Annotated in this window: 46 protein-coding genes, 1 tRNA gene and 1 pseudogene; 35 read left to right on the top strand and 13 right to left on the bottom strand. The window is 62.5% G+C overall.

Going from position 1 to position 46,812, the window contains the following annotated elements; all coding sequences use genetic code 11:
• Nucleotides 1–119: 119 nt before the first annotated feature.
• Nucleotides 120–1,073 carry a glutathione synthase gene (gshB, locus tag ACREC7_RS04120; RefSeq protein ID WP_431554424.1) on the top strand — a complete coding sequence of 318 codons (954 nt, stop codon included), beginning with the start codon at nucleotides 120–122 and terminating at the stop codon, nucleotides 1,071–1,073.
• Between the two features lie 9 nt (nucleotides 1,074–1,082).
• Here gshB and ACREC7_RS04115 read toward each other — a convergent pair whose 3' ends face one another.
• Nucleotides 1,083–2,930 carry a hypothetical protein gene (locus ACREC7_RS04115; RefSeq protein ID WP_431554423.1) on the bottom strand — a complete coding sequence of 616 codons (1,848 nt, stop codon included), beginning with the start codon at nucleotides 2,928–2,930 and terminating at the stop codon, nucleotides 1,083–1,085.
• A gap of 404 nt (nucleotides 2,931–3,334) precedes the next feature.
• Here ACREC7_RS04115 and ACREC7_RS04110 point away from each other — a divergent pair, with 404 nt between their 5' ends.
• From ACREC7_RS04110 to grpE, 7 genes are all read left to right on the top strand, one after another.
• A complete protein-coding gene (locus ACREC7_RS04110; protein WP_431554422.1) occupies nucleotides 3,335–3,859 on the top strand; it encodes an ester cyclase in 525 nt (174 codons plus the stop codon).
• Between the two features lie 18 nt (nucleotides 3,860–3,877).
• Nucleotides 3,878–4,249 (top strand): hypothetical protein, encoded by a 372-nt coding sequence (locus ACREC7_RS04105; RefSeq protein WP_431554421.1) that lies wholly within the window; start codon nucleotides 3,878–3,880, stop codon nucleotides 4,247–4,249.
• Between the two features lie 107 nt (nucleotides 4,250–4,356).
• Entirely contained in the window at nucleotides 4,357–5,892 is a 1,536-nt protein-coding gene (locus tag ACREC7_RS04100) for a YifB family Mg chelatase-like AAA ATPase (RefSeq protein ID WP_431554420.1), read from the top strand.
• Nucleotides 5,893–5,908: 16 nt separating this feature from the next.
• Complete coding sequence (locus ACREC7_RS04095; RefSeq protein WP_431554419.1) at nucleotides 5,909–6,541, top strand: hypothetical protein; 633 nt, start codon at nucleotides 5,909–5,911, stop codon at nucleotides 6,539–6,541.
• Between the two features lie 256 nt (nucleotides 6,542–6,797).
• Entirely contained in the window at nucleotides 6,798–7,814 is a 1,017-nt protein-coding gene (locus ACREC7_RS04090; RefSeq protein WP_431554418.1) for a GNAT family N-acetyltransferase, read from the top strand.
• Between the two features lie 55 nt (nucleotides 7,815–7,869).
• Nucleotides 7,870–8,964: a heat-inducible transcriptional repressor HrcA gene (gene hrcA / locus ACREC7_RS04085; RefSeq protein ID WP_431554417.1), complete on the top strand. Its 1,095-nt coding sequence runs from the start codon at nucleotides 7,870–7,872 to the stop codon at nucleotides 8,962–8,964.
• A 63-nt stretch (nucleotides 8,965–9,027) separates the two neighbouring features.
• Nucleotides 9,028–9,774: a nucleotide exchange factor GrpE gene (gene grpE, locus ACREC7_RS04080; RefSeq protein ID WP_431554416.1), complete on the top strand. Its 747-nt coding sequence runs from the start codon at nucleotides 9,028–9,030 to the stop codon at nucleotides 9,772–9,774.
• Here grpE and ACREC7_RS04075 read toward each other — a convergent pair.
• Nucleotides 9,771–10,373 carry an alpha-ketoglutarate-dependent dioxygenase AlkB family protein gene (locus ACREC7_RS04075; protein ID WP_431554415.1) on the bottom strand — a complete coding sequence of 201 codons (603 nt, stop codon included), beginning with the start codon at nucleotides 10,371–10,373 and terminating at the stop codon, nucleotides 9,771–9,773. The genes grpE and ACREC7_RS04075 overlap by 4 nt on opposite strands.
• 71 nt (nucleotides 10,374–10,444) lie before the next feature.
• Between ACREC7_RS04075 and ACREC7_RS04070 the strand changes: the two are divergent.
• The 7 genes and pseudogenes from ACREC7_RS04070 to pyrF form a co-directional block, all read left to right on the top strand.
• A pseudogene (locus ACREC7_RS04070) lies at nucleotides 10,445–10,768 on the top strand (hypothetical protein); the annotation flags it as partial.
• 55 nt (nucleotides 10,769–10,823) lie between these two features.
• Complete coding sequence (locus ACREC7_RS04065) at nucleotides 10,824–11,051, top strand: hypothetical protein (RefSeq protein ID WP_431554426.1); 228 nt, start codon at nucleotides 10,824–10,826, stop codon at nucleotides 11,049–11,051.
• A 16-nt stretch (nucleotides 11,052–11,067) separates the two neighbouring features.
• Nucleotides 11,068–11,268: a hypothetical protein gene (locus ACREC7_RS04060; RefSeq protein WP_431554425.1), complete on the top strand. Its 201-nt coding sequence runs from the start codon at nucleotides 11,068–11,070 to the stop codon at nucleotides 11,266–11,268.
• 215 nt (nucleotides 11,269–11,483) lie between these two features.
• On the top strand, nucleotides 11,484–13,409 hold the full coding sequence (dnaK, locus tag ACREC7_RS04055) for a molecular chaperone DnaK (RefSeq protein WP_431554414.1): 1,926 nt from the start codon (nucleotides 11,484–11,486) through the stop codon (nucleotides 13,407–13,409).
• A 127-nt stretch (nucleotides 13,410–13,536) separates the two neighbouring features.
• A complete protein-coding gene (gene dnaJ, locus ACREC7_RS04050; protein ID WP_431554413.1) occupies nucleotides 13,537–14,676 on the top strand; it encodes a molecular chaperone DnaJ in 1,140 nt (379 codons plus the stop codon).
• 138 nt (nucleotides 14,677–14,814) lie between these two features.
• Nucleotides 14,815–15,390, top strand: coding sequence for an NADPH-dependent FMN reductase (locus ACREC7_RS04045; protein WP_431554412.1), 576 nt, complete (start codon nucleotides 14,815–14,817; stop codon nucleotides 15,388–15,390).
• A complete protein-coding gene (pyrF, locus tag ACREC7_RS04040) occupies nucleotides 15,387–16,094 on the top strand; it encodes an orotidine-5'-phosphate decarboxylase (RefSeq protein WP_431554411.1) in 708 nt (235 codons plus the stop codon). The genes ACREC7_RS04045 and pyrF overlap by 4 nt, the downstream gene beginning before the upstream one ends.
• On the opposite strand, the gene ACREC7_RS04035 is transcribed toward pyrF, so the two are convergent.
• Both ACREC7_RS04035 and ACREC7_RS04030 read right to left on the bottom strand, forming a co-directional pair.
• Nucleotides 16,077–16,397 (bottom strand): DUF167 family protein, encoded by a 321-nt coding sequence (locus ACREC7_RS04035; protein ID WP_431554410.1) that lies wholly within the window; start codon nucleotides 16,395–16,397, stop codon nucleotides 16,077–16,079. The genes pyrF and ACREC7_RS04035 overlap by 18 nt on opposite strands.
• A 14-nt stretch (nucleotides 16,398–16,411) precedes the next feature.
• A complete protein-coding gene (locus ACREC7_RS04030; RefSeq protein ID WP_431554409.1) occupies nucleotides 16,412–16,708 on the bottom strand; it encodes a YggT family protein in 297 nt (98 codons plus the stop codon).
• A gap of 126 nt (nucleotides 16,709–16,834) precedes the next feature.
• Here ACREC7_RS04030 and ACREC7_RS04025 point away from each other — a divergent pair.
• A tRNA-Ala gene (locus ACREC7_RS04025) sits at nucleotides 16,835–16,910 on the top strand.
• A gap of 724 nt (nucleotides 16,911–17,634) precedes the next feature.
• Nucleotides 17,635–17,769: a hypothetical protein gene (locus ACREC7_RS04020; RefSeq protein ID WP_431554408.1), complete on the top strand. Its 135-nt coding sequence runs from the start codon at nucleotides 17,635–17,637 to the stop codon at nucleotides 17,767–17,769.
• A gap of 165 nt (nucleotides 17,770–17,934) precedes the next feature.
• Here the strand turns inward: ACREC7_RS04020 and ACREC7_RS04015 are convergent, their stop codons facing one another.
• Complete coding sequence (locus tag ACREC7_RS04015; RefSeq protein ID WP_431554407.1) at nucleotides 17,935–18,243, bottom strand: hypothetical protein; 309 nt, start codon at nucleotides 18,241–18,243, stop codon at nucleotides 17,935–17,937.
• A 261-nt stretch (nucleotides 18,244–18,504) separates the two neighbouring features.
• Between ACREC7_RS04015 and ACREC7_RS04010 the strand changes: the two genes are divergently transcribed.
• On the top strand, nucleotides 18,505–18,807 hold the full coding sequence (locus ACREC7_RS04010) for a hypothetical protein (RefSeq protein WP_431554406.1): 303 nt from the start codon (nucleotides 18,505–18,507) through the stop codon (nucleotides 18,805–18,807).
• A gap of 264 nt (nucleotides 18,808–19,071) precedes the next feature.
• On the opposite strand, the gene ACREC7_RS04005 is transcribed toward ACREC7_RS04010, so the two are convergent.
• Nucleotides 19,072–19,980: an SDR family NAD(P)-dependent oxidoreductase gene (locus tag ACREC7_RS04005; RefSeq protein WP_431554405.1), complete on the bottom strand. Its 909-nt coding sequence runs from the start codon at nucleotides 19,978–19,980 to the stop codon at nucleotides 19,072–19,074.
• Nucleotides 19,981–20,408: 428 nt separating this feature from the next.
• Here ACREC7_RS04005 and ACREC7_RS04000 point away from each other — a divergent pair, with 428 nt between their 5' ends.
• The 9 genes from ACREC7_RS04000 (at nucleotide 20,409) to ACREC7_RS03960 (ending at nucleotide 29,966) form a co-directional block, all read left to right on the top strand.
• Nucleotides 20,409–21,287 (top strand): Ku protein, encoded by an 879-nt coding sequence (locus tag ACREC7_RS04000; protein ID WP_431554404.1) that lies wholly within the window; start codon nucleotides 20,409–20,411, stop codon nucleotides 21,285–21,287.
• 3 nt (nucleotides 21,288–21,290) lie between these two features.
• Entirely contained in the window at nucleotides 21,291–21,980 is a 690-nt protein-coding gene (locus tag ACREC7_RS03995) for a DNA polymerase ligase N-terminal domain-containing protein (RefSeq protein ID WP_431554403.1), read from the top strand.
• 44 nt (nucleotides 21,981–22,024) lie between these two features.
• Nucleotides 22,025–23,866, top strand: coding sequence for a DNA ligase D (gene ligD, locus ACREC7_RS03990; RefSeq protein ID WP_431554402.1), 1,842 nt, complete (start codon nucleotides 22,025–22,027; stop codon nucleotides 23,864–23,866).
• Between the two features lie 61 nt (nucleotides 23,867–23,927).
• On the top strand, nucleotides 23,928–25,418 hold the full coding sequence (locus ACREC7_RS03985; RefSeq protein WP_431554401.1) for a caspase family protein: 1,491 nt from the start codon (nucleotides 23,928–23,930) through the stop codon (nucleotides 25,416–25,418).
• Between the two features lie 399 nt (nucleotides 25,419–25,817).
• Nucleotides 25,818–26,546 carry an SDR family NAD(P)-dependent oxidoreductase gene (locus ACREC7_RS03980; protein WP_431554400.1) on the top strand — a complete coding sequence of 243 codons (729 nt, stop codon included), beginning with the start codon at nucleotides 25,818–25,820 and terminating at the stop codon, nucleotides 26,544–26,546.
• Nucleotides 26,547–26,674: 128 nt separating this feature from the next.
• Nucleotides 26,675–28,066: a selenium-binding family protein gene (locus tag ACREC7_RS03975; protein WP_431554399.1), complete on the top strand. Its 1,392-nt coding sequence runs from the start codon at nucleotides 26,675–26,677 to the stop codon at nucleotides 28,064–28,066.
• Between the two features lie 45 nt (nucleotides 28,067–28,111).
• A complete protein-coding gene (locus ACREC7_RS03970) occupies nucleotides 28,112–28,756 on the top strand; it encodes a hypothetical protein (RefSeq protein WP_431554398.1) in 645 nt (214 codons plus the stop codon).
• A gap of 59 nt (nucleotides 28,757–28,815) precedes the next feature.
• Nucleotides 28,816–29,589, top strand: coding sequence for an extensin family protein (locus ACREC7_RS03965; protein WP_431554397.1), 774 nt, complete (start codon nucleotides 28,816–28,818; stop codon nucleotides 29,587–29,589).
• Nucleotides 29,590–29,744: 155 nt separating this feature from the next.
• A complete protein-coding gene (locus ACREC7_RS03960) occupies nucleotides 29,745–29,966 on the top strand; it encodes a hypothetical protein (protein WP_431554396.1) in 222 nt (73 codons plus the stop codon).
• Between the two features lie 18 nt (nucleotides 29,967–29,984).
• On the opposite strand, the gene ACREC7_RS03955 is transcribed toward ACREC7_RS03960, so the two are convergent.
• Nucleotides 29,985–30,584 (bottom strand): hypothetical protein, encoded by a 600-nt coding sequence (locus ACREC7_RS03955; protein ID WP_431554395.1) that lies wholly within the window; start codon nucleotides 30,582–30,584, stop codon nucleotides 29,985–29,987.
• Nucleotides 30,581–32,101, bottom strand: coding sequence for an FAD-binding oxidoreductase (locus ACREC7_RS03950; protein ID WP_431554394.1), 1,521 nt, complete (start codon nucleotides 32,099–32,101; stop codon nucleotides 30,581–30,583). The genes ACREC7_RS03955 and ACREC7_RS03950 overlap by 4 nt, the downstream gene beginning before the upstream one ends.
• A gap of 275 nt (nucleotides 32,102–32,376) precedes the next feature.
• Between ACREC7_RS03950 and ACREC7_RS03945 the strand changes: the two genes are divergently transcribed.
• Nucleotides 32,377–32,826 carry a bactofilin family protein gene (locus ACREC7_RS03945; protein WP_431554393.1) on the top strand — a complete coding sequence of 150 codons (450 nt, stop codon included), beginning with the start codon at nucleotides 32,377–32,379 and terminating at the stop codon, nucleotides 32,824–32,826.
• A gap of 38 nt (nucleotides 32,827–32,864) precedes the next feature.
• Here ACREC7_RS03945 and ACREC7_RS03940 read toward each other — a convergent pair whose 3' ends face one another.
• From ACREC7_RS03940 to ACREC7_RS03930, 3 genes are all read right to left on the bottom strand, one after another.
• On the bottom strand, nucleotides 32,865–33,659 hold the full coding sequence (locus tag ACREC7_RS03940) for a DUF4239 domain-containing protein (protein WP_431554392.1): 795 nt from the start codon (nucleotides 33,657–33,659) through the stop codon (nucleotides 32,865–32,867).
• Nucleotides 33,660–33,682: 23 nt separating this feature from the next.
• The gene (locus ACREC7_RS03935; protein WP_431554391.1) at nucleotides 33,683–34,189 is read right to left on the bottom strand and encodes a DUF1993 domain-containing protein; all 507 of its coding nucleotides are present in this window, start codon (nucleotides 34,187–34,189) and stop codon (nucleotides 33,683–33,685) included.
• 150 nt (nucleotides 34,190–34,339) lie between these two features.
• Nucleotides 34,340–34,609 (bottom strand): hypothetical protein, encoded by a 270-nt coding sequence (locus ACREC7_RS03930; protein ID WP_431554390.1) that lies wholly within the window; start codon nucleotides 34,607–34,609, stop codon nucleotides 34,340–34,342.
• Nucleotides 34,610–34,865: 256 nt separating this feature from the next.
• Between ACREC7_RS03930 and ACREC7_RS03925 the strand changes: the two genes are divergently transcribed.
• Together ACREC7_RS03925 and ACREC7_RS03920 are read left to right on the top strand one after the other, a co-directional pair.
• The gene (locus ACREC7_RS03925) at nucleotides 34,866–35,159 is read left to right on the top strand and encodes a hypothetical protein (RefSeq protein ID WP_431554389.1); all 294 of its coding nucleotides are present in this window, start codon (nucleotides 34,866–34,868) and stop codon (nucleotides 35,157–35,159) included.
• 147 nt (nucleotides 35,160–35,306) lie between these two features.
• Nucleotides 35,307–35,540, top strand: a complete 234-nt coding sequence (locus ACREC7_RS03920) for a hypothetical protein (RefSeq protein WP_431554388.1) — start codon at nucleotides 35,307–35,309, stop codon at nucleotides 35,538–35,540.
• Between the two features lie 221 nt (nucleotides 35,541–35,761).
• Here the strand turns inward: ACREC7_RS03920 and ACREC7_RS03915 are convergent, their stop codons facing one another.
• On the bottom strand, nucleotides 35,762–36,496 hold the full coding sequence (locus ACREC7_RS03915) for a class I SAM-dependent methyltransferase (RefSeq protein ID WP_431554387.1): 735 nt from the start codon (nucleotides 36,494–36,496) through the stop codon (nucleotides 35,762–35,764).
• 175 nt (nucleotides 36,497–36,671) lie between these two features.
• Between ACREC7_RS03915 and ACREC7_RS03910 the strand changes: the two genes are divergently transcribed.
• From ACREC7_RS03910 to ACREC7_RS03900, 3 genes are read left to right on the top strand one after another with little or no spacing between them, the layout of a single operon-like run.
• Nucleotides 36,672–40,907, top strand: a complete 4,236-nt coding sequence (locus tag ACREC7_RS03910; RefSeq protein WP_431554386.1) for a response regulator — start codon at nucleotides 36,672–36,674, stop codon at nucleotides 40,905–40,907.
• Nucleotides 40,904–41,935 (top strand): adenylate/guanylate cyclase domain-containing protein, encoded by a 1,032-nt coding sequence (locus ACREC7_RS03905; protein WP_431554385.1) that lies wholly within the window; start codon nucleotides 40,904–40,906, stop codon nucleotides 41,933–41,935. The genes ACREC7_RS03910 and ACREC7_RS03905 overlap by 4 nt, the downstream gene beginning before the upstream one ends.
• Nucleotides 41,932–42,969, top strand: coding sequence for an alpha/beta hydrolase family protein (locus ACREC7_RS03900; RefSeq protein ID WP_431554384.1), 1,038 nt, complete (start codon nucleotides 41,932–41,934; stop codon nucleotides 42,967–42,969). The genes ACREC7_RS03905 and ACREC7_RS03900 overlap by 4 nt, the downstream gene beginning before the upstream one ends.
• A gap of 1 nt (nucleotide 42,970) precedes the next feature.
• Here ACREC7_RS03900 and ACREC7_RS03895 read toward each other — a convergent pair whose 3' ends face one another.
• Nucleotides 42,971–44,035 (bottom strand): hypothetical protein, encoded by a 1,065-nt coding sequence (locus ACREC7_RS03895; RefSeq protein ID WP_431554383.1) that lies wholly within the window; start codon nucleotides 44,033–44,035, stop codon nucleotides 42,971–42,973.
• Nucleotides 44,036–44,305: 270 nt separating this feature from the next.
• Here ACREC7_RS03895 and ACREC7_RS03890 point away from each other — a divergent pair, with 270 nt between their 5' ends.
• The gene (locus ACREC7_RS03890; RefSeq protein WP_431554382.1) at nucleotides 44,306–45,313 is read left to right on the top strand and encodes a metallophosphoesterase family protein; all 1,008 of its coding nucleotides are present in this window, start codon (nucleotides 44,306–44,308) and stop codon (nucleotides 45,311–45,313) included.
• Nucleotides 45,314–45,362: 49 nt separating this feature from the next.
• The coding region (locus tag ACREC7_RS03885; RefSeq protein ID WP_431554381.1) for an amino acid permease at nucleotides 45,363–46,812 on the top strand (1,450 nt) is incomplete at its 3' end.

The following is a 46,812-nucleotide window of genomic DNA, read 5'->3' as shown; positions in this document are numbered from 1 at the left end:
CAAGGGGGGAGGGGAAACCAAATTGCACCGTTGGAGCCCTTTCCGCCCGCGCGGAGAGGGTGACGGGTAAACTGGATACGGTGGAGACTTTGCGTAGACTTTGCCTATAAGGATGCGCCATGGCCCTCAAAGTCGCCTTCCAGATGGACCCGATCGAGCGCATCGATATCAGGGGCGATTCAACCTTCGCTCTGCTGCTCGAAGCGCAATGGCGCGGCCACGACGTGTTCTATTACACGCCGGACAATCTCTCGCTCCGCGACGGTAGGTTGATCGCGCTCGGCCACAGCCTCACCGTCGAGGACAAGCCTGGCGACCATTACCGGCTCGCGCATCCGCGCGAGGAGGACCTGTCCAAGTTCGACGTGGTGCATCTCCGTCAAGACCCGCCCTTCGACATGGCCTATATCACAACCACACATCTGCTCGAGCGCATCCACCCCAAGACTCTGGTGGTGAATAACCCCGCCGCGGTGCGCAACGCGCCGGAGAAGGTGTTCGTGCTCGACTTTCTCGATCTGATGCCGCCGACGCTTGTCACCCGCTCCCCCGACGCCATCAGGGCGTTCCGCGACAAGCACAAGGACATCGTGGTGAAGCCGCTCTACGGCAATGGCGGCGCCGCGGTGTTCCACGTTCCGCCGGGCGACACCAATCTCAACTCGCTGATCGAGCTCTTGGGCATGACGTTCCGCGAGCCGATCATGGTGCAGCGCTATCTGCCGGAGGTGCGCGGCGGCGACAAGCGCATCATCCTAGTCGACGGCGAGGTCGCCGGCGCCATCAACCGCGTACCGGCGCCCGATGAGACGCGCTCCAATCTGCATGTCGGCGGCAGGGCTGAGCCAGCCACGCTTACCGCTCGCGACAAGGAGATCTGCACGCGGCTTGGGCCTGAGCTCAGGAAGCGCGGGCTGATTTTCGTCGGCATCGACGTGATCGGCGACTATCTCACCGAAATCAACGTCACCTCACCAACCGGCATCAGGCAAGTGGCGCAGTTCGGCGGACCAGACATCGCTGCCATGATCTGGGACGTGATCGAAGCGAAGGTGAAGCGGGAGAAGAAGTAATCTGCTGTTTTAGATCGCCCGCGCGGCCTTGAAAGCGTCCGTGGTGCCAAGCCTTTGGCGGATGGCTCCGAAGAGATGGTCACTATTTTCGGCAACAATGGTCAAGCACTCCGTCGAGCATGCACGTTCGATCTCGTCGGTCGTCCAGTCTGGTGCACCTTGCTTTGCGAGTGCATGAACGACAGCAGTGCCCACATGTAAGGCCATTGCCACTCGTACGTAGTCCGTAATGAGTCCCTTCGCCTGCTCCAGATCGACTTGCCCTAAATAGTGCGCTTCAAGGTCCCTCAGTTTGCCGGAGACTGAGGTATGGAGTGCATTCATGAAAAGCTGGTTGGTAGCTGCAACGTACTTTGCAGCTCGATGAGTAAGCTCTTCCGCCTCCACAAGCTCAGGTTCTTCTAGCCAAATAATTTTAGGCGCGGAGCTTATCTTTTGAGCGGCTTTCACGGTCTTGTCTGGTCGCTTGGGTTGACGCTGTTGTGCTGGGGGAGCTGCAGCCGCATCGGGATCAGTAACTGTTTCTGATTTTGGCCGGTTCTTGATTGCAGCGATCCCGGCTGCAGACTCGCCTGACGAACCATTGCCAGCCATGACAACGGAACCGATGGCTGTTGGTTCCACCCTTCGAATGCGGGCGCGACGAAGGCGTTCGGCGAGCGCCTTCTCAACCTCCTCCATGCTCGTCACTTGTTTGGGTGCTAGTGCGCGTTCAACCAGCTCTCGAACCCACTTTGGCATACGAGTGCGAACTTCCTGAATGAAGTCTTCGCACTCAAGTTCTTCGCCCGTGTCGGTTCGAACCAAACGTTGTCTATACGCGCCATCGCGGACGGGATAGCTATCCGGCAGGTGGATGAAGATTGATAGTTCGCGGTGTACATAGGGAACCCCGTAGCCAGCTGCTACATGCCGCCACTCGTTACCTATCTTTGCACCGTACATTTCGTCTTGCCACACTAGAGCAATCCGTGTTGCGTCGCCTGCGAGCTCATTGCGGCCCATCACGTTATTGCTACCAGATTGAAGTGGTGCGTGGACGTATTCGATCTCGATTCCGTCAAAGCATGGAACGCGCTCCGCGCGGAGAACGGTTGGATTGCCACCCCACCGCTGAATTACACGAGCCATAGGCCGCAGCTCCATTACCCCCTTTCGACCATGTAGCGCGTCGGAGGCGAAGACTTTCGTGTTGTCCGGAAAGTCATAAAACCGATTGAAAATTTCTGTCAGCGGCGTGCGTTTTTCGCCAGACCCAATTTGCCGGCCGTAAGGCCAACGGATCGTATCCTGATCGTGCGATTGACCGAGGAGAATGACTTCGGTCCAGTCCTGCCCAAGTTCTTGCTTCTTCTCTCGATACTCGTCAGTGACATCCCAGACGGCTTCGAAAGTTTGATTGCCATCGTCGTCGAGGGCCGGGAACCGCTCGCGTACGTATCGATCATCGATCCTCCGAAGCAACACCTCGGACACTTTGCCTGCATGGCACGAACGCATCTTGAACCCGAGATGGTTCCAAGGGAGCGATGCTACTTTCGCTCCTTCACCACGATTCTGGCGACCGTCGAGACCTTTGCTTTTCCTTATCGAGGAGGCGAGGTCAGTCGCGCTCTTCAGCTCATCGGGTGTTAGCCCATGACCCGTGTTCATGATCGCCAGTTTGGGAGCTTCATCGACAAACACTGCCCGCAAAATTACGACGCGATTGCCATTTTCTTCCGGGGTAAACTGAGCTTCGAAGGCGTTTTTTAGAAGCTCACGCATCATTAAGCCTGGAGGGCATTGATCGATCGATTTGGTGACGTGAAAATCCTTATCAGCGACGCCGAGGGGTTCGTAAATGATTTCAGTCATGATGTTGTTCCCTGGGAAAATGTGTGCCCAAGACGAGTCAGTTCTGCAGCTGCCGCAACTGGAAGCGGTATTCGTCGGAGTCGCTTCAGTTGTAGATCGCTTCGAACGCGGTATACAGCTAAGAGTTGTTCTGCCCCTATCAGCGCTAAATACGTCTTTCCGTCGTGCCGCAACGGAACTGCCCCATTCTTCGGCGGTTCGACGCTGCCACTTCGGAAATAGGCCGCCAGAGCGCGCCTGCGAGGATCGGGTTCACATTCGACAACCTGGGCTGTCGATGCGGCTTCCTGCAATTGCTTGGTTGTAAAGGCAGTCAGGTCGATCATGGTAAGGAACATATAGCGTACATTCACACATAGTGTCAAGACACTTGGTTTTCATACACAGAGTTTGTGGAGAAGCTGGTGACCAACGATAACAAGTGCCTCGGCGCGGTGTTCGACGCCCATACCGCGGCAGAGTTCCAGACCAAGGACATCGAGGCGACCATGGCCACCATGACGGCCATGCCTCACGTCACCCATGTCCCGACCATGACCGGCGGCAACGGCCGTGACGGCGTGCGCGCGTTCTACGACACCTGGTTCATCGGCCATTGGCCCGACGATCTTGTGGTCACGGAGGTTTCGCGCACGATCGGTAAGACCTGCCTCGTCGACGAGCTGATCATCAGCTTCACGCATGATCGCGAGATGCCGGCGATCCTCCCCGGCGTGGCCCCAACCGGGCGCAAGGTGACGATCCCCTTCGTGGTGGTGGTCGGCTTCGAGGGCGACAAGATCGCCTATGAGCGCATCTATTGGGACCAGGCGTGCATGCTCGTGCAGCTCGGGCTTTTGGACAAGGCCGCGCTGCCGGTCACCGGCGCCGAGCAGACGGCGCGGCTCATCGATCCCAAGCTTCCCTCCAACACGCTGATCCCGAAATAGGAGGCGCGGGGGGCTCGCATGGAAGGCTTGGGCGTCCTTCTCGCCGTGGTCGCGGCCTTCGTCGCCAACCTGCCGGCGCTTCGCGAACAGTGGCGCACCGACCGCGCGGGCTCGATCAAGACGATCTGGATGTTCGGGATCTACCTTCTCTATATCGGGCTTGGCATCGTGGTGGTGCTGCTGCTCGCACCACGAGAAGGCGGCGGCGAGGACAAATCGGTCTACCTCAGCATGTTTATCGTGGGCTTTGTCCTCTACGGCGCGCTGACCTTGATGCGCGTGGTGCCGCGCTACCGCGAGCCGCCGGCCTGGCTCATGCATTTCGGCGTCGCCGACCTCGTGGTGCTAGCCCTCATCTTTGGCTGCCTCGCCGCCTATCTCTGGGCATAAGCCTACCCTCTCCCCGAATGTTCGCTTAATGTTCTTGCCGGCCGGGTGCAACTTGGCTAGAGTAGAACTTGAGGCTGTAGAGTTGAGCCTGAACGGGGGCTTCAGCAATGTTTGCCCGGGTCACTACCGTCGCCTTTGAGGGCATCGAGGCGCGGCCTATCGATGTGCAGGTGCAGATCGGGCCGGGGATGCCGGCCTTCACCATCGTCGGCCTCCCCGACAAGGCCGTGGCCGAGAGCCGGGAGCGGGTGCGCGGCGCGCTCAACGCCATCGGGCTCGCGCTCCCGCCAAAGCGTATCACCGTCAATCTCGCCCCAGCCGACCAGCCAAAGGAAGGGAGCCATTACGACCTCCCCATCGCGCTCGGGCTGATGGCGGCGACCGGCGCCGTGGCGCATGACGCCATCGAAAGCTATTGCGTGCTCGGCGAGCTTGCCCTCGACGGCTCGATCGCCGCCATCGCCGGCGCGCTGCCCGCCGCCATCGGGGCCAATGCGCTTGGCAAGGGACTGATCTGCCCGCGCGATTCAGGCGCAGAGGCCGCCTGGGCCGCCGCCGACATGGCGATCATCGCGCCGTCAAATCTGCTTCAGCTGGTCAATCACTTCAAAGGCCTGCAGACGCTGAAGCGGCCGCTGCCGACACCTGACCCTGGCGACGCAGCGATGCCTGACTTGCGCGACATCAAAGGCCAGGAAACGGCCAAGCGCGCGCTCGAAGTGGCTGCCGCCGGCGGCCATAACCTCCTGATGATCGGCCCGCCGGGCGCCGGCAAGTCGATGCTGGCGAAGCGGCTCCCGTCCCTGCTCCCGCCGCTCGCCCCTTCCGAGATGCTGGAAGTGAGCATGATCCGCAGCCTTGCCGGCGATCTTGCCGGCGGGCGCATCGGCAGGACGCGTCCGTTCCGCGCGCCGCATCATTCGGCGAGCATGGCGGCGCTGGTCGGCGGCGGCACGCGCCCACGGCCGGGCGAGGTGGCCTTGGCGCATCTCGGCGTGCTGTTCCTCGACGAGCTTCCCGAGTTCAATCCGCAAGTCCTCGACGCGCTGCGCCAGCCGCTCGAGGCTGGCGAGACGGTGATCGCGCGCGCCAACCACCGCATCTCCTACCCGTCGCGCGTCCAGCTCATCGCCGCGATGAACCCATGCCGCTGCGGCCGGGCCGGCGAACCTGGCTACGCCTGCCGGCAGGGGCGCGGTTGCGTCGAGCGCTATCAGGCGCGCATCTCGGGGCCGCTGCTCGACCGCATCGATCTTCAGATCGAGGTGCCTGCGGTCAGTGCCGCCGACCTCGTGCTGCCGCCGGCCTCGGAAGGAAGTGCTGAGGTCCGCGCCCGCGTGGCCGCGGCGCGGGCGATCCAGGCCGAGCGCTTCGCCGCGCTGAAACATCCCCGCGCGCGGACCAATGCCGATTGCGACGGAAGCCTGCTCGAAGACATCGCCGCTCCCGACCACGCCGGGCGCACGCTCCTTCACGAGGCCGCCGATGCTTTGGGCTTGAGCGCGCGGGGCTATCACCGCACACTTCGTGTCGCCCGCACCTTGGCCGATCTCGACGGCGAGGCATGCGTCGCCCGCATCCATATCGCCGAGGCGCTCAGTTACCGGGGCGAGACTCTGCGCCGGGCGCAGGCCGCGGCGTGATCATGATGAGGGCATCATGTCCCGAATCTTCCTAGCCCTGCTGGCCTTCGCTATTGTCTTTGCCGTGCTCTTCGGGGTCCTGGGTTTCTTTGGCGGTCATCTTACCTTTGGGGTGGCGGATAGCGCTATCCCAGCGATCTCTGGTGTAACCGAAAATACAAACACGACAGCTGGCCCCTGGGCGCCTACATTCGCGATACTGATGGTTTCTATCGTCGGCGGCCTGATTGCGGCCGCCCTAGTTTGGGAACCAGCTGTTACGCGCAAACGGGAAGCGATCCTATTATTTCTTGCGCTGATCGTGCTCGCGGGGGTGTCAGGGGCAAATTTTTTCGCCCACGACGCGTTGATCAATGTGAAAGCGCAGGCTCTACTGAATTTGCTGTTAGCTCTGGTGAGTCTGGGAGCGCTCTTTCTTCTTTGGGACTGGAACGCAACAAGGCCCTTCACAAGGGCAGTTAAGCTCCTCAGCATATTCCTGCTAACGTTTGGCGGAGTTCTCCTACCTCTTTTTTTTACGGTCTCGCTTTGCTTGTTCCAGCTTGGAATACCAATTCCGCCAAACCTCTCAACGTGGATCGAAGTTGTAAGCGGGATTATAGGTCTCGTCGTTTCAACAAAAGAACTTTGGGCATCGCCCAAGCCTTGAGCTACCGCGGCGAGACTCTGCGCCGGGCGCAGGCCGCGGCGTGAGCCGGCAGATCCCCCGATTTTTCAGGGGCGTCAATGTTCTGTATAAGCCCGCGCCTGCCCCACCAATATCCCCAAACTGTCACACAGCCTTCGAATTGGTTTGCTAACCGAGCTTTGTTGTGGCCGAATCGGGGCTGCCGCGCTTGTAGCGTCGCTTCAGTCGCGTGTTGCGTTGCGCGGCCGCCTCACTTCACAGCGAGCCTGGCTGAGACATGGCACTGAAGCTGACACCCGGGCGCATCGCGGAGCGATTCCGCGGCGGCCCGATGTTTCCCGGCTTGATCTTTCCCATGCTCCCAGGACTGACGTTCCGGCCATCCCACGGCGGCCTTTTGCCCTTCACCCCGCGCTGGCAGTCGAGGCCGAGGCGGCTCGGGGCTTGGCATCCGCCGAAAATCTATGGCCGCATCGGCTCTCTCGAAGTGCGGCTCGCGCGCAAGAAGAGCGAGATCAGGCAGGCGCAGCGCCTGCGCTACAAGGTGTTCTACGAGGAGATGTCGGCGGTCCCCGGCGCGCTCGCCATGCTGTCGCGCCGCGACGAGGACGCCTTCGACAAGGTGTTCGACCATCTGCTCGTAGTCGATCGCGGCGACGAGACCAACGGACGCGGCTGGCGCAGAGCGCGCGTGGTCGGCACCTATCGCGTGCTGCGCCAAGAGGTGGCCGACCTCAATGACGGCTTCTACACGCAAGGCGAATACAACATTCTGCCGCTGATTCAGGCGAAGGGCGCCAACTATAGCTTCATGGAGCTCGGCCGCTCTTGCGTGCTCAAGCCTTACCGCAACAGGCGCACCCTCGAACTCTTGTGGCAGGGCGTGTGGTCGTATGTGCGCGAGCACGGCGCCAATGTCATGATCGGCTGCGCCAGCTTCGCCGGCACCGACCCGAAAGCGCATGCCACGGCGCTGAGTTATCTCTACCATACCGCGCTCGCTCCGGAGGATTGGCGCGTCAAGGCGCACGAGCACCTCCGCGTCGACATGAACATGATGCCCGCCGACGAGGTCAACGTGCGCGCCGCGATCAAGGCGCTCCCGCCCTTGATCAAGGGCTATCTCAGGGTTGGGGCCTATATCGGCGACGGCGCCGTCATCGACCATCAGTTTGGTACCATCGACGTCTTCGTGATCATGCCGGTCGAAGCGATCAACACCCGCTATTTCGCCCATTTCGGCTCGCCCGATGAGCTTTCCGCGACCGTCGCGCCAGGGATCGCTTTTAACTAGGCGCGGAATATGGGGATTTGACGCTTTGAGTGCCCGTCCTTAGATTTCGGGCGTTATGCGTCATACCGACATCAACGCCTTTCGACCCGTGAGCGACGGTGCCGTCGGCTTGCGCGAGCTCAACGAGCGCTCGCGCGAGATCTTCAAGCGCATCGTCGAGACCTATCTCGCCACCGGCGAGCCGGTCGGCTCGCGCAACTTAAGCCGGGCGCTGCCCATGACGCTGTCGCCCGCATCGGTGCGCAACGTGATGTCCGACCTCGAGGCGCTCGGCCTCATCTACGCCCCCCATACCAGCGCCGGCAGAATTCCCACCCAGTCTGGCTTGCGCCTGTTCATCGACGGACTGCTCGAAATCGGCGAGGTGAGCGCGGAGGAGCGGAGCCACATCGAGGCCCGCATCGCCGGCAATAGCCGCCACCGCGCGGTGGAGGAATTCCTCGCCGAAGCCGGCGCCATGCTGTCGGGGCTTTCCGGCTGCGCCGGCCTGGTGCTGGTCGACAAGCAGAGCAAGACGCTGAAGCAGGTCGAGTTCGTCAATCTCGGGCCGGGCAGGGCGCTTGCCGTGCTGGTGAGCGAGGACGGCGACGTCGAGAACCGCATCATTGCCTTGCCTGAGGGGTTGCCGCTCGGCTCGCTCGCCGAAGCCTCGAACTACATCACCGCGCGCATTGCGGGTCATACGCTGGCGGAAGCACGCGCCCGCATCGAGAGAGAGATCGAGCAGAAGCGCGCTCAGCTCGACGAGCTCACCGCCCGCGTCGTCACCGAAGGGCTCGCCACCTGGTCCGGCAGCGGCGATGAGCAGAAGAGCCTCATCGTTTGCGGGCGATCCCATCTCCTCGAAGACGTGCGCGCTATGGAGGATCTGGAGCGGGTGCGGCTGCTGTTTGAGGATCTCGACACCAAGAAGGATTTGATCCAGCTGCTCGGCCTTGCCGAGCGCGCCGAGGGCGTGCGCATCTTCATCGGATCGGAGAACAAGCTGTTCTCGCTCTCGGGCTCGGCGCTGATCGTGTCGCCTTTCGAGGACACCGAGCAGAAAATCGTGGGCGTGCTTGGAGTCATAGGCCCGACCAGACTCAACTATGCCCGCATCATCCCCATGGTGGACTACACGGCAAGGCTGTTGGGGCGCCTTGTCCCTTGATTTTTCCGGCCTCACGGTCGATATCCCACGTGAGGTTCCGGTACCCCTTCGTTAAGAGAGCCAATGTCCGACGAAAAAACCGACGCGCGTCCCGAAGAGCAGGCGGGACTTGCCAATAAAGATGCGCAAGCGCCCGACCCTGCGGCCCAGGCGAGCGCCGAGTTGACCGCGCTCGTTGCCGAAAACTCCGACATGCGCGACCGCTTGCTGCGCACCATGGCCGATATGGAAAATCTGCGGCGGCGCACCGAGCGCGAGAAGGCCGACATCTCGCGCTATGCCGTCTCCAATTTTGCGCGCGAGGTGCTCACCGTGGGCGACAATCTCCGCCGCACCATCGAGCATGTGCCGGCGGAGGCCGCCGCCGAGGACCCGGCACTCAAAAGCTTCCTCGACGGCGTGGAACTGACCGAGCGCGAGCTCCTGAACGTGCTCGAGCGCCACGGCGTCACCCGCATCGATCCCGTCGGTCAGCGCTTCGACCCCAACTGCCACCAGGCGATGTATGAAGTGCAGAACCCGGACGTCCCGGAAGGCACCGTGGTCGACGTGATGCAGGCTGGCTATGTGATCGGCGACCGCTGCCTGCGGCCGGCGCTGGTGGCAATAGCCAAGGGCGGCGCCAAGCAGACGGCACCGAGCCAGCAGCCTGACGACGGCCCGCCAAAGGCCGCCAATGACGACTTCCCGGGCAGCGGACCGCAAGGGGGCCGAGAACCACCTCGCGGCGAGCCAACCCGCGGCGAGCCGCATCGCGGTGGGCCAAATCGTGGCGGTCATCCCGGCAGGGGCCCGCACAACAAGCACTAACCTCGCTTCGTCACCCGGCGGAGCGTCAGATTGAGACGTCCGCCCTCCGGCAACAGAGCGGAGGTGCCGGGGAGGATGCGGTCGATGCCGTGATAGGCAAGGCGATCCTCGCCGCCAAGCACGACGACATCGCCCGACGTGAGCTCGAGCGCTTGCGTTGGGTCTTTCCGGCTGAGGCCACCGACGCGAAAGATGGCGCTGTCGCCGAGCGACACCGACACCACCGGCGCGGCAAAGTCCTCCTCGTCCTTATCCTGATGCAGCCCCATCCTGGCGTCGCCCACGTAGTAATTGACGAGGCAGGCCTCCGGGTCGGCCGGATAGCCCGCGACCTCCCGCCAGAGCGTCAGCAGCGCCTCCGGTATCGCCGGCCAGGGCTTGCCGGTCGCCGGATGCATCGCCTGGTAGCGATAGCCGCGTTCCCTGTCGGTGACCCAGCCGAGCGGCCCGCAATTCGTCATGCGTACCGACATCGGCTTGCCAGAGCGCGGCATGGTGGGCGTGAACAGCGGCGCCTCTTCCATCACGGCGCGCAGAGCGTCCAGCAACTTCCGTTGCTCCGCGTCTTGCAGTTTTCCCGGCAGATATTTCAAGGCCACGCCTCTGCCTCGACTTCGAGCCGTCCTATGATCCGCCATACTGCGCGTTTACCGGTACTCTCGAGGCGACCATGGCAAGAGCCCGCAAAGCCAACCCCGACGGCTCCGTGCATACGCGCGACGCCAGAGACTATCAGCGTCTGCGCGATCAAGCCCGCATGTGGCAAGGGGCCACGGCGCACGTGCTAGCCGCCGTCGGGCTTGGACCAGGCATGAGTTGCCTCGACGTCGGCTCGGGTCCAGGTGCCGTGATGCGGCTGATGGCCGATCGCGTGGGACCTGAGGGCCGGGTCACCGGTATCGAGATCGACGGCGCGCTCGGCGCCGAGGCGCTGCAGGACCTCCGGCGCGAAGGCGGCGCTGAGTTCGAGCAGATCGCGGCCGACCTTCGCAAGATCGAGGCGCCCGCCGGCGCACCGTTCGACCTGACCTTCTGCCGGCTTCCTGCTCATGCAGATGCGCGATCCGGTCGCCATCCTCGAAAAGATGTCGGCCTGGACCAAGCAAGGCGGCGTGGTGGTGGCGCAGGAGTTCGATTTCGGCGCCATCGCCGTGGAGCCGACCTGCCCGGCCATGGGCGAGTTCAACCGGGTGTTCGAGGGGGTGTTCAGAGGTCATGGACGCAACATGCGCGCCGGGCGGCAGCTGCCGGCGCAATTCGAGGCTCGGGACTCCTGACGGAACTTATGCCGCAGTGCATTTCCTGCCGCTTGGGCAAATGGCGAATATGCTGATCGGGGTTTATGGCGGCCTCTATGCGGCCGGCGCCGAACTTGGCCTCGCCGATCCGGCTCGGGCCTCGGCCTTCCGCAGCGAGATGACCGAGGCCGGCGCCGATGGACGCTATTATTGCCTCACCCCTGTGCTGATCGCCGCTTGGAAGCGTGTTGGATGAGAAACGCAAGTTGATCGGGGCCCAAGCTAGCGCTTCTCCTTGCGGCCCAAATGCTTGGCTCTTATATAACCGCGGGAAACCCCGCCGGATGAGTCGGCGGGCGCGCCGATAGTATTAGGGGACCGGCGCCACGCGAGTTGCATGCGAGGCGCGCGTCAGCGTTAACGGGTGCCGAGTGATGGGCCCGGACGGTCTGCCAGAAAGAGAGGCTATGGATGGCGAAAGTAATTGGTATCGATCTCGGCACCACGAATTCCTGTGTCGCGGTCATGGAGGGGAAGAACCCCAAAGTAATCGAGAATGCCGAAGGCATGCGCACCACGCCTTCGATGGTTGCCTTCACCGAAGATCAGGAGCGACTGGTCGGCCTTCCCGCCAAGCGCCAGGCCGTCACCAATCCTGAAAATACCTTCTTCGCCATCAAGCGCCTGATCGGACGCCGCTACGACGATCCGATGGTCGAGAAGGACAAGGGCCTCGTTCCCTACAAGATCGTCCGCGCCGATAACGGCGACGCCTGGGTCGAATCCCGTGGCACGAAATATTCTCCATCGCAAATCTCGGCCTTCATCCTGCAGAAGATGAAGGAGACCGCTGAATCCTATCTCGGCGAGAAGGTCGAGCAGGCGGTGATCACCGTTCCCGCGTATTTCAATGACGCTCAGCGTCAGGCGACCAAGGATGCCGGCAAGATCGCCGGCCTTGAAGTGCTGCGCATTATCAACGAGCCGACCGCGGCCGCGCTCGCCTACGGTCTCGAAAAGAAGACGGGCTCGAAAACCATCGCTGTCTACGACCTGGGCGGTGGCACCTTCGACATTTCCATCCTGGAGATCGGCGACGGCGTGTTCGAGGTGAAGTCGACCAACGGCGACACGTTCCTCGGCGGCGAAGATTTCGACATGCGCCTCGTCGACTATCTGGCCAACGAGTTCAAGAAAGAGTCAGGCATCGATCTTCGGAGCGACAAGCTCGCGCTGCAGCGGCTGAAGGAAGCCGCCGAGAAGGCCAAAATCGAGCTCTCGTCCACGACGCAGACCGAGATCAACCTGCCCTTCATCACCGCCGACAAGACCGGGCCGAAGCATCTCACCATGAAGCTCACCCGGGCGAAGCTCGAGAGTCTGGTCGACGATCTCATTCAGAAGACGGTCGGGCCTTGCCAGAACGCTTTGAAGGACGCTGGCCTCAAGGCAGCCGAGATCGACGAAGTGGTTCTCGTCGGCGGCATGACGCGCATGCCGAAAGTGGTCGAGACGGTGAAGACCTTCTTCGGCCGCGAGCCGCATAAGGGCGTGAACCCGGACGAGGTGGTTGCCATCGGCGCCGCGATCCAGGCCGGCGTGTTGCAGGGCGACGTCAAGGACGTGCTCCTGCTCGACGTGACCCCGCTGTCACTCGGCATCGAGACCTTGGGCGGCGTGTTCACCCGTCTCATCGACCGCAACACCACGATCCCGACCAAGAAGAGCCAGGTGTTTTCGACCGCCGAGGACAATCAGAACGCGGTCACCATCCGCGTCTTCCAGGGCGAGCGCGAGATGGCGGCCGACAACAAGCTGCTCGGTCAGTTCGATCTCGTCGGCATCCCGCCGGCGCCGCGCGGCGTGCCGCAGATCGAGGTCACCTTCGACATCGACGCCAACGGCATTGTCAACGTGGCGGCGACCGACAAGGCCACAGGCAAGGAGCAGTCGATCCGCATCCAGGCGTCCGGCGGTCTCACCGAGGCCGACATCGACCGCATGGTCAAGGAAGCCGAGAGCCACGCCGAGGAGGACAAGAAGCGCCGCGAGCTGGTCGAGCTGAAGAATCAGGGCGAAGCTCTGGTGCACTCCACGGAGAAGATGCTCAAGGACTATGGCGACAAGGTTCCGGCGGCGGACAAGGGCGTGGTGGAAACGGCCCTCGCCGAGCTCAAGTCCGCGTTGCAGGGCGAGGACAAGGACGCAATCAAGCAAAAGCTCGACGCCATGGCCCAGGCCTCGATGAAGCTTGGCGAGGCGCTCTATCAGTCGAGTCAAGGCGCGGCCGCCGCGGGCGGCGGCGGCGGACCCTCCGAAGGTGGCGACGGCAAGGAGAACGTCGTCGACGTCGACTTCGAGGAGGTCAAGGACGACGACAGCAAGAAGTCAGCATAAGTAACGTGAAGGCGTTGGCGTGAGGTTTGCACGTCCCGGTGCAGCCTCAAGCCGCAAGCCCAAGAGAAGAGGCTAAGCGCCGCCGCCAGCTTGCGGGCGGGTTGGTGTGGAAGGCCGGATGGGGTGCATGGCGAAGCGAGATTATTACGAGGTATTGGGTGTAGCGAGAGCGGCTTCCGATCAGGAGGTCAAGGCCGCCTTTCGCCGTCTCGCCAAGGAGTGCCACCCGGACACTTGCAACGGCGACACCACCTCGGAGAAGCGCTTCAAGGAAGTCAACGAAGCCTACGAGGCACTCAAGGACCCGCAGAAGCGGGCGGCCTATGACCGCTTCGGCCACGCCGCCTTCGAGAACGGCATGGGGGGCATGGGCGGCCACCCGCACGGGTTCGGTGCCGATTTCTCCGCCTCCATGTCGGCCATGTTCGACGATCTGTTCGGCGAGTTCATGGGCCAGAGGCGGCCGCGCCAGCGCTCGGCGCGCGAACGCGGCGCCGACCTTCGCTACAACATGGAGATCGCGCTCGCCGAAGCCTACGAAGGCAAGACGGCGCAGATTCGCGTGCCGACATCCGTCACCTGCGAGGCCTGCACCGGTTCGGGCGCCAAGACTGGCACCGCGCCGACGACCTGCCGTACCTGCGGCGGCATCGGCAAGGTGCGCGCGGCGCAAGGCTTCTTCACCATCGAGCGCACCTGTCCCTCCTGCCAGGGACGCGGCGAGGTGATCGAAACGCCGTGCCCGGCCTGCAACGGATCGGGCCGGGTCACCCGCGACCGCACGCTGTCGGTGACCATCCCGGCCGGCGTCGAAGACGGCACGCGCATCAGGCTCGCCAGCGAAGGCGAGGCAGGATTGCGCGGCGGCCCCGCCGGCGACCTTTACATCTTTCTCTCCATCAAGCCGCATGAGTTCTTCCAGCGCGACGGCGCCGACCTGTTCTGCCGGGTGCCGATCGCCATGACCACCGCGGCGCTCGGCGGCCAGATCGAAGTGCCGACCATCGACGGAGGCAAGTCGAAGGTGAAGATCCCTGAGGGTACAGAGGGCGGCAAGCAGTTCCGCATCAAGTCGAAGGGCATGCCGGTGCTGCGCTCCAAGCAGCAGGGCGACCTCTACATCCAGGTCGAGGTCGAGACGCCGAAGAGCCTCACCCGCAAGCAGCGGGAGCTGTTGAAGGAGTTCGAGAACGCCTCGAACGAGAGCACGAGCCCGGCGTCCACCGGATTCTTTGCCCGGGTGAAGGAATTCTTCGAGGGCCAATAGCGCGCCTGCGCATCTCCGCGCAGATCCCCCTAAATCCGCATAATTCAGCGCATTTTTCCGGGCATATCGGCGCATATCCCGCGCAAATTCGCGTAGAGTGCGAAATCTGCGCGGGACCGCGATGGGAGGACTGAACGGATGCGGCTCTTGTTCTTCGCCGGCAGCACGCGGGAGGGCTCCTACAACAAGACGCTTGCCAGGCTCGCCCAGCACATCGCCACCGCCAATGGCATCGAAGGGGTGCTCGTCGACCTTAGGGACTATCCCATGCCGCTCTACAACGGCGACCTCGAGGCTGAGCAGGGGCCGCCGCAAAAGGCCGCCGAGTTCAAGGCGCTGCTCGCCGAATATCAGGGCGTGTTCATCGCCAGCCCCGAATACAACTCCTCGGTCACCCCGCTTCTGAAGAACACCATCGACTGGGTGACGCGGGTGAGAGCCAAGGGCGAGACCGGGCTCGAGGTCTACAAGAGCCGCGTGTTCGCCATCAGCGGCGCCTCGCCTGGCTATTACGGCGCCATGCGCAGCCTGCTCAATCTCAGGCAGATTCTCGAAGTCGGCGTCGGCGCCACAGTGATCCCGCAGCAACTGGCACTGCCGCGCGCCAACGACGCCTTCGACGAAGCTGGCAGCCTCAAGGACAAGGCGCAGCAGACCTTGCTGAAGGACGTGGTCGAGAAGCTCGCCATCGCCGCCAAGAGGTTCGCCGGGTGACGGACAAGGCACGCGACCGGCTGATCGTGGCGCTCGACGTGCCGGGCGCGGAGCAAGCGCGGGCGCTGATCGATACGCTGCAAGACAGCGTCGGGGTGTATAAGATCGGCCTTGAGCTTCTGTTCTCCGGTGGGCTTTCGCTCGCAAGCGAACTTGCCGCGCGGGGCAAGCGCGTGTTCATCGACGCCAAGCTGCTCGACATCGAAGCGACGGTTGAGCGCGCGACCGCATCGATCGCCCGCACCGGCGCCGAGTTTCTCACCGTGCATGCGCTTGACTGCAAAACGCTCGATGCGGCGGTGCGGGGACGGGCCGGCACCAAGCTCAAGCTGCTCGGGGTGACGGTGCTCACCAATCTCGACCGCGATGATCTCAAGGAGCAGGGCATCGACCGCAGCCCACAAGAGCTTGCGGTCTATCGTGCAATGCTGGCGCAGGAGGCCGGTTTCGACGGGGTGGTGGCCTCAGGACAGGACGCCGCCGTGCTTCGTCAGGCGCTCGGGCCGAAGATGCTGATCGTCACGCCGGGCATCAGGCCAGAGGGCGCTGCAAGCAACGATCAGACTCGGATCGCCACGCCGGCCAGGGCGATCGCTGCCGGCGCCGACTACCTCGTGGTCGGACGCCCCATCACGGCGGCAGAAGACCCACGCGAAGCGGCCGAGGCGATCGTCGCAGAGATTGAGTCAGCTTTGTCCGGCTAACTCAGCAAGGCGATGAGCGATCAGGCGGATGAGCGCGTCGGCGTCGCCGGTGAGCGCGACTTGCTTCAGCCGCGACTTGCCGCCATGGGCGACGGTGACGGTCGAGGGCGGCACGCCAAGCCATCGCGCGATCAGCGTTTCGAGCGCGGCGTTGGCGCGGCCGGCTTCCGGTACCGCGCGCACGCGCGCCTTCAACACGCATTCGCCTCCATGATCCTCGACGCCCGCGACCTCATCGCGCGAGGCCTTCGGCGTGAGCCTGACTGGCAGCATCACGCCGTCGCGGGTCCGGCGCAAAAGCATCGCTGATTCATGGCTCAAGGAACGGCCGCCGACGATTGGACTAGCCGACCGAGGGCATATTCAACTGTCAAAAGGAGTAGGATCAAGATTACAGGCGAGACGTCAATTCCGCCAAGATCCGGCAGTAACTTCCGAATTGGCCGCAGGGCCGGTTCAGTAAGTCGCCACAGTGTGTCGGCAACCGTCATTACGAAGCGATTGTTTGTGTTGACGACATTGAACGCGATCAACCAACTCAAGATCGCACTGATGATGATCACCCAGATATAGAGGTTGATCAGCTTGATAAGGAAAAATGCAAGGACGTCCATCAAGTACCTCCTGAGCCGACGCATCATCTAGCGGAGAGGCGGCAATGAGGGCAACCCCTATGGCGCCCGGCCTTGGGCTGCCTTGACAGGCCGGAAGGCCGATCCCTAAATGGCGCCTCAAATCCTGGGGCCGTAGCTCAGTTGGGAGAGCGCAGCAATCGCACTGCTGAGGTCGTCGGTTCGATCCCGTCCGGCTCCACCATCTACTTCCAAAACTGCATTGAAGCGCCGCGACTCTTGCGATGCTGGCTTCGTGAGCCAACGACCCTACCAACGACATCGGCTCAACTGAATGCAGCACTCTGGCCGAACAATCGCAGCCTTCTGCGGCGAAGGCCTTGCCGGCCCACCACGAGCCCGAGCGATGCAGGCGGCTACCGCCTTGCAGCACCCCGTAGAGGAAGAAGCAACCCCAGTGAGCGACGCCAGGCAGTGCGTCAAAAAGTGCGGATTAGGGGCGGATGGCGCTCCAAACGCCAGAGCAGAGACCGGAGGGCCCGGTACCGGCCCACGTTCCGCTGCCCCGAACCCGATTGAACCTTCCGGTCCCATGGGCCACGCGCGGGCCAGCCACTGCATCCAACCGGGCCTGTCCCGAGGCGGAAACGCGGCCGCCCAACTGAATCCGGTGCAAAGCGAAAGATCCACCAGTCGAATAGATTCGGCCGCGGCTTATTCCAAGGCCAATCGGGATTCTTCCGCAATGGCCGCTGGTCGTCACGGCGACCATGCGCCAGGCTCCGTCGAACTGAGCCGCAATTGCGGGCGGAGCGGAACAGATGATGGCGAAAGCGGTCGACAGAGCGACGGCGCGCATACGATTGCCAATCATGGGAGTCCTCTTACGTGTGTTGCACTGGTGAGGGCCGGGACCGGATTCACGTCCTGTAAAGATCTGGCTGGGTACGGTTCCCTCAGGGGGAACGATGGGCCTCAAGCTGATAGTCGTCGTCTATTTTACGCTGGTCTCGATGGTTTTCGCCTTGGGCGTAATCACGCTGAGCATTGACTACACGCACCAGGCCAAAGCGCTCGACGGCGCTTATCTCGCCGGCCGCTGAGATGTTGCTGGGTGTCCCGTTCATGGATGTTGCCTGGTTCGGCGTCATTGTTCTCATGGCCGCGATCTGGGTCGTACTCGACGTTTGACTCTTGGGCAGCGTTCGGCTTCGGCCGGCGCCCCATCCAGCCCGTGATTCTGTCTCGGCAAATCCCGTATCGGTTGATTAGGGGTGTCTAACCCTCTGGGTCTGAGTATCGTACCTGGACTTAGGGGCGGCTGGCTCCTTGGCTCGATACGCATGCCCAAATGCCGCCAGCGGCTTAGGTTTTGGCTTCGATTCGACCGCCTCGACCTCTCGCTTCGATGGAGGCTCCAGTTCGTCGCTCTCCGTCTTTTCGGCGACGACGGGCAAAGTCTTTTTGCCGAGGGCGAGATCAAACAGCGCCAGCACGACCATCGAAACTACGACCGCCGCTGAGACTGCGACCAAAATCAGAAAAGTTGCGGTCAGTAGGCCGTGGGCGATAGGCATGGCTGTGAATTACTCATTCCTCCAAGTGGGCTGTCAATAGCGACGCGGCTTCGATCGTCGGTTCGATTGAACCGGCTCCCCCGCTTGGAACAGGGACGACTAGCCCCGGTGCTCCGTTTCGGCCGGCGGCCTAAACCAAAGTTTGAGTACATCGTTGCATCTATGTGCTAGCCTTCCGACATCACCGGCGAGTTGCCACAGGCACCGGTGGCTGAGAGAGGTAAATCGCGCTCCCGCCTGCAAAACGCGGAGCGAGTCCCGATGTCCTCTCGAAATCCCCAGCCCCTATCCATGCAATGGAACTTCCAAAGGCGCTGGCCGCCCGAACAGTCGACGGCCAATCCCGTGTTTCGCGTGGCGGTGCAGGGCAGCGACATTGTGGTCACGGCGTCGGACACCGACTACGTGATGACCTATCACAAGCCGACAAACTCCCCTCAGCTTCTCGCAAAAAACTTCCCGAGGAAGGAGGACAGGCGCGTCTCTATGACCCTAGCAGACTTCCTGACGGCCGCTTACAAACTCGCCAACGACAAGGCGCGCGAGCTCCGGTGGATCGTGTAGAGCTTCCCCGCTGTTAGCCTTTCACAACGCTGTTAAGCCTGCTGCATAAAAGCGCGATTCTCGATTTTTGCTTTAGCGCCCTTGTCGCCGGCAAACTGGGTCGTACCCGACGTTTGACCCTTGGGCGCCGCAATTTCTCGGCGGTCATGTCCGCTTTATCCAAGCCCGTCCGCTCCTGATGTCGCTGATTATTTCATCGCGCCGGTCTGGGTCGGCGATGATTCGCTTGCCCAACGGCGGCACGGCGAAGCGTTGGACAGTTGCCTAGTCCTTGGCTTCCAGCGGCGTGGGCTCAGGCGCGTGCTTGCTCTCGGGCGGCTTGGGGAGTGGGCGCGGCCACAGCACGTTGCCTTCGTCGTCGCGCACCCTGAAGAGCCAACCCATCAGCGGCACGAGCATGAAGTCCGGAACTAAGCGCGCGACGAACGCGCCGAGCCTGTTGGCGAACCCCGGCATGGTGACCGACCAGCCGCGCTTGAAGCGCCGATAGGCGAGCTTCGCCACCTGCTCGGGCGTCCAGGCGCGAAACCAAAGGAGGTAGCGGGAATTCAGCGAGCCGGCCTTGGTGTGAAGCGCGGTCGACACCACGCCTGGGGCCACGACCGAGACCTTCACCCCGGTCCCCATGGTCTCGTAGGCAAGCGATTTGGAGAACGACAGCACGAAGGCTTTGCAAGCGGAATAGACCACCTGATACGGCACCGGCATGAAGCCCACCATGGATGAAACGTTGAGCACCCCGCCATGCCCGCGGGCAAGCATGCCTGGCAGGAAGCGCGAGGTGAGGTCAACCACCGCCCGCGCGTCGAGGTCGATCATGCGCCGCATGGCGGCGGGGTCCTCGTCCTGGAAGAATCCCGACGACATGACCCCGGCATTGTTGACGAGCACGTCGGCGTAGAAGCCGAAGCCGCGCACCGCCTGCTCGACGCCGGCGCAGCCTTCCAGAGTGGTGAGGTCCTGGGCGGTGACCTTGACCTCGACCGCATAGGCGCCGGCGAGCTCCGCCGCGGTCCGGTCGAGCTTCGCCTTGTCGCGGGCGACGAGGACGAGGTTGTGCCCGTCGCGCGCGAATTCCTCGGCAAGCGCCAGGCCGATGCCCTCGGTGCCGCCGGTGATAACCACCGCGGGCAGCGCGAGACCGGGATCGGACGGAAGTTTGGTATCGTTCATTTTGTCTTAAGCCTTGAGCCGGGTTTCGCGTTCCAACAAACCTGACACCCGCGAAGAAGCAAACGTCGATCCCAATCGGGGCCGGCTCCTTAGGTGCTGGTCGTCGTGCCGGGACAGGGAGTTCTTAAGGTAAGCCCGACCGCTGGCGGGGCTAGAATACGCGAAGAGCGCGTCACCGCGCGAGCGGCAAATGCCGTCGGAAATCGTGCAAATTCAATGTTTCTTCGAGCCAGCGATCGAGCCCTCCGGCTCATCCGCGGCGCTTGAACCTATGCTTAACGAGAGGCCTATAGGATCGAAGTTAGGGGCCGGAGCGTCGCATCGACCGGCCTTCGGAACCGCGGTCCGGGGCGCGCCGTTTCAGGCTATACTCCGCATCCGACCCGCGGACCTTCCGCTCGCGCGTGCGTCTAAAGGAGTCTTCGCGTATGGCACCCCGCGCCTTCTGGACCGGCAATTTAAGGCTTTCGCTCGTCAACATCCCGGTCCGGCTCTACCCCGCCACCAATACCGAGCGGAAGATCGAGCTGCATCAGATTCACGAGCCCACCGGCAAGCGCATCCGCTACCAGAAGGTGGCGCCAGGCGTCGGCGCGGTCGAGAACGAGGACATCATCAAGGGCTATGAGTACGAGAAGGGCAAATACGTCCTGCTCGACCAGAAGGAGATCGACGAGCTGAAGCTCGAGAGCAAGCAGACCATCGAGCTCGTGCGCTTCGTCGAACCGTCGGCCATCGACGCTCGCTATTTCGAGAAGCCCTACTACCTCCTCCCCGACGGCGATGCGGCAGAGGAAGGCTACGCCATCATGCTGAAGGCGCTGAACCAGGCGGACAAGGTCGGCGTCGGCAATTTCATTCTGCGCGGTCAGAGCAACATCGTCGCGCTCAAGCCTTGCGGGAAGGGGCTGCTGCTCGAAATTCTGCGCCACGCCGATGAAGTCAAATCGGCCGACACCTTCTTCGAGGAAGTGCCGGAGGTGAAGGTCGACAAGGAAGCCCTCGAGCTTGCCGTCGAGCTGATCGGGCGGAAGTCTGGCGCGTTCGAGCCGGAGAAGTTCAAGGACGAATATACCGAAGCGGTGTGGGAGCTGATCAACGCCAAGATCGAGCATCGCTCGCCGACGGTCGAGACCGGCGAGGTCCCCACCGCCAAGGTCATCAACATCATGGACGCGCTCAAGAAGAGCGTGAAGGCGCAAGGCAAGCAGGCGACCCCAGCCAAGGCGCAAGGCAAGCGCGCCGCCGCATCGCGCTCAGCCGCCAAGAAAACCTCGCGGGCCACGCCGAAAAGAAAATCGGCTTAAGCCATGGCGCGGACGAAGGCGGCAGACCCACTTGCCACCTACCGCGCCAAGCGCGACTTCAGCAAGACTCCGGAACCGCCGCCGGAGCGCAAGAAAAAGACCGGCAACAGCTTCGTCGTCCAGAAGCATGCGGCGACCCGCACCCATTTCGACTTCAGGCTCGAGCATGACGGGGTGCTGAAGAGCTGGGCCGTCACCAAAGGCCCGAGCCTCGATCCGGCGCAGAAGCGGCTTGCGGTGATGACCGAGGACCATCCGCTCGAATACGGCAAGTTCGAAGGCGTGATCCCCAAGGGCGAGTATGGCGGCGGGCCGGTGATGCTGTGGGACCGCGGCACCTGGGAGCCGATCGGCGATCCCGACGAGGGATTGGCCAAAGGGGACTTCAAATTCAGGCTGCATGGCGACAGGCTGAACGGCGATTTCGTGCTCGTGCGCATGAAGCCGCGGAAAGAGGATCGCGGGCGGCAGAACTGGCTTCTGATCAAGAAGCGCGACGACTATGCCGGCGACGGCGATGAGCCCACGCTCACCTATGATACGAGCGCGAAGAGCGGCCGCACCATGGATCAGATCGAGCACGGCGAGAGTGCCGTGTGGAGCTCCAACAAGGCTCAAAAAAAAACTCCGGCCGCGAAGCGCCCTCGCGCGGCAACGGCAAAGCCCCGGCGAAAAAAGTCGCTCACGCACTAGTTCCTCAGTTCGTTGAACCGGAGCTCGCCACGCTCGATAGCGACGTGCCAACCGGCAGGGGCTGGCTGCACGAAGCGAAATATGACGGCTACCGCATCATTGCGCGCAAAGCCGGCGACGAGATCACGCTGTTCAGCCGGAGCGGGCTAGATTGGACCATACGCTTCCCGGCCATTGCCCAAGCGCTTCGGACATTGCCGGCCGACATCGCGTTGATCGACGGGGAAGTTGCCTTCGTGCTGCCGTCGGGCATCACCGACTTCAAGTCGCTCCAGGAGCATATCGACACACCGAACCCCGCCATCCGCTATTTCGTGTTCGACCTCCTGTCGCTCGACGGCAAGGACTGGCGCAAGAAGCCGCTCAAGGAACGTCGCGCGCGGCTCGCCAAATTGATGGCGACCAGGGGTGTCTCCGATTTCCTCATCTATGCCGATTATGTCGAGGGCTCGGGACCCGATTTCTTTGCTCAAGCTCGCGCCGCCGGGCTCGAAGGGATCGTGTCGAAGCGCGCCGACCGGCCCTATATTTCCGGTCGCAGCAGAGACTGGCTCAAGATCAAGTCCACGCGCGGCGAGGAATTCGTCATCGGCGGCTATAGCCGCTCCGAGGTGAGGGGCAAGCCCTTCTCATCGCTTCTGCTCGGCGACTTCGAGGACGGCAAGCTGATGTATTCGGGCAAGGTCGGCACCGGTTTCGATGGCTCCGACTTCGATGCGCTTGCCCGCAAGTTCAAGCCGCTCGAACGCGCAAAGTCGCCGTTCGAGGAAGTGCCGCGCGAAGAGCTCAAGGGCGCGGTGTGGCTCGCGCCAAGACTGGTCGCCCAGATCGAATTCACCGAGCGGACGCGGGACGGGAGGCTGCGGCATCCAAGCTTCAAGGGCCTGCGCGAAGACAAACCGGCGGCAGATGTCAGGCGTGACCATCCGAGCGGCGAGGAGGCTGATGTGGCTCCAGCAAAAAGCGTGGCAGCAAAAGCGAAGGCGAAGGGCGACCCCGTATTCGAGGGCATCAAGCTCACGAGCCCCGACAAGGTGCTCTATCCAGAGGTGGGCGTGACCAAGCTCGACCTCGCCCTCTATTACCAGGCGATCGCGCCGTACATCCTCCCCTATGTCGTCAACCGTCCGATCAGTCTCGTGCGTTGCCCTGAGGGAATTGAGGGGGAGAGCTTTTTCCAGCGCCACGCCATGAAGGGCATGAGCGATGCGATCAAGCAGATTCCCATTTCCGGCGGCGAGAGCAAGAAGCCCTATCTCTATATCGATGACGAGGCAGGGCTGTTCGGGCTCGTACAAATCAGCACTGTGGAGATTCACGATTGGGGCGTGTCGCTCGATCATCTCTACGAGCCCGACCGCCTGGTGTTCGATCTCGACCCTGACGAGGGGCTCGAGCTCGATGTGCTGAAAGCAGCGGCGGTCGAGACGCGCGACTTCCTCGCCGATCTCGGCTTGAAGAGCTTCCTGAAATCGACCGGCGGCAAGGGCCTGCATGTGGTGGCGCCGATCGCGCCGAAGCAAGGCTGGGACGAGGTGAAGGCTTTCGCCAAGGCCGTCGCCGATACACTGGTCGAGGTGCGGCCAGACCGCTACACGGCAAATCCGCTGAAGAAGACCCGCAAGGGCAAGATCTTCGTCGACTATTTGCGCAATCAACGCGGCGGGTCTGCCATCGTGAACTACTCGACGCGGACGAAGCCCAACGCTTCGGTCGCCTGCCCGCTTGCCTGGGACGAGCTTAAGGGCCTCAAAGTCGCAAGCCCCTACACGCTGAAAACATTGCCGCTGCGGCTCAAAGCCAAGAGACGCGACCCTTGGGAAGGGTTCTTCTCCACCCGCCAGTCGATCACGGCAAAAGCCAAGAAAGCGCTCGGGCTCGCCTGATCTTCTCCTGCGCCAAACCGGCGTATAATGCCCGGCAAAGAAGGCTGGAGGGGAGCTTCGCATGAGAATTCTCGCGCGCCTGGTGGGACTCACCGCCTGTCTTTTCTTCGTCCTGTCACCAGCTCTTGCTGCCAAACGCGTGGCGCTCGTCATCGGCAACAATGACTATGAGAACGTGCCGGCGCTGCAAAAGGCGGTGAACGACGCGGGCGCCATCTCGCAAGAGCTTGCCAAGCTCGGCTTCGACGTGGTCTCGGCCGAGAATGTCGGCCGCCGGGCCATGAGCCGGGCGTTGGTCGAGCTCGAAGGCAAGATCGAGACCGGCGACACCGCACTCATTTATTTCGCCGGGCATGGCTTTGCCGTCGACGGCACCAACTATCTGCTTCCCGTCGATGTGCCGGCAGCGGGCCCTGGCGAAGAGGGGCTGGTGCGCGATGCCTCCTTCGCCGCCAACGGGCTCTCAGACCGGCTGCAGGAGAAGGGCGCTACGACCGTGATCCTCATCCTCGATGCCTGCCGCGACAACCCATTCGCGCTTCCAGGCAAGCGCAGCATCGGGCTTACCCGCGGCCTTTCGCGCATGGATCCGGCTGAAGGCATGTTCGTGCTGTTCTCGGCGGGGCAAGGTCAGTCGGCGCTCGATCGCCTGAGCGATACCGACGAGAACCCAAACTCGGTGTTCACCCGCACACTGCTGAAAGAGCTGGAGGAGCCCGGCCTCTCCATGGTGCAGATCGCCAAGCGCACGCAAAGCGAGGTCAAGGAGCTTGCCGCCAAGGTCGACCATGTGCAGGTGCCGGCCTATTACGATCAGATCGTCGGCGATCTTTATCTCGCGCCTGAGGGCGCCGCGCTCGCCAAAGGCAGCATCGGCACGCTTGAGGAGGGCGGCGGCAAGAGCGTCCTTCCGGCACCGGAGCAGAAAGTCGCGGCGCTGCCGGCAAACCCGCAGCCGATTGCAAGCTTCACCCGCTCAAACTCGGGCTGGATGGTGAATGTGTCGCTGCCGGAAGCTGCCACCCAGTTCGGCTACCGCATCGGCGACAAGGGCGCGTTCACCGATGCGGGGCTGCTCGACGCGCTCGATCAGCGCACTGGCGCACGCATGCCGAAGACCAGTTTCGAGATGGCGCCGGATCAGGGCAAGACCACGATCTACGTCACTTGGCGCGACAGACGCGGCGAGCAGGCCGATATCGTGCCCATCAATTTCGATCCGACTTCAGCGCTCGCCGACGAGCACAAGAAGATTCTCGAGCAGTTCTGGACGAGCTGGATCGCGTTTCGGGAATGGCAGGGGATGACGGTCTATTTCACCCAGCTCGTCTCCTATCGCTGCGCCATCAAGCAAGTGCGCTACAGCTTTGGCGATCAGCCGGTCGACAAGATTTTCAAGCTACCGCCATGCGATCCGACAGACCCGAACGCCGTGCCTGACGGCGCCACGCTCTATATGAAGGTTCCGCCCAAGACCCAATCGATGCAGGTGCAGCTCATTTATGCCGACGGGACGATGTCTCCGGCGCGGAGCTTCAACGCGCCGAAATAGCCGGGGATTCTCACCGCTTAGGCTCGCACGTTGAGCTTCCATCGGCTCGAATCATGCTTATATGGCGCTTATCTCAGCAACAAACGAAAGGAGGTGATCCAGTGTCTCATTGTCAACCGCCGCGGTCGCCGGCTCACATGACCTGGATGCTTGCCTTTTATGAGGGCAGCGTCGGCTAGCGACGCTTTAAGCGGTCCAAAGCGACCGCGGTCGACAATGGAAGGGCTGCTCCCAAGCAGGGGGCGGCCCTTCTTTTTTGCCTGGTTCCCAGTTCACGTGTTCAATGGCGCCCCGGCGAAGCTCTCATTCTCGCTTGCCTCTTCTGCATGACAAATCCACAGTGGGGGGCGCCCAGGGTGCCGGCAATTTCCTGCGCAACCGTTATAAGGTGTCGTTATCGTGAGCGTACAAACGGCCGTTGTGGTGGGCGTCGGATCGTCGGCCGGGCTTGGCGCCGCTCTTGCGCGCCGCTTCGCCAAGGAGGGCTTGCGGGTCATGGTCGCGGGCCGCACCGAGGCGCGCCTTGCGGCCGTCGCCAGCGAAATCCGCGACGCCGGCGGCAGCGCTGAAGCGGTCGTCGCCGACGCAACACGCGAAACTGACGTGGCCTCCTTGCTGAACGAAGTCGGGCAGCAGGGAACTCTGGGCCTTGTCGCCTACAATGTCGGCAACAACGCCATGATCCCGTCGCTTGAAATCAATGAGGCGCAGTTCGAAACCATGTGGCGGCAGAATGCGCTAGGTGGCTTCCTGGTCGGGCGCGAGGCGGTGCGCCGCATGCTGCCGCAGGGAAGCGGCACCATTCTCTATGCCGGCGCCAGCGCATCGTTGCGTGCACGGCCGCCCTTCGTTGCTTTTGCCTCCGCCAAGGCTGCCTTGCGCGCCGTAGCCCAGGGTCTCGCGCGGGAGTTTGGCCCGCAAGGAATACATGTCGCCCACGTGGTCATCGATGGCGTCATCGGCGGCGAATATGCGCGAAGCCGGTTCCCCGACTTCGTTGTGGCGAAGGGAAAAGACGGACTGCTTGCGCCGGATGAGATTGCCGACGCCTACTGGGCCTTGCATCGCCAGCCGCGCAGCGCCTGGACGCACGAGCTCGACCTCAGGCCGTTTAGGGAGCCCTTCTGAATCGACATTCATGCCGCACTGCACACGCGACCGAGCCTAGTCCCTTAGTACAGTGTCGCGGTGAGGCTTAGTTCCTTAGTACACTTCGCATCAGGACTAGTGTTGCGCTGACAGAGGAGGAGCGTTCCATGGTGCAATGGACACCGGATCCGACCTTTTACCCTTCACCGCGCCTGGCGGCCAAAGCGCCGGCCGAGACCGTTGCGTTTGTCGCGGCCTTCGATCCGGAGCGCAAGGTGCCGGACGCACTCGCCGTGGTCGACGTCGATTCCAAGTCCAAGAGCTATTCGAAGATCGTGGGCCAGCTCGACCTGAAACATCCGGGCGACGAATTGCATCATTTCGGCTGGAACGCTTGCAGCTCCTGCCTTTGCCCGAACGCGCCGCACCCACATGTCGAGCGGCGCTATCTCATCGTGCCGGGCCTTCGCTCCTCGCGCATCTACGTCATCGATACCAAGCCCGACCCGCGCAATCCGAAGTTCCACAAGATCATCGAGCCTGAAGAGCTCATCGAGACGACGGGATATAGCCGGCCGCATACGGTGCATTGCGGTCCGGACGGCATTTACGTCTCGGCGCTCGGCAACGCCGAGGGAGACGACCCCGGCGGGGTGTTTCTCATCGATCACGAGACCTTCGAGGTGCTCGGCCGCTGGGAAGTTGAGCGCGGTCCGCAGCGGCTCGCCTACGATATGTGGTGGCATCTCGGCTACGACACGGTGGTGACGAGCGAGTGGGGCACGCCGAATACCGTGGAGAACGGCCTCGTGCCGGAGATCCTGCTTGGCGCGAATTACGGGCGCCGCCTGCATTTCTGGGATCTGCACAAGCGCAAGCATCTGCAGGAGATCGATTTCGGGCCTGAGTATCAGCTCGTGTTCGAGCTCAGGCCGGCGCACGATCCGACCAAGGCCTACGGCTTCGTCAATGCCGTGATCAGCCTCAAGGACCTCTCGGCGTCGATCTGGACCTGGTATCGCGACGGGGACAAATGGGCGGTGAAGAAAATCATCGAGATTCCGGCCGAGCCCGCCGACCCCGATTTGCTGCCGCCGCTGTTGAAAGGCTTCAAGGCGGTTCCGCCTCTCGTCACCGACATCGATCTCTCGGTGGACGACCGCTTCCTTTACGTGTCCTGCTGGGGAACCGGCGACCTCCTGCAATATGACGTCTCAGACCCGTTCGCTCCGAAGCTCGTCGGCAAGGTCAGGATCGGCGGGATCGTCTCGCGTGCCACGCATCCGGCAGCGAACGGCCATCTCAACGGCGGGCCGCAGATGGTGGAGATCAGCCGGGACGGCAAACGTGTATATTTCACCAACTCGCTTTATGGCGCGGTCGACCCACAATTCTACCCGGAGGGAATCGACGGCTGGATGGTGAAGCTCGATGTCGATCCCGGCGGCGGTATTGCGTTCGACCCCAAGTTCTTCGTCGAATGGCCGAAGAGCCACAGGCCGCATCAGATCAGGCTCGAAGGCGGCGATTCATCGTCGGATTCCTATTGCTATCCATGATCGGGAGCGACGCCTCAAGACGCGGTTGACGTCGGCGGGCGCCTCTTGACCCCGCTCTGGCCGTGGCTCGTTTTGGCCGGGCTCGGCGCCTTTCATGGGCTCAACCCCGCCATGGGGTGGCTGTTTGCCGTGGCGCTCGGGCTCTATCGCCAGAGCCGGTCGGTGGTCCTCCTCTCGCTTGTGCCGATCGCGCTCGGTCATGCGCTCGCGATCGCCGTCGTCGTCTATCTCGTGGTGGTATTTGGCCAGGCGATCGATGCCCGGGCGCTCCGCCTCCTCACTGGCTGCCTACTGATCGGCTGGGGCGCCTTTTATCTCGCCTACGGGCATCGCCACCGGATGCGCATCGGACTTCGCACCGGCTATGCCGGTCTTGGCATCTGGTCGTTCTTGATGGCGACCGCGCATGGCGCGGGCCTGATGCTGATCCCCGCCCTGATGCCGCTGCAGGAGCCCGCGGAGCACATGCAGTCGGAGCACATGCACGCCATGCCGGTGGCAGGCTCGATCTGGATCGCGGGGCTCGCGGTCGCCGTTCACACCCTCGCCATGCTGACCGTGACCGGCATCGTCGCCCTCGTCGTCTACGACTTTGTTGGCCTCGAATTCCTCCGCCGCGGATGGGTCAATCTCGATCTCGTGTGGGCCGCGGCGCTGATCGCCATGGGCCTCTTGCTGCTGTTGACTTGATCGAGGTCCTGCCGGGCCATTGAAAGATTGTTCACGCCCGTCCCGCATCTTAGGCCTCCATGGGGGTCAGGGTTGCGTATCTCATCGCCAGTATGGCGATCGTCTCAGGCCTCGCCGCTTGCGCCTCCAATCCCTATTCAGAGCCGCGCGCGGCCTGGCGGGGTGAGGTCGAGGCGGCCTGCCTCGCCGGAGGAGAGGTGAGGCCGTCGGCCTACGTGCAGCCGATGTCGCCATTGGGGGGACGCGGCTCCTGCGGGCTCGAGCACCCCTTCAAGGTCAGCGCCGCGCTCAACGGACGTGTCGCCGTCACGCCGCCGGCGATCATCGGCTGCCCGATGACCGCGTCGGTCGATCGCTGGCTGATGCGCTCCGTGCAGCCGGCTGCGGCGGCCTATTTCCGCAGCCGCGTGGTCGAAATCCGCGAGATCGCTTCGTATGGCTGCCGCACGCGCAACAATCACGGCGCGGCCATGTCCGAGCATGCCTTCGGCAATGCGCTCGACGTCGCCGCCTTCCGCCTCGCTGACGGGCGCGAGATCGTCGTGCTGCGCGATTGGTGGCGGGGGGGACCGGCGGAACGGGCTTTCCTGCAGGCTGCCTTTGCCGGCGCCTGTGCCGAGTTCGACACCGTGCTCGGCCCAGGCGGCGACGCTTATCACGCAAACCACTTTCATCTCGACCTGCTTCGCACCAATGCGCGCAACGGCCGCCATTTCTGCCAGCCGACACCCTATGGCGGCGGGGGAATCGCCGAGCTTCCCGGCGGCGACAGTGTGGGAGCTGTGGCAAAGACGCCACTCTCTTTCGCCGGCAGACGAGGCGAGACCTTCTGAAAATACTGGAATTTGGTCGCCGACTGTTGCTGCGAGAACGCTTCGCAGTCGCAGCATTCCCCGTTATCATACTGAGTCGCAGTGGCGGATTGGTAGAGGAGGTTTTCGGACTTGGGCCATGTGCTCCTGAGGGCGGGGCACGATGGAGGGGGGCGATGGCAACTGGATCTTTGACGCAGATGTTCGAGGAGATCGCCGCCGGTCTGAAGGCCGGCGACGAGGAGATCTACGGGTGGCTGCGCGACCAACTTAAGGAATGCGGTGGCAGCGAGATCTCGATCGAGCTGGCCATGGGCGTGATTGCCAAGCTCCTGCCGGAAGACGCGCAGAGCGGCATGATCATCGCCTCGCAACAGGCACGCCGCTGGGCGCACTAGCCAAGGCCATTTTGCAGGCTAAGCCGTCCAACGTATCAGCCAGGAGACGAAGAAACGCGGCCCGCGGGCCACGGGCATTGGGCAATTGAGAGCGAGCCGCCTCTCTTCCCGGCTTTCCATCTTCGTTTGACCGAGCGCCTCCCCGAGAGTTTCCGCCCAACGCTCCTTGCCAGTGACGAGAGCCGTCGCGATCGGGTCGAGCTCGATCGTCGCGGACAGTCGATGGATCGAGCCCTGCCGCCATCGCCAATCGTGCAAGCCGACATAGCATTTCCGCGCGCCGGACTGCGCGGTCAGGCGCTCGATCACGAACAGATCCGATTCAAGGGTAAGCCCGGCTAGGAAGCGAAGGCCGAGTGGCAGAAGCGGCTCGACGGCGTCGAACCACGTTCCGGCTCGGTCTGAGGCAAGGGCGATGGCCTTGGCGCCTTGCCGCTTAAGGCTCGCGGCGAAGATCACGCTCTCGGCGTAGCGGGGATCGGCAAGGACGACCGTCGACGCCGCGGTTCCGTTCGGCACGGCGGCCGACGCCGGGCCGGAGGGTGCGAGGAGCGCGATCGCCGCGGCACCGCCGAGCTTCAGCGCAACTCTGCGATCCATGGCGAACGGATGCATCACGGCTTGTCGTCCTTCGCGTCCTTCGCCTTGCGCAAGGCCTTCGGCCAGATGCCCTGTTTTCCCGGCGAAAGTATTCCGCCAGGATCGAGCGAGTCCTTCAGCCGCTCATAGAGGCGCATGGCGGCGTGGTCGTTGAAGTCGAACTGCGCGGCGACGAAATCCATCTCGGAAATATGGGCGCGATAGCCGGAAAGCTGCCGCTTATGCGCGTCTTCGATCAAGGTCTTGCCGAGAGCGCGAGCGCGGGCGCATTGCTCGGCGTCGTTGCGGTCGAAAATGATGGAGCCGGTGTTGATGAAGGAACGCGGGGTCGTGCTGGTCAGGCCGCAATAATGGTCGAAGCCCTCGGCGTTGAACAGCTCGGTGCGGCGCCGATAGAGATCGAGAAACTGAGCGCCCCGCATCGGCACCACGAGCGGGCACTCGATATGGGCGCCGGCGCCGCCGAGCCAATTGAGCGGCATCAGGTCGACGCTCGGAATGCCGGCAAGCGTCGCATGCTCAGGCGGGATCGCCTCACCGCGCCGGTAGGTGGCGACACCCAGCTCGACGCCTTCGATGCCGGAAAACGCGCCCTCCACCGCCTGGCGCTGCGCGGCCACGATCGTCTCCCGTCCGTAGAGGCCGAAGCGCAGGCCCCAATAGCCGATCCCCATCTCCTTGATCAGCCTGTCGATGGCGCTTTGCGGCAGCGCGCCTTTGCCGTCATACCATTCGGCGCGCGTGGTGTTGCCGGCGGCGATGCGCATCCAGTTGGCGATGGTTGCGGTCGGGACGATGCCGTCGAGCCGGAGCACCCTGAGCGCGTCGATCATCGGCACGATGTCCTCCTCGCGCCGGAACATCATCTCGATGACGGAGAACTCCTCAGGCTCAGGCATCAGCCACACACCGATCTTGGTGACCACGCCGAAATTCGATTGCATGAAGAGCCCGTCGAGCGTGGGGCCGAAGGCGTATTTGTAGAGCGGCCAAGCGGGATTTCCGGTCATGGCGCCGAGCCCGGTGCGCACCAATTCGCCGCCGGCAAGAACGACTTCCATGCCGCATTGATGCCCTGCGTGATCGCCATAGGGGGTGTAGCCGATACCGTGCTCGAGCGTGTTGCCGAGCACGCTGCCCCAGCCGGGATCGGGACAGTCGATCCACAAGGGATAGTTCTTGTCCCGGATGAATTTGTAGAGATCGAGATAGGTGACACCGGGCTCGACCACGGCGTAGGCCAGCTCGGCATTGACCTCGATCGCCCGCATGCGGCTGAGATCGAGGACCATAGACCCCTTGAGGCAGGGAGCGGCGCCGCCATAGGCATAGTTGCGGCCGAGCGAGACGGTCCACAGCGGCAGACGAAAGCGATTGGCCACCCCGAGCACGCCTTTCACTTCGTCCACGCTTGCCGGCAGGACGGCGCCCGACGGGGCGTATTCGTCGGCTAGACCAGGCGAATAAGGATCGAGATAGGGGGCAAGCCGATCCTCGGCCGTCACCACCTGATCGTCACCGACGATGCTGCGCAACTCCTTGCACGCAGAATCGAAATTTGGACTTGAAAATCCGGGCGGTAGTTGCAAAGCGCAGTCTCCGTACAATGAAAAAGGACAATAGCAGAGGCAATGCCCAAGCTTGCATCGTCGTCAGAAATTCGGGTGACTGGACAAAGCACTAGCCGAACGAGCCTTGTGAATAAGCATTTGTGCAAGCTGTGCATATTGACGAACGGCAAAAATATAACTGTCGCAAGCCTTGGCAGCTGTTCCACCCTTGGGGAATCAAAGGCGCGGGGGGTGGGGCAATGTCGATCAACGGATTTCGGCTGGGAGCACCGGATATCGCCTATATCGGCGCCGGCGTGACGGTGAAGGGAGCCATCGTGGTGCCCGACGCCATCATTGTCGACGGTGTAGTGGAGGGCGACGTGACCGCCCAATCCATCCGCATCGGACCATCGGGTGCCATCAAGGGCAAGGTGGTTTCCATCGACATCGACGTCTCGGGCACGCTTGCTGAGAAGGCCGATATCAAGGAATTCCTTCTTGTCCGCGCGAGCGGCCGGGTCGAGGGTCACGTGAATTGCGGCGACGTGCAGGTTGAGCGGGGCGCGGTGCTCGCCGGCGGCATCTTTTCGGTCTATAGCGCCGCCGCCGAGGTGAAGCCGGTCAACGACAACCAGCCGTCCTCGTCAGCGGAACGCGACGCTTCGGCTCCAATCGATCAGCGGACGAAGATCGACGCCGCCGAATAGGCGTTTGCAACGGAGCTAAGGTCAAGTGCTCACGCCCATCAGGGCGGCGGCTCTTTCTGCAGTATCTCCCGCAGAGATTGCTCGAAAGGCGCGCGCGAGATCTGCACATCCCCGGTGAACGGATAATCGAGCACGAGCGCAACAAATGCGGTCAGCGCCACGAGCGCCGCAAGCGACGCGGTCATGAGGATTTGCGCCACGAGATTCGACGTTCCGAAAAATGACGGATAGCCAAGCGTTATCACCGCGCCAGCGAGCAACACGAGCCAGAGCGCGGTTGGCACGCTGCCGTCGGAACTGTCCAGGCGCTCGCTGCGATTATCGCTCACCACCGTGAGCAAATCGAGCGTATGATGGTAAAGCTCGGCATCCCTCAGCTGCTGGGCACTTCCTTGGAACAGTGCCCGGTTTAGAAGTCGCAGCTCCCCCTGCGCATCTTCGCTCGCGAGACCGCGCGCCATCGATGGCCACTCGGAATCGCGAACCTTCTCGATGTACGAGGCAAGATGCTGGCGCAGATTGGCACCGACATCGCCAGACAAGGCATAGGAGACGTGATGGATATCGGCGAGCGCCTTGGCTTCGTTGCGCACCGCCGTTTCGGTGTCCCGGTAGTTCTCCCACACGGCGACCACCACGAAGGCGAGCAACACAGCATAGAACACCCCGATGACCGCGAATTTGAAGCCGGCGACTTCATTGTTGAGGGCGAGGCGGTCGCTGCCAAATCGCCGGCGGCAGAGAAGCATGAGGCCGATGCTGTAGGCTTCGGCGATGGCGACGATGCCGAGCGCAAGCAGCCAAGGCGACACTTCGTTAAACAGCTGAAGCATGTTTCGTCGCGATATCCGCGATTTTAGATCGGACCGATGAAATCAAGCTTGCCGATCCCCAACCCGCTAGCGCGCAGGAGATCGTAGGCCGTGGTGGCGTGAAAATAAAAATTCGGCAGCGCGAAGCGCAGGAGATAAGGCTGACCTTTGAAGCGAATCTCCTCGCCGCGCAGCTTGAGGGTGATGTCCCGGTCTTCAGAGCCATCAATGTCGGCGGGCTTGAAGGTCTGCACAAAGCTCAGGGTCTTGGCGATGCGTTGCCTGAGCGCGGCAAAGCTTGTCTCGTCGTCGGCATAGCTCGGGACTTCGGCGCCGGCGAGCCTGGCCGTGGTGCCCTTGGCGAAGTCCGTCGCAATCTGAATCTGGCGGGTGAAGGCGAACATGTCGGGGGTGAACCGCCAATTGAGCAGCACCGACTCTTCGATCTTGCGCTCCTTGGCGAAGGCCTCGGCCTTCTGCAAAATGGCATCGAGATTGTTCAGCATGGCGACAAACGTGGGGACGGAAGCCTGATACATCGAGAGGGACATAGGCGCTGCCTCAAATCGAGGTTTGAAACTGGGTCGCGGTCGGAGCTTGGCGCCTGAACAAGGTTGTCAGCCCCCTCCGGGGCGCCAGGGCTCAACGCACACTATTGCGGGAATAGCCTTTGCACGGGAATGCGCCTTATCCGCAATAGGCTACGAGCTGGCTCGGAGGCGCAGGGATTTCAGCACGCTGCGCTTAAAAAGATCATAAGCCGGCCTGCCCATAAGGGCGACGGCAGCAACCTTGGTCAAGAACGGTGTGGCCCCCAAGAGGGCGGTCAGCGCCGACTTGGCGCCCGTGGGCAAATCCGTGGCGACGGCGACTGGAATCAGAGTCCAGGCAATGTATCCGCCGACGATAAGCACAACTCCGACTGCAAAACGCCAGCCAAGCCTGGCGGAGGAACTGTCTTTCTCGACCACGTCTAGTTCGCTCCCCTTTTCCATGCCCCCTTGTTACGCAAGAATAGGACCACAAAGTGTTGCGTTTGTGACCCAGTCTTCAAGGCGACCCCCCGGTCACCTGAGGTTAATGCCTCGTTCCCTACCTCAGGGTAAAGAAACATTCGCTCATGTTTGCAAGGGAGGAATCGTAGACCCAATAAGGTCACAATCGTTGCTAAACCCTCAGCCGGATGGCCCTCATGCCGCAGCGCGGCGAACTGAAGTGGAGGATTCGATGCGATTTTTGTTGGTCTTTGGCGTGTTGGCGTTGGCTTGGTGCGCACAAGCGGAAGCCCGCACCAAATGGGTTCAGTCTGCCGGAGCCCCGTGCGAGACCGTGTGCCGCCACCCGGTGACCGTCGGCGGCAGGCCCGATGCTTATGTCTGCGCCGGCCACGTTACTGGCGCTCCTTACGGTGAAATCCGCAGCGGCATGATCGGCGCCGGGTCGACGAACTGCTACGTCCCGGGTGAGCAGGGGCGCATGCATTCGGAGGGGCCCTTCGTGTGTCTGTGCGATCCTCGCTAACTTCTGACGCAGTGCAGCAAAACGACACGCCGATGGGCGAAGCGACTCGCCCTTCGGCCTTCGATGCGCTATACTTTCGTTAACAAGCCAAAAGGCATGACGGGGCACAGAGTTGAAACTGCCCACTCCTGACAGGGAGGAATGGTCATGCGCCTTGAAGAACTTCCTAAAATGTACGGGCCGGAAACGCTGTCGCTGATGGACCGCGCTTTGGAGCAGGCCTGGCGGGAGCTCAAGCGGCGCGGCAATGTCGTCGATGCGAACGCCGCCAGAAGCCGGCTGACCACGACTATCGTCGCGCTTGCCTCAGTTGGCGAAACCGATTCAGCCAAGCTCAAGCGGTTCGCGCTGAAGGCTTCAAACGGGGCTTCCGGTCTGTAGAAGAGACCGTTCGGGACGTCTAGGTCAGAGGCGTGGCATGAGGTCCGGCGCTCGCCGGATACGATCGACGTCGCGGGCTCCCATGCCCAGCCGATCGCCGCCGCGGCTGTGATGCTGCTGTAACAGCCCGGCGCTAGTCTTCCAGCTCTCCTGATGAAGTTGCCAGCCCCGGCCAGGTCAGCTCGGCCGGGGTGTCTTCATGGAGCGCAGGCTTGAGGGCCTCACCGGTCGTAGCGGAACATGCGATAGAAGCCGGTCGGATCCTGAAACAGCTCTCGGGCCTTCGAGAACCCAGCCTGCCGCCCGAGGTCGAGCCATGCCGCCTGCGTCTCCGGCAGATCGCAGGTGGTGACATGGTGATCGATCTGCGCCCATTCCTCCGGCGTGAGCATGGTCCAGCGCGGCTGGTTGACGCGGCGGAAGCGCTGCAAATACCCCTCGCGGGTTTCGCCGTCTTGCCTGGTCGGCTCGTAGATCATGAGAAGACTGCCGGTGGACGCGTGCAAGGCCCGCATCAGGCGAAGCTTCTCATCGGTGGCAAAATGATGAATGGACAGGCTGCACCACGCGACGTCGGCAGGCTCCGGCCGGCGGGTCACCGCCTCGACGAAGTCGCCATGGTCAAGCTCGACCTCGAAGGGCATGTCCTTGAGATTGTTCGCGGCGAGCTCGAGCGCAGGCTCGGAAAGATCGACGCCGTGATAGTGACGAACCTTGGTGCCGGAGAGCGCGCGCATCTGGCTCGCATCGCCGCAAGCGATGTCAAGAAAGGCGAAGGGCCGATCGAAGCTCCGGTTGAGCGTGTCGCGAAGTAACGCGCCCACCGCCGCATGCGAAAGCTCGTCGCTGTCGACGAGCTTCTGGTAGGTCGCCCATTGTCGCTGGAACTGCTCCAAAGCGGACGCATCAACGACGGCTCCGTCGGGCTGAAATTGATGAATGAGGATATTCACCATGCGCACCCCCCGCCCCCCAGCGCCGCTACCCGGATAACCTGACTTTTATTCAAATACCTCCTATGCGCCCCGAACTTAGGTTTGCGCAACCCGGCCATTTGCGGACTAGAATGCTGCCCAGCCGGAAAATGGGGGCCCCGGCTCCCGAGAAATGTCGTTCGGCCCCAGGAGCGTCATGCTGACTCCAACCGAAAATGCTGACTCCGCCGCATCTACAATGTTCAGGAATCTGAGCACAAGCACCAAGCTCATTGTTTTGTGCGGGGCGTTCATCATCGCCATTGCCGTGGCGATCTACACTCTGGTCGCCGAGCAGCAGATCGCCATTGAGTTTGCAAAGAAGGAATTGGTCGGCGTCAACTACGTCGAGGCCATTCGTGGCGTCTATTCCAGGCTCCTTGGTGAGCCAGGAGACGCTGGCGCCTCAGGGCAGGCGTTGCCCCCTGCGGTAGCGGTGTTGAATTCACTCAACAAAGTCGACGCCGGGGCTAAGTTCAATACCGCATCGCTCGAACAGTCGCTGGCCAACACGCTGCGCAGGCTTTGGTCGGACAGCACCGAGGAGGGTGCGAAAAGCGGCCTGGTGGGGGAAGCGCTGGTCAAGGCCAGGGACCTGATTTCGCGTGTCGGCGACGATTCTAACCTCGCGCTCGATCCCGATCTCGACAGCTACTATTTGCAGGATACGGTGGTTAGGCAGATGCCGCGCCTGCTCGGCCAGATCGGCGATATTCGCGGGCTGATTGGCACAAGCTCGGTTCAGTCGCTGCCAACCGACGACAAGACGCGCCTCTTCGCGTCCGTCGCGATGGTCCGGTCCACGGCCGAGGAAATCGCGAGGAACTTGACCTCGGCCTTCCGCGGCGATCTCGACGGGACGCTGCGGCGAAAGATCGAGGCGCCGATGGCGGTGATGCTGTCTAGTGTGACCGCTTACCTCGGAGCGCTCGATGACAGCTTTGGCAATCCGGGAAAGGTCGATCAGGCCGCTCTTGACGATCTCCGACGCAGTGCCGCCAACGATGCGATCGACGCCTGGGCAGGCGGACTTACCGCGCTAAGGGGACTGCTCGAGCGCCGCATCGAAGGCTTGGACAATAGGCTCTACCGCAGCTTGTTGCTGACTGGGGCGCTGGCCGCGATCAGCGTCCTGCTCGCATTCCTCACGCACCGCCATATCGTGCAGCCGCTCGGGCGCCTCGAAGGATTGGCAAGGCGGGTGCGCGAGACAGGAGACTATGGTCATCGTGTGGACGATACGAGCAAGGACGAAATCGGGCGTCTCGGGGGTGCCTTCGACGATATGTTGGGCGAGCTTGAAACGGCTCATAAGCGTGAGGTGAGCGAAAGGGCGGAGCAGGCGGCGCGCGAGCGGCTGTCCGTGCTGCTTAATGCATCGCCGGCAGTCATCTATTGCCGGTCAGCAGGCGGGGATTACCAGCCCACCTATGTGAGCGAGAGCATTTCCGGATTGTTCGGCTGCACCCCGCAAGAATATCTCAAGAACCCGTATCTCTGGCGCGACCATGTGCACCCTGATGACGTGCCGCGCATCGCCGCCTGGGTGGATCGGATGTTCGAGAACGACAGGCGCTCGATCGAGTATCGCATCCGCCGCCCGGACGGCACCTATTTTTGGGTGGACGACCGGCAGCAGATCGTGCGCGACGCCGACGCCAAGCCGATCGAGATCGTGGGGTCGTGGACCGATGTCACGGCGCGCAAGGAGGCCGAGGAGACGCGGGAGAGAGTGCGCGCCAGGCTAGACCTGCTGCTGTCGGCGGCGCCGTCAGTCATCTACAGTTTTACCGCGAGCGGCGACTTCGCCCCCACCTTCGTCAGCGACAATATCGCGGGCCTGTTCGGCTACCGTTCCGAAGAATATCTGAAGGACGCCGCATTCTGGCGCGCACATGTCCACCCGGACGATCTCGCCGAGGTCGAGGCTGAGCAGGCGCAGCTGTTCGAGACGGGAGCGCATTCTTCCGAATACCGGTTCCGCAGGGAGGACGGTTCCTATTGCTGGGTCAGCGACGAGCAGCATCTCATTCGCGACGCGAACGGCGAGCCTCTCGAAGTGGTTGGCTCGTGGAGCAATATCGACAGCCGCAAGGAAGCCGAGCAGCTGCTGCTCGGGGCGCAACGCGAACTGGAGAAGGCGACGGAAGCGGCACTCTCGGCAAGCGAGGCCAAGAGCGCGTTCCTCGCCAATATGAGCCACGAGATCAGAACGCCGATGAACGCCATCATCGGGCTGTCGCATCTCGCGCTAAAGACGGACCTCATGCCGCGCCAGCGGGATTATGTCGTCAAGATCAAGCATTCGGGCCAGCATCTCCTCGGCATCATCAACGACATTCTCGACTTCTCCAAGATCGAGGCTGGCAAGCTCGCGGTCGAGAACATCGATTTCGATCTCGACAAGGTGCTGGAGAACGTCGGCAATCTGATTTCCGAGAAGGCTTCGGCCAAGGGGCTCGAGCTGATCTTCGACATCGAACCTTCGGTCTCCAACTATTTCCGCGGCGACCCGCTCAGGCTCGGGCAAATCCTGATCAACTTCTGCAACAACGCGGTCAAGTTCACCGAAAAGGGCGAAGTGGTAGTCAAGGCCGAGGTGTTGGAAGATTCCAAAGAGAGCCAGCTCATTTTGTTCTCGGTGAGCGACACCGGCATCGGCCTCACTCAGGAGCAGATCGGGCGCCTGTTTCAGGCGTTCCAGCAGGCCGACGTGTCGACCACCCGCAAATATGGCGGCACCGGTCTTGGCCTTGCCATCTCCAAGCGGCTGGCTGAGTTGATGGGGGGCACCATCGAGGTGACGAGCGAGCTTGGCAAGGGCAGCACCTTCCGCTTCACCGCGCGTCTCGGCAAAGCCGAGATGGCCCCGCGCCGGCGCATTTTGCAGTCGGATCTGCGCGGGCGGCGCGTCCTGATCATCGACGACAATGCGCAGGCCCGCAGCGTATTGTCCGGCATGCTGACCAATTTGAGCTTCGTCGCGGATGAGGCGCCGTCGGGTCAGGAAGGCATCGAAATGGTCAAGCAAGCGGCGCAAGCCCGCGAACCTTACGACATCGCCTTCGTCGATTGGCAGATGCCTGGCCTCGATGGCATCGAAACCGGCAAGCGCATTCTTGCTTTGCCCAATCTCGACACTCCGCCTCATCTCGTGATGGTGACCGCCTACGGTCGCGAAGAAGTTCTGAAACAGGCCGAGGAAAGCGGCTTCGAGAACGTCCTGATCAAGCCGGTGACCTCCTCCATTCTATTCGATACAGCCATCGTGGCGCTAGGTGCCGACCTTGAAGCAACCGAAACCATCGTCGCCGGACCTTCCTTCGATATCGAGCGCGTGCGCGGGGCCCGCGTGCTGCTGGTCGAGGATAATGAAATTAACCAGGAGGTGGCCATCGGCCAGCTCGAAGACGCCGAAGTCTTCGTCGATCTTGCCGAGAACGGCGCGGAAGCCGTGCGCATGGCGCGCGAGAGCGATTACGACATCGTGCTCATGGACATGCAGATGCCGGTCATGGATGGCATCGAGGCGACCCGCATCTTGCGTTCCGATCCGCGTTTCGAAACCTTGCCGATCATCGCCATGACCGCGAACGCACTCGTCTCCGACCGTGAGATGTGCCTGCAAGCCGGCATGAACGACCATATCGCCAAGCCGATCGACCCCGATCAATTGTTCGGAGTCCTGCTGCGCTGGATCAAGCGTCCCGACGGAGACGGCGCCGGCCTGCATGAATGGGCCGAAGCCAAGCCGGCGCTGACGGCGGTGCCCACGCCTCAGCTCGCTGCCGATGGTCCGCTCGCTATCGACGGCATCGACGTCAAATCCGCGCTGAAGCGCACCGGCGGCAACAGCCAGCGCTACGAGAGTCTGTTGCGCAGATTCGCCGCTCAGCAGGCCACGACGGTCGAAGACATTCGCAAGGCGCTGTCGATGGGCGATGCGGCGGCGGCGGAGCGCGCCGCCCATTCCCTGAAGGGCGCCGCCGGCACGCTCGGCGCCACCACCCTGTCCGAGGCCGCGGCCAGGGCCGAGACGGCAATCAGGATGGGGCAGGGTATCGACGCCGCGCTCACCTCTTTGTCGATCGATCTTGGCGCGGCGGTGGGTGCCATCCGCACCGCGCTGCCGCACGTGGCCCCGACCAACGGCGGCGGCGCTTCTCGCGATCCCGCCGCGGTGGTGGAGCCGTTGACCAGGCTGAAGCGGCTGCTCGAGACCGACGACGGCGAGGCGGCCGATTTCATGATCGACGCGAGATCGCAATTGGCCGGCGTTCTGACTGCCGCCGAAATCGAAACCTTGGGCGAGCTTGTCGGTGACTTCAATTTCGAATCGGCGCTCAAATGCCTCTCGTCGATCACAGATCGTCTATCCTTGAACCTCAAATGACCCGCGCATCCGACAACAAGCTCGTTCTGATCGTCGACGACACCCCGACCAATGTCGGTGTGATCTCGGGCGTGCTCAAAGGCGCGTACCGGACCAAGGTGGCGACCAACGGCGAGAAGGCGCTGGTGCTCGCTTCTGCCGCGGAGAAACCAGACCTGATCCTGCTCGACGTGATGATGCCTGGCATGGACGGCTATGAGGTCTGCCGCCGGCTGAAGGCCAACCCGGTCACCCGCGAGATTCCGGTGATCTTCCTCACGGCGAAGACCGACGCGCTCGACGAGGAGAATGGGTTTGAGGTCGGCGCGGTCGACTATATCCACAAGCCGTTTTCCGGGCCGATCGTGCTCGCCAGGGTCAAGACGCAGCTTGCCTTGCAGGACGCCCTGGCGCAGGCGCGCGAGGCGCAAAATCAGGCGGATGAGCTGCTGCATGCGCTGCTGCCCAAGAAGGCGGCCGACGAGATCCGCAGCATCGGCACCGTGATCCCGCGGCGCTATGAGAATGTCGCCGTTCTGTTCTGCGACGTCACCAACTTCACCTCCTACTGCGACAAGCACGAGCCAGAAGACGTGGTGTCGCGGCTCGACGCGTTGTTCGTCATTTTCGAGCGGGTGACGGCGCGGCATGGACTGGAGAAGATCAAGACCATCGGCGACGGCTTCATGGCCGCCGGAGGCTTGCTGCACCAGGTGGACGATCCCATCGGCTCGGCCGTGCGCTGCGGCTTGGAGATGGCCTCGACGCTGATCGACGCGCGGCTCGGCTGGGAAGTGCGGGTCGGCGTGCATGCCGGGCCGGTGGTGGCCGGCGTGGTGGGGCAGGAGCGCTATCAGTTCGATATCTGGGGCGACACGGTCAATGTAGCCTCGCGCATGTCGGATCAATCCAAGCCGGGATACGTCGCGGTGACCAAGGATGTCTGGGAGCAGGTCTCGTCGAGCTTCCAGGCCGAGAACCTGGGCGACATGGAGGTCAAGGGCAAGGGGACGATCGCTGTCTTCGGCATTGGCCCGCAGAAGACATGAAGGGTTGCGTTGCCGCTGTTGCCTCCGTGCTTGCGGTCTTTGCTGCTTGTGCCTCGTCGGGCGCAAGCGAGCCTGATCGCATCTATCCGGTGGGGATCAGCCAAGTCGAGTTTGCCGACAGCCATTACGGGCCTCGGACCCTCTCCATGGCGGTGTTTTATCCGGCAGTGGTCAGCGAAGGATCGCCCCGTTTTGTCGTGCCGTTCTTTGCCAACCTCACCCTCTACAAGGATGCCGAAATCGCCTTCGACGGCAACAAGCGCCCGCTCATCATGTTGTCGCATGGGCGCGGCAGCACCGGCCTGTCTTACGCCTGGTTCGCGCAAACGCTCGCCTCGCACGGCTACATCGTCGCGGCGCCCTATCATTGGCGGGCAAATAGCTACGATTCGACCATCGCCTATCTCGCCAACAGGCTGTGGCAGCGCCCGGTCGATGTCAGCCTCGACATCGACTTTCTGCTGAGCGATCCCGCCTGGAGCAAATATCTCGATGCCGACCGCATCGGGGTCGCCGGCCACAGCCAAGGCGGCTTCACGGCGCTCTGGCTCGGCGGCGCCAAGGTCAATCGCGACAAATACCTCGCCTTCCAGCAAGGGTGGCGCAACAATCAGCAAATTCCCGAGCACATCCGGGACGAGCTCCCGCTCGACCCCGAGCCCGCGCTCAACGTGAAGGACGCCCGCGTCAAGGCGGTGTTCGCCATGGCGCCAGGCATCATCAAGGCCTTCGGCATGGACGAGGCCGGGCTCAAGCAGCTCGACATGCCGGCCTATATCACCGTCGGCGCCGGCGACACGCAGACACCTCCAGCCGAAAACGCCGAGTTCGCGGCGAAATACATTCCCCATGCCGAGTTCGTCATCATTCCAGGTGCGGTCGACCACGAGATCTTCGTCAATGAATGCGACGACGAAGGCAAAGACGAATTTCCCGAGGCCTGCAAGGACGCGCCTGGCGTCGATCGCGCCGCCATCCACGCATCGGTGGGGAGCGCGGCGGTGAAGTTCTTCGATACCGCCTTGAGCCGATGATCTAGGTCACGCGCAGCGCCTGCCAGGCAACGGCGAGGTTGGCGGCGAAATAGGCCGCGAGCAGCACGCCCACCCAGATGCGATCGTGGCGCGCGATGGACGCCTCGGCTTCCGCATCGGCGCCGCGCCACGACGTCATCACCACGCGCGCCAGCGCCAGGATGATGAACAAATAGGCGAGGAGATAGATCTTGTCGATCATCATCAGGTAGTCGACATCGGGAAGCGACGCGCCGGAGGTGAGCTGCAAAGCGACGAGCGTCAGAAGCGCGGTGATGCCAAGGCCGATGCGGCCCTCGACGTAACGCGGCCGCACGAAGAACACGAGCGCAGCGCACACCACGATCAGCCCGATGGGCACGAAAGCCTTGATCGACATCGCCACGATCGGCCGCGTCACCGGAATGGTCAGCATCAGGCGCGAATATGCCGATGCCTCCGGCTCGGCGAGATCGCCGAAATTGGTGGGATAGGGCCTGTCGACGACCTGCACCTCCGGCTTGCCGACCTTGAAGCCCGGAAGCGTGATGTCAGGGTTGATGGTGACGCTGCCCTCGGGATCGGGAACATAGATTTGCGTGTCGGCGGCGGCGACCGTGTCTTCCATCACCACCAGCAGGGACTGCGTGTCGAAGGGATATTTCTCCAGCTGGAATTTGGTCGAGAACTGGCCCTGATAGCGGATGATGGAATAGAGGCCGCCATCAGGCATGGATTTCGGCTTGTCGTAGAGCTCGTCGCGGATGTTGGCGTCGGAGGCGTAGCGATTCATGAACTCCATGGTCTTTGAGGGGTCGAGATCGGCTCCCTTCCAGCGAAACCAGACATAGAGGTCGATGGCGTAGCTGTTGGTCTTGAAGTCGAGCTCCTGGATGTCGTTGATGTAGGCGCCAACCACGACCTTCACCGGCGCCTCGGGGGTGGGCTTAGCGGCCACCTCCTCGGTCGGGGCAACTGGCGCCCCGCCGGCCGGCGCAGGCTCGCTCCGGACGGCAAGGCAGGCAACCACCGCCAAAGGCAGGGCAAGAAGCGCGCTGGCCAAGAAGCGAATTACCATCGGCGGCATGGAGAAATCTCTGCTCTATCCCCGGAACGGTTAGCCCAGCGGCGCAAATCTGGCAAATGCCCGGGGTTGACCGCAGAATCGACCGCCGGGCGTCGCCAATCTAAGCGGTGGGGGTGGCGTTCCTTTGTGTAATCCGGGGACACCACCTCGGTTTCAGGTCGCTGCCTTCCTTGCGGGGGATTAACTTTGCCGGCGCAGTGGGTGTAGACTAGTCAAGTCCGCGTCGAGCGGAGCCAAGAATTCGGGGCGATTTGGGGGAACCTGGTTCTTATGTCACTGTTTCGCAGGAGCGCGTCCCCAAAGAGCACCGAGAGGCAGACGCGTCTGTTCTTTGCCTCCGATTTTCATGGCTCCCAGCGCATCTTTCGCAAGTTCTTGAATGCCGCAAAACATTATGAGGCCGATGTCCTGATCATGGGCGGTGACGTGGTCGGCAAGCTCGCCATCCCCGTCATCCGCGAGGGCAATGGCGGCTACCGGGCGCACCTCATGGGCAAGACCGAGCATCTTGAGGGACAAGCCGACCTGCAGGGCTTCGAGGATCGTCTTGGGACGCTCGGCTACTACAGCAAGATCATGGATGAGGACGAGTACCGGGCAATTCAGTCCGACGCCGGCGCCGTCGAGAGCCTGTTCCACGAGCTTGCCCGTCAACGGTTGGCCTCTTGGATCGAACTTGCCGAGACGCGGCTCGCCGGAAGCGGCGTCAAATGCTTCATGATCGGCGGCAATGACGACGATCCCGAAGTGCTCGAATTGCTGAGGGATGCAAACACGGAGTCCGTCGTCTTCTGCGAAGGCAAACAGGTGCAGATCGACGATCACCATACGATGATCAGCGTCGGGTTCAGCAACCGGACGCCGTGGAAGACGCCACGCGAGGTCGATGACGATGATCTCGGGAAGATGATCGAAGGATTGGCAGGCGGCGTGGCCGATGCCCAGCACGCGATCTTCAACCTGCATGTGCCACCGGTGGATTCGACGCTCGATACCTGTCCGATGCTGGACTGGAACACGAGTCCGCCGACCCAGATCATCAAAGGAGGCCAAGTGGTCATGCATGGCGCCGGCAGCAAAGCCGTGCGCCAGGCAATCGAATCGCATCAGCCGCTGCTCAGCCTGCACGGCCATATCCACGAATCCGGCGGCGTTGTCAAAATCGGCCGCACCACGTCCGTGAACCCCGGCAGCGAATACGGCGAGGGCGTACTGCGCGGCTGCCTGATGACTCTGGCTAAAGATGAGGTGAAGAATTATCAGCTGACCGCCGGCTGAAGTGTCGCGGCGGGGAGCGAAACTCTAATCAAGATAACGGAGAACTATCATGGCAGTGGCTGCAGCAAAGCCGGAAGTTTTCACCCGTAATTCGTCAGGCCTCGTGCGGGTGATGTCGCCCTATTCGGCCTTCATCTACAACATTCTGACGATGGGCCTGATCTTCCCGTGGACCTATCTGTGGGCGCCTGGCGCGCTGCCCGGAGGGCGGCTCGTCTGGGGGATTCTGCTCGCCATGATCTTCGAGATCCCCATCGCGCTGACCTATGTCTGGCTGTCGACGGCGCTGCCGCGTTCTGGCGGCGACTATGTGTTTCAAAGCCGGGTGTTCGGCGGCGGGGTCGGCTTTGCGGTGGTGATGTCAGGCTTCGTCATCTGGATCCTGCAATGGGTCGCTCTCTCAGGATGGCTGCTATCCTACCTCGGGTTTGCCTCCCTGTTTCTCGGATTGGGCGGCACCATGGGCAGCCCGACACTGACCAGCATCGGCGTGTGGTTCACCACGCCTTGGGGCATCATCATCGTAAGCGTGTTGAATGCGCTGCTGGCGATGCTGCTGCTGGTCAGCGGCTTCAAGAACTACGTCAAATTCCAATATGTGATGTGGTACGCGACGCTGCTGTCGTTCGGCCTCATGCTGTACCTGCTGTTGAGCGCCACGCCGGAGACCTTCGCGCAGAAGCTGAATGACTTCGTCGTCGCCTCGGGTGGAACGCCAAACTTCTACCAGACGGCAATCGATGCGGCGAAGGCGGCAAATATCGATCTCGACCCGCCGTTCAGCCTGTTGGCCACTCTTTTGGTCGCGCCGATCGCCTGGACGTCTCTGCAATGGGCAACCTATAGCGCCCAGCAGAACGGCGAGATCAAGGGCGCCCGCTCGTTTCAGAACCAGATGATCATCATCCTCGGATCGCTGATCGCGACCGGTTTGCTGCTCGCTCTCCTGGCCTATGCCTTCCAGCACGCAATCGGCACCAATTTCCTCTACGTGGTGGGGGCAGGCTATTGGGCGGGATTGGACGCAGGCAAATTCAACGGTGTCTTTCTGTGGCCCAACATTGTGGCCATGGCGCTCGCAGGCAGCCCGATCATCGTGGTGCTGATCGCCTTCGGCTACATCCTCAACTCGTTCCAGATCGTCAACAACTGCTATATCGGCATGACCCGCGTGATGGTGGCCATGTCGCTCGATCGCCTGTTGCCCGAATGGGTGAGCCGGGTCTCGGACCGGCTGCACACTCCGGTCAACGCCCACCTGGCGTACTTCCTCGCCAGCGTCCCGGTGATCCTGGTCTACAATTTGTGGGGCAGTTGGACGGCGCTGACCCTCGGGGTCACCTTCGCCTGCGGCTACGTGTTCGTCATCACCGCGCTCGCCGGTGCGCTGATGCCGTACCGCGCGAAGGCGCTCTACGACGCTTCGCCCGGCGCGGCTTACAAGGTGGGAAATATTCCAATGGTGACGATCTTCGGCCTGATCGGCGCCGTCGTCGGCG

The organism is Methyloceanibacter sp., assembly GCF_050728395.1.
Lineage (GTDB): Bacteria > Pseudomonadota > Alphaproteobacteria > Rhizobiales > Methyloligellaceae > Methyloceanibacter.
Note: the sequence above shows the minus strand (reverse complement) of the source record. Positions and strands in the feature narration are given on the sequence as shown.

Bases quoted from the DNA above. Each gene is read 5' to 3' on its own strand.
- ACREC7_RS03895 (WP_431554383.1), bottom strand. From the start codon at position 44,035: ATGCCGCCGATGGTAATTCGCTTCTTGGCCAGCGCGCTTCTTGCCCTG.
- ACREC7_RS03910 (WP_431554386.1), top strand. From the start codon at position 36,672: ATGCTGACTCCAACCGAAAATGCTGACTCCGCCGCATCTACAATGTTC.
- ACREC7_RS04065 (WP_431554426.1), top strand. From the start codon at position 10,824: ATGCAGATGCGCGATCCGGTCGCCATCCTCGAAAAGATGTCGGCCTGG.
- ACREC7_RS03995 (WP_431554403.1), top strand. From the start codon at position 21,291: ATGGCGCGGACGAAGGCGGCAGACCCACTTGCCACCTACCGCGCCAAG.
- ACREC7_RS03905 (WP_431554385.1), top strand. From the start codon at position 40,904: ATGACCCGCGCATCCGACAACAAGCTCGTTCTGATCGTCGACGACACC.
- ACREC7_RS03985 (WP_431554401.1), top strand. From the start codon at position 23,928: ATGAGAATTCTCGCGCGCCTGGTGGGACTCACCGCCTGTCTTTTCTTC.
- ACREC7_RS03900 (WP_431554384.1), top strand. From the start codon at position 41,932: ATGAAGGGTTGCGTTGCCGCTGTTGCCTCCGTGCTTGCGGTCTTTGCT.
- ACREC7_RS04005 (WP_431554405.1), bottom strand. From the start codon at position 19,980: ATGAACGATACCAAACTTCCGTCCGATCCCGGTCTCGCGCTGCCCGCG.
- ACREC7_RS04100 (WP_431554420.1), top strand. From the start codon at position 4,357: ATGTTTGCCCGGGTCACTACCGTCGCCTTTGAGGGCATCGAGGCGCGG.
- ACREC7_RS04020 (WP_431554408.1), top strand. From the start codon at position 17,635: ATGGGCCTCAAGCTGATAGTCGTCGTCTATTTTACGCTGGTCTCGATG.
- ACREC7_RS03940 (WP_431554392.1), bottom strand. From the start codon at position 33,659: ATGCTTCAGCTGTTTAACGAAGTGTCGCCTTGGCTGCTTGCGCTCGGC.
- ACREC7_RS04010 (WP_431554406.1), top strand. From the start codon at position 18,505: ATGTCCTCTCGAAATCCCCAGCCCCTATCCATGCAATGGAACTTCCAA.
- ACREC7_RS03960 (WP_431554396.1), top strand. From the start codon at position 29,745: ATGGCAACTGGATCTTTGACGCAGATGTTCGAGGAGATCGCCGCCGGT.
- ACREC7_RS04095 (WP_431554419.1), top strand. From the start codon at position 5,909: ATGTCCCGAATCTTCCTAGCCCTGCTGGCCTTCGCTATTGTCTTTGCC.
- ACREC7_RS04030 (WP_431554409.1), bottom strand. From the start codon at position 16,708: ATGGACGTCCTTGCATTTTTCCTTATCAAGCTGATCAACCTCTATATC.
- ACREC7_RS03920 (WP_431554388.1), top strand. From the start codon at position 35,307: ATGCGCCTTGAAGAACTTCCTAAAATGTACGGGCCGGAAACGCTGTCG.
- ACREC7_RS03915 (WP_431554387.1), bottom strand. From the start codon at position 36,496: ATGGTGAATATCCTCATTCATCAATTTCAGCCCGACGGAGCCGTCGTT.
- ACREC7_RS04045 (WP_431554412.1), top strand. From the start codon at position 14,815: ATGCGGCTCTTGTTCTTCGCCGGCAGCACGCGGGAGGGCTCCTACAAC.
- hrcA (WP_431554417.1), top strand. From the start codon at position 7,870: ATGCGTCATACCGACATCAACGCCTTTCGACCCGTGAGCGACGGTGCC.
- dnaJ (WP_431554413.1), top strand. From the start codon at position 13,537: ATGGCGAAGCGAGATTATTACGAGGTATTGGGTGTAGCGAGAGCGGCT.
- ACREC7_RS03890 (WP_431554382.1), top strand. From the start codon at position 44,306: ATGTCACTGTTTCGCAGGAGCGCGTCCCCAAAGAGCACCGAGAGGCAG.
- grpE (WP_431554416.1), top strand. From the start codon at position 9,028: ATGTCCGACGAAAAAACCGACGCGCGTCCCGAAGAGCAGGCGGGACTT.
- ACREC7_RS03925 (WP_431554389.1), top strand. From the start codon at position 34,866: ATGCGATTTTTGTTGGTCTTTGGCGTGTTGGCGTTGGCTTGGTGCGCA.
- ACREC7_RS04105 (WP_431554421.1), top strand. From the start codon at position 3,878: ATGGAAGGCTTGGGCGTCCTTCTCGCCGTGGTCGCGGCCTTCGTCGCC.
- gshB (WP_431554424.1), top strand. From the start codon at position 120: ATGGCCCTCAAAGTCGCCTTCCAGATGGACCCGATCGAGCGCATCGAT.
- ACREC7_RS04090 (WP_431554418.1), top strand. From the start codon at position 6,798: ATGGCACTGAAGCTGACACCCGGGCGCATCGCGGAGCGATTCCGCGGC.
- ACREC7_RS04015 (WP_431554407.1), bottom strand. From the start codon at position 18,243: ATGCCTATCGCCCACGGCCTACTGACCGCAACTTTTCTGATTTTGGTC.
- dnaK (WP_431554414.1), top strand. From the start codon at position 11,484: ATGGCGAAAGTAATTGGTATCGATCTCGGCACCACGAATTCCTGTGTC.
- ACREC7_RS04035 (WP_431554410.1), bottom strand. From the start codon at position 16,397: ATGCTTTTGCGCCGGACCCGCGACGGCGTGATGCTGCCAGTCAGGCTC.
- ACREC7_RS04000 (WP_431554404.1), top strand. From the start codon at position 20,409: ATGGCACCCCGCGCCTTCTGGACCGGCAATTTAAGGCTTTCGCTCGTC.
- ACREC7_RS03965 (WP_431554397.1), top strand. From the start codon at position 28,816: ATGGGGGTCAGGGTTGCGTATCTCATCGCCAGTATGGCGATCGTCTCA.
- ACREC7_RS03935 (WP_431554391.1), bottom strand. From the start codon at position 34,189: ATGTCCCTCTCGATGTATCAGGCTTCCGTCCCCACGTTTGTCGCCATG.
- ACREC7_RS03975 (WP_431554399.1), top strand. From the start codon at position 26,675: ATGGTGCAATGGACACCGGATCCGACCTTTTACCCTTCACCGCGCCTG.
- ACREC7_RS04115 (WP_431554423.1), bottom strand. From the start codon at position 2,930: ATGACTGAAATCATTTACGAACCCCTCGGCGTCGCTGATAAGGATTTT.
- ACREC7_RS03945 (WP_431554393.1), top strand. From the start codon at position 32,377: ATGTCGATCAACGGATTTCGGCTGGGAGCACCGGATATCGCCTATATC.